Genomic DNA, 57,671 nt, shown 5'->3' with positions numbered 1-57,671 from the left:
CCGATGTTCCAGCTAGGAATATTATAGGATCTTATGCCACTTACGAAAAACAAATTGATGTAGAAGGGATTACTTTGTCTTATACAAAAACGACTTATACCCCTGATGGCACAATTATTCACGTAAAACAAAAATATCCATGAATAATCTAACTAGATACCAATTACTCGATGCTTTGCTAACATTTGATCAGCCTTTATTAGACACTCTTGACTCTCTAAATAGGCTAAGTTGGGACAGTGAAGAAGTCCTAATTAAACTGAAAAAAGAGCATATTCTTCATGTTCTTCAGCGTTATTTACAAGGTCAATTATCTATAACTGATGTAGAAAATTGGGCAAATGCAATTGAAGGACGAGAAGATATTGAATCGGAAGAAAATGCTCAAGGGATTATCGATGAAATTCTATTTGATTTAGCAAATCCTTTATTAAGTCAGCCCCTTTCTCCTGAGTCTGCTCAAGATTATTTAACTCAATTAAATAGTCATATCTATGTTTAAAAGATAAATTTATAATAATTGCAAAATAATAAAGTTATGATGGTTGACACAGATAATTCTACTTGGTGTTTTGATATTGTCTCTGACAAACATTACTTAATATCTCAAAGGGTTAGAACATCTCAATTCAGGTTATAGTGCTGTTTCTATCAACACAATCTATCGAAGAGCAATGAATGGCAAAACAATTGTAGAAAGTATAGACGAGGAATGATTTTTTGAGAGATTAACTCAGATTTTCATCCCCTAGACGAAGCAACGGGAAACACTTGAGCCGACTGAGAAGCGATCGCAAGTTGAACCTTTGTACCAATGGGTAACTGAGTTTGTAAAGTGGTTCGTGCATGAATTTGACTACCGGAGGGGGTTCGTAAACAGTAGCGGTATTCTCTCCCTAAAAATTGGCGATCGCAAATCACCACCTTAGCTGTGTCATCCGGTTCTAACTTAATATCCTCTTGTCTCACCATTAAGTCTCCTTCGGGGACAGTTTCGGGAGGGGAAGGGAGTTCCCATTGTCCAATTTCTGTGGTCCAGAGTTTCCCTTGTCGCTTAGCAGGGATAAAATTAGCCTGGGTGACAAATTCAGCCACAAAACGAGACGCAGGACGAGTATAAATGGCTTCAGGGGTTCCCAACTGTTCAACTTTTCCACAAGACATGACCCCAATTTTATCGCAAATGGCTAAGGCTTCTTCTTGGTCGTGGGTAACAAAAATAGCGGTTATCCCTGTGGCTTTGAGAATATGACGGATTTCATGGCGGAGTCTAATACGAACCTGTACATCAAGGTTACTGAGGGGTTCATCGAGTAAAATTAAGGCGGGTTGAGGGGCTAAGGCTCTCGCTAAGGCTACCCGTTGTTGTTGTCCCCCTGAGAGTTGATGAGGATAGCGTTTTTCTAAGCCTTCTAGTCCCACTAGAGTTAATACTTCGCCAATACGGTGTTTTATCTCTTTTTTGCTTAATCGTTTCTTATTTAAGCCAAAAGCGATATTATCAGCAATGTTTAAATGGGGAAACAAAGCATAATCTTGAAAGACCATCCCCGTATTGCGTTGTTCAGGGGGAAGTAACTGAGAAGCACTAGCAATGACATTGCCTCCGAGTTCTATGGTTCCCTGTGATGGTTGCTCAAACCCTGCAATCATGCGTAATAAGGTTGTTTTACCACAACCAGACGGTCCCAATAACCCTAAAATATCTCCTTGGGTTAATTGAAAGCTAACTTCATCGACAGCCCGAAGTTGATGATTAGCAAATTGTTTAACAAGTTGATTAACCTGGAGAATGATAGAGTTTTCCATAGCAAGAAGAAAGTGAACAATAAATTAGGACGAATTAAACTAAAAATAAGTGATTTCATTCATTAAAAGCAATTGTTGCCAGATTGAGGTAACAATTACTTTTGTGTTTAAGCTATGCTTAAGCTATCTTTTGTGAAAGGCTCAATTAGCATTAATTTTCAATAAGTACCTTTCCTTTTATATACCATTTTTCCGATTTTTCAAATAGGAAAGATTTGCAAGAATTATCAATGTTATCTAGATCACACTCTCATTATAACCCTAATCCTCAAAACCCTAGTTTTGATACTGTTTTAGTGCCTCAAGGCATGGAATATAAGACAGTTTTCCAAGGAATGGGCAAAAATAAATCGAAATTTAAAATTATCCCTATTCCTGTGGGAATTCAGCCCTTGACTAATTTCCTAGAACAATGGCAACAAACTCCAGACTTTCTTAATAAAGTACATCAAGGATTGATCTTGATGGGGTTAGGGGGAAGCTTGTCTAAAAATTATTCTGTGGGAGATGTGATTTTGTACAAAAAGTGTGCTTTAATAGATGATAGTCAGGAAAATAAGGGGCAATATGACCAATTTTTGACTGACAAGCTATTTCAGAAGTTAGGAAATAGCACATTTATTGGGAAAGGAATAACAAGTGATCGCGTTATTTGTTCTGCTCAAGAAAAAATTTTATTAGGGAAAAAATATCAAGCTGATGTAGTCGATATGGAAGGCTATGCACTTTTGAATTGGAGTCAAAAATTAGGCATTTCTGTGGCTATGATTCGGGTAATTAGTGATAATTGTCAGCAAGATTTACCGAACTTGACGAAAGCTTTTAGAGAAGATGGAACCTTGCAGCCTTTAATTTTAGCCCGTCAAATGCTCAAAAATCCGTCAAATTCAATACATTTAATTAGAAGTTCTTTAAAAAGTCTCCAAGTATTAAAGGAAGTTGCCAACAAGATTAGTCAATATGAATAGCCAATTTGCCTCTGATTATTATAAAGTTATTCTTTTAAGTTTGACAACTACTTATCATTGGTTAATGACCTATTGGGAAAATAAGCAACAACTTCCTCCAGGAAAGTTGATTGATTTAGGAGGTTATCAGGTTCATTGCTATGTTAAGGGAGTGGGTAGTCATACAGTAGTTATTGATCACAGTTTAGGGGGAATAGAAGGCTATTTTTTAATCAATGAAATTGCAAAAATTACTCAAGTTTTTATCTATGATAGGCCAGGTTATGGGTGGAGTGATTCTAGTCCGAAAAAACGCTGTAGTCAAGAAATTGTTAGAGAACTAGATCAACTGTTAGAAAAAGCAAAAATTTCACCGCCGTATATTTTAGTAGGTGATTCTTTTGGTAGCTATAATGTTAGGCTATACGCTCATTATTTTCCTGAGAAAGTTTCGAGTATTATTTTAACAGATGGACTTCACGAAAAAGGGATGTTAAATTTACCTTTATCTGTTAAATTATTAAAATTATTTTTCCTTTCAGGTTTTTTAATGTCAATTTTGGGAGCAATATTAGGGTTAATTAGAATTCTAGGAAACTTAGGAATATTTGAATTAATCAAACCTCAATTAAGAAAGTTTAGTATTGAGAGTCGTAGGATGGTTAAACGTTCTTTTTATCGTCCTCAACATTGGGTAACAATGGCTAGAGAAATTTGGAATTTAGAAACCAGCGCAACTCAAGTGCAAAAAGCAAACAACTTGGGAGATATTCCCCTAATTAGTATTAAATCGAAAACATTTTTTGAGCCTTCACTTTTTAGTTTTTTATTACCTATAAAAAATACTAATCATGTTAGAGAGATTATCCATGAAGAGTTATTCAAGCTTTCCTCAAATTCTAGACAAATTTTAGCTGATAATAGTAGTCATTTTGTTTGGATAGATCAACCCGAAATTATTGTTAATGTTATTCGTGAATTAGTTAATTAGCTATTCTGTTCTCTATCTAAACTAACTAATTTTAAACAAGGTAGAAGATGTAATATAAGTCTCTCACTAGCAGCGATCGCTACTAGCAATAGATAGGAAAAACACTTATTTTTCAATGTGTTTCTTAAGAGTAAATCATAGGATAAGCAGACACCGTGATTTGTTGCAGATTTCTTATTTGAACACCCGATGTTGCAACGATGGCATTTGCTGACGTACCTGTTTAATGCGGTGGGGGTTAATTTCTGCTAAGGCCATGCCGGGTTGTTGTCCTGCGTCTTCTAAAATGATACCCCAAGGGTCGATAATGACCGCGTGACCGTGGGTAAACCGTCTGGCATAGTGGTTGCCTGTTTGTGCCGGTGCTATGATATAACAAGTATTTTCGATGGCTCTAGCTTGTAAGAGGACTTGCCAGTGATCTTTGCCGGTAAAAGCAGTAAAAGCAGCAGGGATAAAGAGAACATCCACCCCTTGATAGGATAAATGACGATATAACTCAGGAAAGCGAACATCATAACAAATCGAGAGTCCTAAGTTTCCTAAGTTTGGAGAGGCATAGATATCAGGTAATTGAGTTCCTGGCATCACCGTACTTGATTCTTGATAGGTGTTACCATCAGGAAGATCAACATCGAATAAGTGGACTTTTTGATAGCGATAGAGTTCTTTTCCAGTAGGATCAACTAAAAGAGCGGTATTATAAGCTTTACTAGGATCACCTTCGACGGGAACAGGAAACCCTCCGCCTAAAATAGTCACTTGAAAGCGCTGAGCCATGGTTTTGAGAAATTTCTGAGCTTTTTGAGAAATTTCTTCAGCTTTGTGTAATTTATCTTCTTCTTTACCTAAAAAAGCAAAGTTTTCTGGTAAACTAATTAATTCAGCCCCACGACGGACAGCAAGTTCAATGAGTTCTTCGGCCTCTACTAGATTTTTGTCTAGATCGGGCTTGCTTGTCATCTGAATGGCAGCAGCGAGATACGGTTTCATCAGTTCTTTTCAGTTAGAATCCTATTATGATTATAAGCTGAAATGGCAACAAAATACCGCTCATGAATTCGTTAATAAATAGAGAACTTTCTCAACCAACCTAAATAATTATTAATTAATTTACGTCATATTGGCGGGATTAACAATCGTTTTAAACTCCTCTGCACTGAGAAAGCCTAACGCGATACAAGCTGCTTCTAAGGTGGTGTTTTCTTCATAAGCTTTTTTAGCAACTTTAGCTGCTTTATCATAGCCGATATGGGGGTTTAAAGCAGTGACCAACATCAACGAGTTGTTTAAATAATGTTCAATTTGTTCTTGATTAATTTTTAAATCAACTACTAAATGATCAGTAAAAGATGAACAAGCATCAGCTAATAATCTAATGGAATTTAACAAATTAAAAATTAATAAGGGTTTAAAAACATTTAACTCAAAATTTCCCTGACTACCCGCTATACTAATAGCCGTATCGTAACCCATTACTTGCACACAAACCATAGTCATTGCTTCGCACTGAGTAGGATTAACTTTTCCTGGCATAATGGATGATCCTGGCTCATTTGCTGGTAAAATCAGTTCTCCAATTCCGCAACGAGGTCCCGATCCTAACCACCTAATATCATTAGCTATTTTCATCAATGAACCGGCCAATGTTTTCAGGGTTCCACTACACATTACAATGGCATCATGGGCAGCTAGTGCAGCGAATTTGTTAGGGGCAGAAATGAAAGGTAAATCTGTTATTTGAGCAATTTCTTGGGCTACTTTTTCGGCAAATTTTGGATGGGTATTTAGTCCAGTTCCTACAGCAGTTCCACCGATGGCTAATTCATATAAGTCGGGTAAACTTAATTGTATTCTTTCTATGTTTTTATCGAGTTGGGAAATATATCCAGAAAATTCTTGTTCTAAGGTTAAAGGAACTGCATCCATTAAATGGGTGCGACCAATTTTAACGATGTTTTGAAATTCTTGAGTTTTTGTCTCTAAACTATTCCGTAATTTAGTAACCATCGGTAATAATTTATGATGTATTTCTTCTACTGCAGCAATGTGCATGGCCGTGGGAAAAGTATCATTAGAAGACTGAGACATATTAACATGGTCATTAGGATGAATAGGATGTTTACTGCCTAATATTCCCCCGACTAATTCGATAGAACGATTAGCAATAACTTCGTTAGCATTCATATTAGTTTGGGTACCGCTTCCGGTTTGCCAAATTTTTAAAGGAAAATGTTGATCCAGTTTTCCTAATATAACTTCATCGGCTGATTGTATAATTAATTCTGCTTTTTCTGGTTTTAATTTTCCTAAATCTTTATTAACAATAGCAGTGGCTTTTTTAAGAATACCGATCGCCCGAATCATTTCCCTTGGCATTATATCATTACCAATAGCAAAATAATGAAGGGATCTTTGAGTTTGTGCGCCCCAGTAAGCATCTGATGACACCTCAATTTTTCCCATACTATCTTGTTCAATTCTCATTATTTTCTCCTTATTTACTATCAATTGACTTTATTTTGTATCATTGATTTTTGACTAATTGAATTATACTTTCTCTTGAATTTAGAGAATAATTTTTTCATGGTTTCAGGGTCAATAAATAAAATATAAGAAATTAACATTACCATACTAAATTGTAAGACAAATTCATTCATAACAATGGCAATAGAAACATGAAATAAAAGCATAATACTTAATATCCAGTATTTAGTCTGTTTAAACCAAACTAAAATAGGAAATAAAAACTCAAGCATTAATGAACTATAAGTTGTAATAAGACTCAAGAAATAATTATGAAATAATTCAACATCAGTAAAGCGAAACCAAGCATCATACAGAGAAATATAATACATAATACTCCCCTCTCGCCAAGCAATATCACTATACAGTTTATCTATCGCAGAAAAAGGATAAATGAAAGCAATAGAAAATTGTAAAAGTCTTAAACTCCAGACAGATTGTTTGGGAGGAATATAACGAAGAGTATTACGATGTTTACTGAGTAACTTGGATCGAAAAATATTATCAACAGATAAACTATTTCCTAAAGGAGCAAAACAACTATAAAATAGCAGCATTTGAATCACAACATCTTTACCATCAATAATGGCAGAATTACGATTGCATATTGAAAACCAAATAATATATAAAAGAATTGTAGCAATACGGGTTCCTAAACCAAGAATAAAACAGAAATTTACCACTAAACCCAGCCCATAAACTATCCAAACAAATTGGGTTTTATTAGATAAAGCGAAAATAGATTTAAAAGAAGCTAAAAACCAACCGCCTCTAGCATTGATAAACCGATCTAAAGAGATAATTCCATTGACCCCATAATACTCATTCCAGTGAAAATAACTGAGTAATAAAATATTGAGAATAACTAAACCAAAAACAATCCGAAATACCCCTAAACTTAAGGTTGATTCTTTAGCAAACCAAAAATCATATATTTTTTTAATTACTTTTTTTATTAATTCTGGCATTGATACTCTCCTAATTTTCCTAAATCACTAAATTCTTCAGTTAAGTATTGCTCTCTAATTGCTGCTTGTTGAGGAGGTAAAATTTGTCTCCAAAATAAATCATAACGAATGGCTTGAATAGGATTAGTTTCATTTTGAAACATTCGACATAAATAATCGCTATAGTGATAACGAGCATCGGGATAAATAAACAAATTGTGATGTAGTTTTCCTTCTCGAAAATCAATAAACTGTTTTTCAAAAAATTCTTTTTCTTGTTCAGCAAAAATAGGCAATGTTTGTGCCTTTCCACTTTCATGAATTGCCACAATTTCTAGTCGCCAGCTAAAACGATCTACCACAGAAAACATTCGCCACTGATCACTCATTCGAGTTAACGCAGTAAGCCGTCCAAATAGATTGGGAAAAATAGGACTCTTTAGAGGTGTATTATGGACAAAATGAGAACCAAGAGAACTAAAAATGAAGATGACTATACCACACTTTTTAAGATAATTAACAGATTTATTGGCAGCTAATTCAGATATCATTTTTCTCTTTTTTATCCCTTAGTTATTGAGCATAAGAAACACAATATCTAAATTCTATTAATTCTCATTGTCGAACTAAGAAGATTATAGATTTTCTTAACTTATTTGAAATTTTTTATCAAAAAAGTAAACCCGCCGTAGCGGGTCACATTTGTTAATAATTAAAATTGGTAATTATTCTGTGGGACTCACTTTATCAATAACTTCGGTGGTGCCATCAGCTTTAACCGTCCAAACATCGTAACTACCCACAACATCCCCATTTTCATCAATATCGACGTTACCACTAGCTCCTTGATAGTTAATATCTTCCCCATCACGAACTAAAGCGATCGCTTCACAAGGATCACTGACTTCTGTGCCTGGAGCGTTGGCGATTTCTCTAATCTTACTTTGAATCCCTTCTCCAGTGTTAGCTTTTGCTGCTTCGGCTGCCAACATTAATAACACCGTTGCGTCCCAACTATGGGGAACAAAGGCCGTTACATCCTTCCCTGTTTTCTCATTCCATTTGGTGGTAAAAGCATCTAACGCTTGACCATCAGCTCCTGGAACCGTTCCTAAAGCCCCTTCTAAAATATACTGATCGTCGGCAGTTTTGCCCACCTGTTCCACAAAATCTTCAGAATAAACCCCATCAGTTAATAAAACGGTAACACCGTCGCTTAGCCCTTGTTTATAGGCTGCTTGTAATAAAATACTACCCGTTTCTGCATAAAGCACTGCGGCCACTGCGTCGGGGTTATTAGCAAACGCTGCTGCTGCTTCACTATCGAGGGTTGCTGCTTTGGGATCGTAACGCACCGGTTGTTCTTTATTGGCCAGTTTACCCCCTGACTTTTCAAATGCGCCCACAAACTGCTGTTCAAACCCCACCCCATAGTCATTATTAATAACCACAGTCGACACATTTTCAAAGCCTTGTTTTTCGGCTAAAGCTGCTAACGCTTGTGCCTGATAGGTATCAGGAGGGGCTGTTCTCGCCCAATAACCATTAAATTCACCATTTTTCGCCTGATCTGTAAACACAGGACTGGTACTGCCTGGAGAAATTAACATTACTTTGTTTTGCGCTGCGATACCCACAGCAGCCCCAGAAACACTACTGGCAAACGCCCCTACCACGCCAGCAACCCGATCAACTTCTGCCAGTTTGGTCATAGCTGCACCACCGGCAGTGGGGTCTGTTTGACTATCTTCTGTGACTAAAGTGACGGGTTGACCATTAACGCCACCACAAGCATTAATCTCATCAATGGCTAATTTAACCGCTTCTGGCATATTTGCCCCAATGGACGATAAGTCCCCTGTGACCGGTAATAATGCCCCTAATTTTAAGCTATCTCCGTCGGCTGAGGGGGCATCAGGACTGGGGGCGGTTCCCGTGTCAGTAGGGGTTTGGTTATTGCACCCTACTAACAAACTACTACTAAAGGCAATGGCTAAACCCCAAGCTATAGGAGACTTTAGGCGATATTTTGTTAACAATGAATTCATTATTGACTCACTCCTCAAGGCAATGGATCATCTTAATTTGACCTTAATTTTAGCGGAATGTTGCCACTGGTGGGAGTTAGGAGTCAGAAGTCACGAGAAAGAACAATTAATCTTCATGTGCTACTCCCCAACGATAACAACACAGAGATTCTTGATTTATCTTAATTTTCTCTAAGTAAAATGGCGACGAAAACGAGGATCTAAATGATGCTTTTTTTGTTGATTACAAGTGTGACATAAGGTTTGTAAGTTACTCATATCATTACTACCTCCTTTCGCTAAAGGAATAATATGATCGATGTTTAATGTGGTTTCTTGTTGTTTTTTACCACAACTTCGACATTGATAGTTATCTCTGTTAAAAACATAATCTCTAACGGATTTGGGAATCGGTATTCTAGGGGTTTTCTTCATCATTTTTTTAGATGATATGAAAGTTTCCTACAGTTTATAACACTGCGTAAAACAATCATTATCCGTAAGTTAACTTAAACATAAGTAAAATAGCTATCAGAAAGGTCAAGATTAGTTGAACCACCTTGAAATTGAACAATTGCGATTAACTCTGAGGGGAGTCCATTACTAATACCATCATCGTAAAAAATTGCTGTCCCCTGTACACCAGAAAGCGGTGAACTTCCCAGACGATAATGTGGCTGAGAACCAATTTCAAACTCTGGTAATTTAGTAAGTTGAATGATATCTTCTGTTTTATCAAAGTCTCTAATTAGAGCATAATCATGAATACCAGTGCTATAAATATTATCATCATCATAAAATAATTTATTGGTCTTTCCTAGTACAAATACATCAGGTTCATTCCCAAAAGAACCATTGGGATTATCCCCTTGAAGAATGTCTATTTCGTATTTTCCTGGGTCACTAGCATTCCAATCAACCCCGATTAACGTATCCCAACCATCATTCCCAATTAAAGTATCATTGCCAGTTCCCCCATAAAGGGTATCTCCTCTTACACCACCGTCTAAATAATCGTTACCATCATCTCCATAGAGTTTATCTTTTCCCTGTTCCCCAAATAGAAAATCATTCCCTCTACCACCACGCAGAACATCATCAGAGTCCCACCCTGGAATTAGTTCATCATTATCATCTAGTCGTTCAACCCTTTCTGGGGTGTCTCCAACGTCAAAATAATCAAAATAAAAGGGACTCGAACCGTCATCCCCATAGAGAAAGTCGTCACCGTCATGACCGACTAAAAAATCCTCGCCATTACCACCAAATAGATGATCTTGACCGTTTCCTTCTCCGCCATACAACCAATCGTCTCCTTCTCCTCCATCCAGAATATCGCTATCTTCTCCCCCGTCTAAATAGTCTCCATCTCCTTCTCCCAGTAAGCTATCTTCCCCTTGCCCACCATATAGTCCATCTTTTCCCCTATTGCCATAAACAAGGTCATTACCCCCTTGTGCAAAGATATCATCGTCACCAATGGTGGCTCGAAATACATCATTACCGTTGCCTAAATACCTAACGATACCTCTCATAAACACTACCTCAACAATTCTGTATCAGTATAATATATCGAGTTAGTAGGATGGACAATGCCCACTTTACTCATAAACAGGATAGTTAAAGGTTAATTCATCGACTGGCGAATATCGTCACAAAGCTAGAAATTGACTAGGTGTAACAATTTAAAGTATCTCGAAAAGCAGATAACTCTAATAAGTCTTTATCTCCTGTCACGATATGGGTAGCATTTCCCGAAATAGCTAAATCCAAAAATTTATTATCTTTCGGATCTCGACAAATGTTAACTCTCTCAGTAATATTAACAATTTCTGCTTTTTTGCTTAAATTAGATATAAAATTAACTCGTTTTTCTAAAGATAAATATTTATCAAACTTTTTACGAATTAAGGTTTGAACTATTTCTTGAAGCGTATCATCAGAAATTAAAATTGTTTCTTTAGCTGTTACTCTATCAAAAACTTGTTGAGGAGTCGACGCAAAGAATAATAATCCACTAATTAGAATATTGGTATCTAAAACGACTCGCAATTTACTCATCTTTTAATAAGTCTTCTAAAATTTCAGATGTGAGTCCTTTTTCTTTTGCTTCTTGGCGAATTTCTTGGACAATTCCTTCAAAGTTGTCATCTTCTATCATTTCATCAATAATAAGGTTCCAAATATGAACCATCGTTTGCTGTTTGTTTACATCAGCTTCTCGATAAGCTTTGGCAATTTTAGGGTCAACTTGAATAGTAATATTTTCCATGATTTGTATATTTCGCTTTTATCTTTTATCTTTTATGCAACTCTAAACTATTATAATTATAGTTGAGATGGTGGGTTAAGCAAGTATTTAATGAACAGAATAATCTATAAATTTATTGCTTACTTAACCCACCCTACGAAGATTTATGGTTAATTCATAGACTGGCGAATATCATCTAAAGGTGATTCTATTTTTTTGATTTCTGGTTCATCGGGAATAAATTCTAAACTAACTTTAAGTCTGATTTTTCCTTTTTTCCAGCCATTAGAACCTATTTGTAGAATTTCACAGTTTTGTCCGTATTTAAAAATATCAAAGCTGTTAATAAATTCTCCTCTTATTCCTACATGATGAAAATGATCGGTTAAGACTTTCAATAACCGACTCTTAATAAACGAATTGATCACATCTTTAACTTTAGACACTTTCACCAAAGAATCACCAGAAAAAGCAATTACATCCTCATCATGATCCAAATAATGATTATGTTTCAGTAATTCATTTTTACTCATAATATACCTCTCTAAAAATCATTGAAAATTAACACAAAAAAGTAAGGTGAGTAACACCCACCCTACAATTTTTTAAATCACATCCACCAACTCAACATCAATATCTGAATTGTGACCATTAGTAACAGGAACATTAATCACTTCAAAATCAGACTTAATTACTTCACGTTGCAAATTTTCTTCACTAATCAAAGGTAGTTGATGTTCATAAACTTGCATACGTTGGAGACAATTATTAATTCCAGAAATTGCTGTATTATAAGTAGCAATTTTCTCTTTGATTTCCCCTTGTAAGCGCATATTACGAGCAATTTTTTCTTGTGCTTCTTGTTCTAAAGTTTGCCCTAAATAGTTTCTTGCTTGATCATATTGTTGAAGAATATTATCTGCTTGTTGATCCGCCATTGGTAATAATTGGCTTTTGAGGGTTTGATTAATGGTTTGGCGGAAATATTTACGGATAGTTGCTGATACTTTTGGTTCAAAATCTAGCTTTAACAATTGACGAATTGCTGGTTCTGCTTCCACCATGCTACTACAGTCATAACCTTGAGAAGTTTGTTGTAGAGTTTGACGAAATTGATAGATAGAAAAAGTACCTTCATCATAAAATCTGGGACTTTCTCGAACATAGCGATCGCATTCTACCTTAGACTCACTAACCAAAGCAGCAATTAAAGTTTTTTCAACTTCTTTTAACTGAGTTTCTACTCCTCCATCATTTCCTAGTAAACGGTATAACTTACGGTAGTATTCTGTTTGTTTAACACGGTGTAATAGTCGTTGAGAAAATTCGGAAACTAGGGTCTTAACTTCCTCCACTAAAACATCCTCTAACTCGTTAGCAAGATAATATAAAGCCTCAACTAAAATAGCAAGTAAGGGAACTGTAGAATTACGAGGATGACTTATTGCTGCTCGACGGTGAGCATTTTCGACTGAAAAAGTTTGTAATAATTCATCCAACCGAGTCACCATCCTAGCTTTTAATTTTTGGAAGTCTTCTTCAAAGGAATGATCCCCGTTGACAACAATTTCATTAACTTCATAAGCAATATGATCTCGGAACTGTATTCCCACTTCTTGTAACTCATGGTTAAGCCGATTTAATTCTTGTGCTTTCATGGCATCAATTTCACGGGGTTGACTCTCTAAATCTCGGTATTGATCGAGATAATATTGCCGTAAAACAATACATAAGGGTTGTAAATCATCGGCTAAAGTAGAAAATAATTGAGGTCGTTTTTCTTCTGTTAAATAATGAGTAATAGAGTCTCGAAAATCCTCAATTCCACTATCAGTAATTAACTGATTAATCAAGGGGACTCCCCACTCGCTAAGAATGCGAACATAATTTTCATTTGGTGTCTCATAGCCGTTCACCGATACTTTGAAATCAGTACGGGTTAACTTACCTGAATTTGCACAATAATTGTTAAATTCACTAACAAACTGGGGTGTTTCTTCTTCTCCTCCCATGCTTTTAACACTCTCAGAAAAGAGGGTATCGAGTCCAAAACGATCGCTACTATTGGTGTGTTTTATTTGACTACCATAAAAGCCTAATAGTCCACTGGTTTTATGTATTCTAGACGGATCTTTAAACTCAGTTTGAATTAAACTATCGAGACGTTGACGGAGTTGGCCATTGTACCAAGTTTCATCAATGCGATTAAATACATAAAAAACGCGATCACGGATGCCCAAATTGTCTCGCATTTTTTCTAAAAGTTCTGTTTCTTCTGTCGTCATATCCCCCGCAGAAGCTGGTTTTAAGACACAAACAACTGCTGAAGTATCGGAATGTTCAATCTTGTTATAAGTTGCTTCAGCGTCTTTTTTGACTGGTGCATCAATACCTGGCATATCAACTAAAACGTTACCATCTTTTAATAAGGGATGATGACAATAATAATCTAATCGTTTTAACACAGAACTATTACTGCCTCGCCGTGCATAACTTGCTGCTTCTGTCAAGTTAGAAAAGTTAAATTGTTCCATAGAATAAGTAGCAGCATTAATGGTATGAATGCGATCTCGATTATTCGTAAATCCCTCTAATAAAAGGATTAATGCTTTTGCTTGTTTAGCTTTTTCTGACTTACTTTCTCCCCCTTCTTGTTCGATGATTTTTTGCCCCATTTCAGTTAAAATATTTTTAACTTCGGGGTTATTAATATTCGCAGCTTGTTCAATATTTAATTTTTGACAGATGACGTTAACTTGTTCTCTGATATCGGCTTCACTCAAGAAAGTTAAAACAACTTTTTCTTGTTTCGGTTCGGCATAATAAATATGACATTCTGTCCCGGTTGCATGGCCTTCGGCACTATATAATAATTCCCGTTCCAAAAGAGCATTAATTAGCATAAATTTTCCGGCACTAAATGCTCCAGCAAAAACAATTTCAAACTGAGGAGAAACTGCCTTGCTTAAGGATGCTTCAATAGCACTAATATCTTGTTGCGAACGTAATGTTGGTTCTTGACGCAACAGTTCGAGTAAACTATTTACATGGGTAGGTAAATGTTCACATTGGGGAATCATTTGACTCATAAGAAATGTCCAAACGGTAGTTTATTTTAGTCTTCCCCGTATCTTCGGTAAGTTCTCTATTATTTAATTTTTTAAGTCAACAAAAAAGCTGATTCTAAACAGTTCTCAACTATATCACTGATAACTGACAGAAACGGAGAGGGAGGGATTCGAACCCTCGATGGGCGTTAACCCATAACTCCTTAGCAGGGAGCCGCTTTCAACCACTCAGCCACCTCTCCAAGGCACAGTATATTATCATAGCACAACAATAAAGTTTAGAGCAAAATTTCTTTTTTCGTTAAGTATTGCAACGTGAGCATTGACAGAAGGTGCTTAATTCTTAACATTAAAGACTGATAGATACATTATTTCTAGGAGAACTCACTGTTATGTACTCTACCTTGCTATTAGCTGCTTCTACGGTTGCCAACACCGTTCAATGGAGTCCCAAAGTGGCTATGATTATGATCGTCTGCAATATCTTTGCGATCGCTGTTGGAAAATTTACTATTGCTAAACCTAGCGAAGGGCCTGGTTTACCCTCTCCTCAAATGTTTGGGGGTATGAGTTTAGGTGCATTACTAGGAACCACTAGCTTTGGTCATATTTTAGGGGCTGGTGTTATCTTAGGGTTAGCCAATACCGGTGCATTGTAAGCCTAAATTTTTGTCTTAAAAGGGTATGGAGAGGGTATAAAAAGCATTCAGACTCTGTATGGTTACTCCCTCTCCTGTTATCAAGTCAGTAAAATTAACAAGATTAGAGTTTGCTTTATCTGCCTATTACCATGTTAACTCTGACTTAACATTAAAAATTGTTGTCTTTTATTGAGACTGTATCTTCTATAACGGATAATGAAAAGTGGGTCATTATTTATTTTGTGTCTACCAAACTCCGCAGAGGAAGTTCGTTATGCCTAAAGTCATTCAGTCTCCTACTAAATACACCATTGATGTTATCACAGAGGAGGCCGCTCGGTTAGTTCGTGAAAGAAGACTTCATCGACGACAACCTATTTATACCCTTTGCAAGTATATTCCAGCCCGTGAATGGCCTAATGTAGAATGTGAACTAGAAAGACATGATTTTCTGCTAAGAGATTCGATTATTGATTTATTAAGTAAAGAAGAATGGCGCGATTAAGCCATATATTGCAGTCCAATTAATTCATGATTGGACTGTCCAGACACCCCATTATCAGCCCGATTTTCTTCATGCTTAATTTTAGTTAATTGCTCGAAAAATGGGGGATTGTTGTCTAAGAACTTTAACACCGAAATTTGATCAATAGGCAAATAAATAAAGAAGTCATACAACTGTTCCGGTGAAAGGAGAACTAGCGATCGCATAATCTTTAACTGGGATACGTCCACTTAAATAAGCCAATCTTCCGGCAACGGTAGCCATTCCCATCGCTTTGGCCATCAAAACAGGATTGTTAGCTAAGGCGATCGCACTATTAATTAATACTGCATCTGCCCCCATTTCCATTGCTTGGGAGGCTTCGCTAGGGGTTCCGATCCCTGCATCGACAACTACAGGAATATTCGCTTCTTCTATAATAATCTCAATATTCGCTTGAGTGCGAATGCCTTGACCAGAACCAATGGGCGATCCTAAAGGCATCACCGTGGCGCATCCTACTGCTTCTAACCGTTTGGCTAATATGGGATCAGCATTAATATAAGGTAATACTGCAAATCCTTCTTTAACTAATATTTCGGCTGCTTCTAGAGTTCCAATGGGATCGGGTAATAAGTATTTTGTATCGGGAATGACTTCTAATTTGACAAAGTTATTATCTTCTTGTCCGAGTAATTTGGCCATTTCTCGGCCTAACCTCGCCACTCTAACTGCTTCTTCTGCCGTCTTACACCCTGCCGTATTGGGTAACATCCAAACTTTACCCCAGTCTAAGGCTTCGGCTAACCCTTCATGACCAGGTGCGTTGGTTTGTACCCGTCTTACTGCTACCGTAACAATCTGACACTCGCTGGCAGCCACACTTTCCTGCATAATGGGGATACTAGGATATTTCCCTGTCCCTGTCATTAAGCGAGAGTGAAATTTGCGGCCAGCAATGATTAATTCATCTTCAGAAAATAAACTAGAGGTTCCGTTGTAGCCGTTGATAGCTTTGGGAACAGGATAATGATTAAATGGGGTCATAGGAGCAGGAGCAGGAGAGGGTTGAGTATGGAAGCGATCGCCTTTAAAGGGTTCTAATAGAGGATCACTGTTTTGATTAATTACTAAGTCTGCAATGAGAGAAGCGGTAACCGGTGCGAGTAAAATGCCGTTACGATAATGACCAGTGGCTAAAATCAAATTATTGCAACCATAGTGACCCAATATCGGTAATTCATCAGGAGTTCCTGGACGATACCCCCACCAAAATTCTTCTATTTCCCAGTTAGCGACATCGGGATACAATCTTGTCGCTCGTTTAATTAACCTTTCTATACCTTGGGGGGTATTATTGGGAGTCCAACCCACATCCTCGGAGGTCGCACCAATTATTAAACGTCCATTTTGACGGGGGACTAAGTAGGTTTGTAGTCCGTATAAAACCCGTTGTAAGGCGTAGGGTTCATTAGGTATCTCAGGCATCTTCACTGCTAACATTTGCCCTTTTACAGGGCGTACAGGCAGGGGTAAAATTTGACTAGCCCAAGACCCACTGGCAATAATGTAGGTGTTGCCTTCTAATTCTCCTTGATTGGTTAAAATACTGGTAACTTTACCCTGTTTTTGTTGTAAGGTTTGAACGGTTACGCCATTTCTAACGTTAACCCCTAATTGTTGGGCTGCTTTGTCTAATGCTTGCATCACCTGACGGTTGTCCACTTGTCCATCTTCGGGATACCACCATCCTCCGACCACATCATCGCCTAACCCTGTTTGGTAGAGACGAATAGCGGTTTTATCTAACCATTGACCTTGATTATTGTTGCGAACATCAGTAGAAGGGAGATTATAGACTGGCGCAAGAATACCACAAGGATTATAACCAAGATCCAAGCCAGTGAGGTCTTGTAATTTTCGTATCCATTCAGGGTATAACCAGCGAGATTTTAAACATAAATCCAGTAACGGGCCAGGGGGTAATTCTTCGGCGTGGGGGGCTAACATTCCGGCTGCAGCCATTGAGGCTGTTTGAGGAAAGTTTCGATTACAAACAGTCACCGACGCGCCTCGCAGTTTTAAATCCACTGCGATCGCCATTCCAATGATACCACCGCCAATAATAACAATATCGTTTGTTGCGTTCATAATTACTTATAAATATTATTACCCCACTCTTTTTACCTTACCTTGTTTGGGCAGCATTTTAAGAGCAATCGCTGGTTTGAATTTGGAAATTTTGTTTAAGATCGTCTGGGTTTTAGGATGAAGTTTGTTGAATGCTGGCCTTTTATTATTTCTTTTAAAAAGAGTGTCTTAGAATTGAGAACAGAGAGATTACAATGGATATTGGGGCTAAAATTTCAGTATGGAAAACCTTTTAGTCTTATTTTAATCTTTTCTTTCCTCTGCTAAGTCTCCCCATTATTTAAAGAAGTTACACCCTAAGACTCGGAAATTTATGATAGCGACACCAACCAAAACGCCTCACACGGGACGAGATTACTTACCAACAAACAAGCGATCGCCTAATCAGTCTTTATTACCCCTAACCGCTAATATCAACGATCAAGACCATCTAGAAATCGGCGGTTGTGATCTTCAGACCCTAGTTGAACAGTTTGGTTCCCCCCTGTACGTTCTTGATGAAACAACCCTGAGAACCGCTTGTAGTCAATATCGAGACTACTTTAAAACTTACTACCAGGGAGAGTCCCAAGTTATTTACGCCTCAAAAGCTTGGAGTTGTTTAGCGGTGGTGGGAGTGATCGCGACAGAAAATTTAGGCTTTGATGTGGTGTCTGGGGGAGAACTCTACACTACAAAAAAATCATTAACACGATTAGGCTATTCTAGTCAAGAAATTGCCGAAAAAATATACTTTCATGGGAACAATAAATCCGAAGCGGAACTGAAAGAGGCGATAGAAGTCGGATGTACCATCATCGTTGATAATTGGTTAGAACTCGAAACCCTAGTACAACTGGGTCAATCGGTTCCAATCTTGATCAGAATCACGCCAGGGATTGAATGTCATACCCACGAATACATTCGCACCGGTCATTTAGACAGTAAATTTGGCTTTGATCCCAATCAACTAGAAGCCGTTTTTACCTATATTAAAAAACACAAAATCTTTGATTGTCGGGGGTTACACGCCCATATAGGGTCCCAAATTTTCGAGAGACAGCCCCACCAAGACCTAGCAGGGGTTTTAGTAGAATGGCTAAAAATAGGGAAAGAATATGGACTGAACCTATCACAACTAAACATCGGTGGAGGACTGGGAATTTGCTACACAGAACAAGACGATCCCCCCAGTATTGAAGAATGGGTCAAAGCAGTTAGTGAAGCAGTGATGAAAGCTTGTAAACGCTGTGAAATCGACCTACCCCAATTGATCGCAGAACCAGGGCGATCGCTCATTGGTTCTGCTTGTGTTACAGCCTATACCGTGGGAAGTCGCAAGGAAATTCCTGAACTGCGAACCTATATCGCCGTTGACGGAGGAATGTCCGATAATCCCCGTCCCATTACCTACCAATCCTTATATCGGGTTGCCTTAGGAAACCGAATGTCCGCCGAAATCAACGAAACCGTCACCATTGCTGGAAAACACTGCGAATCTGGCGACATTGTTATTAAAGATGCTCAGTTGCCTCAAACTCATCCAGGGGATATTCTAGTAATCATGGGGACCGGAGCCTATAACTATAGTATGGCTTCAAACTATAATCGTCTGCCCCGGCCAGCAGCCATTATTGTCAATCAAGGAGAAGCCAACTTGATTGTCAAACGGGAAACTTACGACGATCTGATTCAACAAGATTGTTTACCCGAAAGGCTTCTTCGTTAAATCCCCTTATTCTCATTCCTTTTTGTTCTCATTGAGCATTTATCTTGTCATCCAACTTCCTGTCAAGTCAGCCTCCTGAGCAACAATGGCTAGGTCCGGACCTCATCCCAGAGCCACTTTATAAAAGCGTTGATATTGGTTTAGTTCTGTTATTAACCTACTTAATGCTTTTGGCCATTGGTGAGCGTCGTACCCTGTATATGGTTCGGGGGCTAATAATTCTAATGTTAGCAGCAGTGATCAGTGAAAAGTTTCAATTGACACTGCTAAGTTTTGTCATAGAAAAATTAGTCCTAGGGGCTGCCGTAGCCATGGCGGTAATTTTCCAAGGGGAATTTCGACGCTTTTTAGAATTATTGGGACAAGGTAAAGTTCTACAATTTTTCCAACGCAAACCCAGTGCATCCAAACCCAATAACGTAGTCGATGAACTGGTAGAAGCTGTCAGAGAACTGTCCCAAAACCGCACAGGAGCATTGATTGTTGTTGAAACCACTGGCTCAATTGATATGAGGGTCTTTGTTGATCAAGGCGTTCCCATTGATGGAGAAATTTCTAAAGCCCTCTTACAAACTATTTTTCAGCCAAAGACCTTACTTCATGATGGAGCCGTCTTTATTCGAGGTTCTCGCATTATCTCCGCCGGCGTTATTTTACCCCTCTCCGATAAAACCTTCTCCCGTCAATTAGGAACCCGACATCGGGCTGCTATGGGCATTACCGAAATCGTCGATCAATGCCTATGTATTATTGTATCCGAAGAAACTGGCTCCATTTCCCTCGCTGAAAAAGGAGTTTTGGATCGTCCCCTAACTAGCAGTAAACTAAAAGAGCTACTCGACAAAAAATTTGCCTTACTCGTTAAGGGAGAGTCCGTAGCACCTGGATGGGGTCTTCTCAGTCGTCTCATCGGCCCAAAGGGAAGACGCTTCTTACAAACAACCTTTCGTACTTTGTCATCGAACTCATCAGAAGAGAAGAAATGACCGTTAAGCAGCCTATTGTGTTAAAGGACTTACCAATCGATCTCGACAAAACTCGTCTTCCCCAACATATCGCCGTCATTATGGACGGCAATGGCCGTTGGGCTAAACGTCGTGGACTACCCCGCATTATGGGACATCAACGGGGGGTGGATACCCTCAAAGATTTACTCCGTTGTTGTCGAGATTGGGGAATTCCTGCCTTGACGGCCTACGCTTTTTCGACAGAAAACTGGGGGCGACCCCTCGAAGAAGTAGAATTTTTGATGACCCTGTTTGAACGGGTCTTGCGTCGCGAACTTCAAGAAATGATGGCAGAAAATGTGAGAATTCGTTTCGTTGGAGCTTTAGATGTCTTGCCACCTTCCCTACAATTAGAAATCTCTCGCTCCATGGAAGATACGGAAAATAATACAGGGGTTCAATTTACTGTGGCGACTAATTATGGTGGTCGTCAAGAAATTGTCCAAAGTTGTCGGGCGATCGCTCAACAAGTTAAACAGGGATTGCTTAATTTAGATGATATTAACGAAAATTTATTTGAAAATTTCTTATATACCAAGGGTATCCCAGATCCTGATTTATTGATTCGTACCAGTGGAGAAATGCGACTTAGTAATTTCTTGTTGTGGCAACTTGCTTATGCAGAAATCTATGTTACCCAAACCCTTTGGCCTGATTTTGATCGTCATATTCTCCACGACGCTTTGTTAAGTTATCAACAGCGAGAAAGACGGTTTGGAAAAGTGGGGAAGACTTAATTTGATCTCAGATCACTTAGCGGTGCGACAGCACTCACGCAGCGAGACCGCAGATATTTATAATATTAACAGTAACCATAGATCATTATAAGGTGAGCAATGCCCACCTTACCATTAAAAGTTTACTCCCAAATCTGACAACTTAAATCCCCTGCTTTTTGCGAGAAACGGATATTTTCTTGATAGTCAACAGGACAATCAATAACAGCAGGAACCCCTTGTTCTAAGGCGGTTTTCAGCGTCGGAACTAAATCATCAGCCGACTCTACCCGATACCCTTTTAAGCCCATACTTTCAGCAAATTTAACAAAATCTGGATTGGTAAATTTAATAAAAGAAGACTTACCAAATTGATTAATTTGCTTCCATTCAATTAAACCATAACCATTGTCATTGAAAATCAGGGTAACAAAAGGGGTTCCGGCACGCAAAGCTGTTTCTAACTCTTGACAGTTCATCATAAAACCGCCGTCTCCAGTCACTGCAACCACCTTCTTATTCGGAGCCACTAACTTAGCTGCGATCGCCCCAGGAATAGCGATCCCCATCGCAGCAAACCCGTTAGAAATTAAACAAGTATTAGGGGTATCGCAATGATAATGACGTGCCATCCACATTTTATGGGCCCCAACATCGGAGATAACAATATCCTCTGGCCCCATTACCTGACGAAGATCATAGATAATTTTTTGAGGTTTAACGGGAAACCCTTCGTCGTGGGCATATTTTTCGTATTCCCTAACGAGATCGCTACGTAAACCAGCGGCCACAGAGGTAGATTTTCCTTGGCGATCGGCCCGTTTTAAAATATCCATCAGGGAGTCAGAAATATCTCCCACCACTTCAACCAAAGGAATATAACTGCTATCAATTTCCGCCGGAGTCATGCCAATATGGATGATGGGGGTTGTCCCTTCAGGATTCCATTTTTTCGGGGAATATTCGATTAAATCATACCCCACTGCAATCACCAGATCGCTTTGTTCAAAGGCGCAGGTAATTAAATCCCGTTGTTGCAGTCCCACCGTCCACAAAGACAGAGGATGGGTAAATGGTACGGCCCCTTTGCCCATAAAGGTATTAGCCACTGGAATATTTAGGGTGGTGGCGAACTCTGTTAACGCCTCACTAGCATGGGCTCGAATGGTGCCATTTCCTACTAAAATCAAAGGATTTTTGGCCTTAGAAATAGCCATGGCCGCTGCGTTCAAACTTCGATAAGAAGCATAGGTTTTTTCCTGGGAGTCTCTAGTGAGAGGCCAACCCTCAACTGGTAAAGCTGCAATATTTTCAGGTAAATCGATATGAACTGCCCCCGGTTTTTCGCTTTGTGCCAATTTAAAGGCTTTACGGGTGACTTCTGGGGTAATGCTAGGTCGGACGATTTGTTTGTTCCATTTGGTCACGGGGGCAAACATAGCCACTAAATCTAAGTATTGATGGGACTCAATGTGCATTCTGTCGGTTCCCACCTGTCCCGTAATCGCCACTAAAGGCGCACCATCTAGGTTAGCATCCGCTACCCCTGTCATCAAATTGGTTGCCCCTGGTCCGAGGGTGGATAGACAGACCCCTGCTTTACCTGTAAGTCGCCCATAAACGTCGGCCATAAAAGCAGCCCCTTGTTCATGACGAGTGGTGATAAATTGAATAGAAGAGTCTTTGAGTGCTTCAAGGATATGTAAGTTTTCTTCCCCTGGCAAGCCAAAAATGTACTCTACCCCTTCATTTTCGAGGCATTTCACCAATAATTCCGCTGTGTTCATTTCCCCCATCTTGTTTGTTCCCTTAATACTGATTAGTCAATAGTGACTCCCGAAATCCTCTTATCCAGATTATTTCGGGAGTTTAGGATGGATTATCAAATTTCCCTTAGTCTAATTTAACGAAAGATCCTTGACAAAAACCACTGTTTATGGTCGATTCCTCACTTAATCCACACGGTTTTTATATTAAGAAATTCCTGCATTCCTTCGATGCTTAATTCCCGTCCGTAGCCCGATCGCTTAATACCCCCAAAAGGTAGGCGAGGGTCGGATTTAACCATACCATTAATAAAGACACAGCCGGCTTCAATATCCTCAATTAAGCGATCTTGTTCTGCCGGCTCATTTGTCCAAGCACTAGCCCCTAATCCAAAGATAGTATCGTTAGCTAGTTCAATGGCTTGGTCAATATCCTTAACCCGAAAGAGTAAAGCCACTGGACCAAAGAATTCGTCGTAATAACCAGGAGAATCTGCAGGAATATCGGTTAAAATAGTCGGCAGATAAAAGTAACCAGGGCGATCGCTGATCACTTGACCCCCTAATAATATTGTCCCTCCTTTTGTCACGGTTTCTTGAACTTGTTGATTGAGTTCGAGTAACATCGAGGCGTTAGCCAAGGGACCGATGTCGGTGTCTTCGTTCATGGGATCACCCACTTTCAGGGCTTTAAATTTTTCGACAAGTAAAGATTGAAATTGATCGGCGATGGACTCGGCTAAAATAAAGCGTTTTGCAGCAATACAAGACTGACCATTGTTTAACATCCTAGCGGTAACGGCGGTTGTTGCTGCTGCTTCAATATCGGCACTTTCTAAAACAATAAAGGGATCACTGCCCCCTAATTCTAAAACGGTTTTCTTAATCTGTTTGCCGGCTGCTGAGGCTAAACTAGCCCCTGCCGATTCACTTCCGGTTAATGTCGCTGCTTTTACCCTAGGATCATTAATAATCGATTCTACTTGCGAAGCCCCAATCAAAAGAGTTTGGAAGCAACCGGCTGGAAACCCTGCTTCTGCGAGGATAGCTTCAACCGCTAAGGCGCATTGAGGGACGTTAGAGGCGTGTTTAAGAATACCCACATTACCTGCCATCAATGCGGGGGCTGCAAAGCGAAACACTTGCCACAGAGGAAAATTCCAGGGCATTACTGCTAAAATGACCCCTAAAGGTTGATAACGGACAAAACTACGACTGGCATCCGTTTGGGCTTCAACATCTTTAAGAAACTCAGCAGCATTGTCTGCATAATAGCGACAAACCAAAGCACATTTTTTCGCTTCTGCGATCGCACTTTTGATGGGTTTACCCATTTCTAGGGTCATGGTTTCCCCTAGTTTCCGTTGATCTCTTTCTAAAATATCAGCGGCCGCTTTTAACCATTGACTTCTTTGTTCGAGGGAGATTTTGCGATACTGTCTAAAGGTCGTCTCTGCTAAAGCGAGTTTTACCTCAATCTCGTCTGCCGTTGTGGGTTCAAAAATTTTTACTGTTTCTCCCGTTGCTGGGTTAACTGTAGCGATACCCATTGTTCCTCCTATATTCCCTCTAAGTGTATACAATCGTTGTTATCCGTTCTTTAGTGTGCTATTGCAACACTAAAGTTAAGGGATTTTTTTGGGAATTTTTAACATCTATTTCTACATTGACTCTTTATGAAGAGAATAAGGAATTTTTTTTACATTTGTATACATAATTATAGCCTTAATTTTTGAGGACGTTATTTCCTTCATTCTCAATTTTATGTTCGCGCAAAAGAAGGGCATTGTGTAGACAATACAGAAAACGCAGCTATAAGCATTTCTCGTATTTCATCAGTTGTATTTGATTCTTTTTTTTGTCTGGTAAATTATTGAATTAAATAAAAAGAAATCCAATTAAATCTAATTGCGATATAGTAGTAGGCAATTTTTTTATGTAATTCTACAGTTTTAGACCGAGATTCACTTTCTGAAACTAATTTTAGTAGAATTTGATTCTATTTACTGAATACTTTTGAATTTTATCATAAGTATTTGTGCTTAATTTATTTTGTTATCTAAATTAAATAGAAAACGAATCACTAAACACTGAGTCTTAATTATGGTGACTTTGAATTCACCCTAATGGGTGATTCGGTTGGGGGAAGATTTTAAAGACGAATTATCCTTCAATAGTGAGATACGTTGCTAGAACTAAAAAGGGTAAAACTTGAAGAGTCCAACAGCAATTAGGCGATCGCCAGAAAATCAGATTAAACCTGTTTGTCTTTATGCTAAACAATGTCCCTCATTAAAAGCTATGAGAGACTCACGGGAAATGCACAAACTACTTGAGGAGAAACCTCACGAAGAAACTACATTTGTGCGTGACTTTTTGAGTTATCTTAGTTTGTCTGCACTTTGTATTATTTTGGGCCTTTTTATTGGGGTTTTAGGGTATCATTGGACAGCAGAACTAAGTTGGCTTGATGCGACGGTAGAAGCATCTATGATCCTCAGTGGAATGGGTCCAGTTAATCCTTTGTTAACCAATGGGGCTAAATTATTTGCGTCTCTTTATGCTTTATTTAGTGGTCTAGTCTTCGTGTTAGCGATGGGAGTCGTTTTGTCTCCTCTGATTTATAGTTTAATGAAACAATTACGCCTCAATAAATGTCAGAAAGATTAGATTTTCAGTAATCCCTCATATCTAGTTTCTACTTGAGAAATTAATTCCCTTAAACTGGGATCATTTTCTAATATTTCCCATACTTGGAAAATATAATCATCAGAGACTTCTTCTAATGTACAGTTTCGTTGCGGTAGTAAAGATAGATATTTTTCTAATAAAATAGTCGTTCCTAATAACCATTGGTCTTTTTCATCGTCTTCTATTGTTTCATACAATTTTTTCCCATTATTTAAAGCAGTTTCAATACGGGTTAATTTTGTTTTTTCTTGTTGAATCATCCATTGCTGCATATCTTCAGGATATTCTTTAAATCTTTTTCTAATATTCATACCCCAATTATTTTTTGATGAAATTTAGCTTAATTTTAGTTATGTTTCTACTATTGTGCTTTTATTGATTAATAATATTTATCGTAGTAGTATTAAACTATTATTTATTCTCATCAATAAAGCCTCTCAATACAAATTTACTAAAAATGATTTGTAACGGATTTCCCAAAAATTTGCCTAACAATAAACTATTAAAGTAAACGGTACGAAGATTACTTAGTTAAAATTTCCTAAAAAACTTATCCTCATCCAAAATATACCGATTCAATAAAAGCAGATTTAATTAATTTGCTGTATGCACGAACTTGGTATTACTCAAAATATTGTGGCTATTGTCTCAGAACAAGCTAGAGGCGCACCTGTCAAGCGTGTTACCTTAGAAATAGGCAAGCTATCAGCGATTATGCCAGAGGCAATTCGTTTTTGTTTTGATATTTGTTGTCAGGATACAATTCTAGAAGGGTCAACCTTAGAAATTATTGAGACAGAAGGAAAAGGAAAATGTCGCCATTGTGGTCAAGAAATTAACTTATCTCAACCCTTTGGTCAATGCGATCGCTGCGATAGTTTTGAATTAGATATTATTCAAGGACAAGAATTACAAATTAAAGAAATGGAGGTAGAAGAATTATGTGTGTAACCTGCGGTTGTTCTGATGGCAATGATGTCACTTTAACCAACGTTGCAACAGGAAAACTTGACGAAATCAATGGTCATCATACCCATACGTTAGAAGATGGAACAGTAATAACTCATTCCCATGAGCATAACCATAAACATGATCATCCTCGTAATCATACCTCAGAAATCCATGCAAAAATGCACGGAACGACTATTAGTTTAGAAGAAAAGATTTTACAAAAAAATGACTTAATGGCTGCTCAAAATCGTGGCTATTTTAAAGGTCGTAATATCTTAGCCTTAAATTTAGTGAGTTCTCCAGGTTCAGGTAAAACAACTTTATTAACACGGACAATTAACGATTTAAAAAATAAAATTAAAATTAATGTGATAGAAGGAGATCAAGAAACAGTTAATGATGCCGAAAGAATCAGGAAAACTGGTTGCAAAGTTGTGCAAATCAACACAGGAACTGGATGCCATTTAGAAGCATCAATGGTCGAAAAAGGCTATACAGAATTAAACCCAGAACCCAATTCAATTTTGATGATTGAAAATGTGGGTAATTTAGTGTGTCCTGCTTTATTTGACCTTGGAGAAGCAGCAAAAGTTGCTATTCTGTCTGTTACCGAAGGAGAAGATAAACCTATCAAATACCCTCATATGTTTCGAGAAAGTAAGGTAATGATTTTAACTAAAATTGATTTACTTCCTTATGTACAATTTGATGTCAAAAAATGTATTGAATATGCCCAACAAGTTAACCCATCTCTAGTTATCTTTCAAGTTTCATCTGTGACAGGAGAAGGCTTATCTTCCTGGTATGATTGGCTAGAAAATCAATAAGCAATGCTTGCTGCACAATTTTTTAAGTTTGTGATAAGGTAGAGAAGAAAGACTGCCGTATTGGTGACTGCCAATAAAGTTTTTTGATCTATGCTTTGAGTTTAAGGGCGTTAATCAGCTATCGTGGCAGTAAACCGAGCTTGTACTCGGAAACAGAAGCGATGAGCGATCGACACCCACCTGGTTTTTCCAGGTCATAAACTGAGGTAAAACGGTACGGCGGTCTTTCAGAATTTTTTTATAATGTCAAGATTTCTAGATATTATCAAGTATCAGCAAGACAAAATCTTGAATTTAACCTAAAATTAAAGAAACCCTAACTATTTTAGGCATTGAGACAACAGACAAATCGTTGCAGAACTTTGGGTTTTCCTGTGAGTGTAACTAAACTCGACCAGGGAATAACGGTTGTCCATCAAAATCTGGCTGTTACTCCTGTGACAGTAGTGGATGTATGGGTCAAAGCGGGGGCAAGAGTAGAACCCCATCACTGGAAAGGAACTGCCCATTTCTTAGAACACATGATCTTCAAGGGAAGTGAAGACATTCTGCCAGGGGATTTCGATCAGATAATCGAGCATAATGGGGGCATAACTAACGCCTTTACCAGTTACGACTATGCTCATTTTTTCTTAACCGTGGCAGGCGATCGCTTAACCCAGACATTACCCTATCTAGGGGAAATTTTACTACAAGCAGGCATTCCCGACGAAGAATTTATCAGAGAAAGGGATGTTATTTTAGAAGAAATTCGCTCATCCTCTGATGATCCTGATTGGATATGCTTTCAAAGCCTTTGTGAGACATTATATCAACATCATCCCTATGGTCATTCAATTCTTGGTCACGAAACTCAATTAAAAGACTATTCAGCCCATCAGTTAAGATGTTTTCATCGGACTCATTATCAACCCCATAACATGACAGTGGTGGTGGTAGGGAATATTGAAAAAAAGGCCGCCATATCCTTGATAGAAAAGACATTTTCTAACTTTCGTATTCCGTCAGAATGTCCCCCCCACGAAATTAAACCCGAACCCCCTCTAACAGAAATTAGACGCAATCATATCTATTTTCCAAGATTAGCCCAAGGACGCTTACTAATGGGATGGATAGGGCCAGGAATTGATGAATTAGAAAAAGGGTTAGGACTAGATTTATTATCGGTTATTTTAGGCGGATCAAGAACCTCCCGTCTCGTTCAAGAATTACGGGAAGACAAACAACGAGTGATGGATATAGAAAGTTCTTTTTCCTTGCAACAAGATTCTAGTTTGTTTACTATTACTGCATGGTTAGATCCCCAAGATTTAGAAGAAGTTGAAGCAATTATCTGCGATCGCTTAAAACAATTACAACAAGAACCCATAACAGAAGTAGAATTAAACAAAGCTAAAAGATTACTATGTCATGATTATATTTTTTCTACGGAAACCCCTAGTCAATTAGCAGGATTATATGGTTATTATCAAACCTTAGCCCATGCGGAACTCGCTTTAAGGTATCCTATCTTGATTCAACAATATACGGCGGAGAAACTACAAGAACTTGCTTGTCAATATTTGTCCCCCGAACAATATGCCATAACCCTTATGAAACCTTGCTAATTCGTCAAGAATTATTGTATTAATAATGAAATCATCTTCTTCCGTTTCTTCACCCAAATTTATCCATCGTTTGCAATTAGAGAATGGAATCACTTTAATTGTCCGAGAAAATCCAACAGCCGACTTAATTTCTGGGCGATTTTTCTGGAAACAAGCAGGAACTTTATGGGAAAAACCAGAGAAAGCAGGGATTTTTCATTTATTAGCTAGTGTTATTACAAAAGGAACCCAAACCATGTCCTCTCTCGATATTGCAGAGGCCATTGAATCAATGGGGGCTAGCTTAGGAGGAAATACTGCATCGGATTACTTTATGATGAGTATTAAAACGGTTTCAGCAGATTTTGAAGCTATTTTAAACTTATTAGGAGAAATTCTGCGATCGCCTACTTTTCCTGAAGAACAAATTACCTTAGAAAAACAGTTAATTTGTCAAAGTATTCGTTCTCAACAAGAACAACCGTTTAATGTTGCTTTCAATCAATTACGGACAGAAATATATGGGGAACATCCTTATGGGCACTCGATTTTAGGCACAGAAGAAACCGTTTGTCAAGTTAGTCGAGCAGATTTACAACAGTGTCATTACGAACATTTTCGTCCCGATAATTTAATTATTAGTTTATCGGGAAATATTGGCTTAGATAAAGCAGTTCAGTTAATTGAGAAAACTTTTGGAACTTGGAAAAATACTTCCCATTCGTTAACCCTTTCCTCCTTTCCTCCCTTAACGGTTGCTCCTACTGAAATGATCACCCATCAATCGAGTCAGCAAGCGATTATTATGTTAGGGTATTTAGCGGTTGGGGTTGATCATGTTGATTATCCCATTTTAAAACTATTAAGTACCTATTTAGGAAATGGGTTATCGAGTCGTTTGTTTGTAGAATTAAGGGAAAAACAAGGACTTGCTTATGATGTTTCTGCCTTTTTTCCCACTCGTTTACAACCCTCTAACTTTGTAACTTATATTGGTACAGCCCCCCAAAATACTAACGTTGCCATTGAAGGATTAAAAAAAGAAACAGAGAGACTGTGCGAGATAGAATTAACGTCAGAAGAACTACAAACTGCTAAAAATAAGTTATTAGGACAATACGCATTAGGAAAACAAACCAATGCAGAAGTTGCCCATTTATACGGATGGTATGAAACCCTAGGATTAGGAATTGAATTTGATCAAAAATTTCCCGATCTTATTAATAACATTACTTCTGAAATGGTACAGAAAGTAGCAAAAGATTATTTATTATCTCCTTACCTTTCTATTATTAGTCCAGAGACGACTATTAACTAAGAATAGTTTTATCAATTAATCATAATTAACTCTCAAATTTTTCATAAGCTTCGACAATTTTTTGTACCAAAGGATGACGAACCACATCCGCTTGAGAAAAATGACAAAAAGCAATACCTTCGACTGATTTTAAAATGTTAGTTGCCACCACTAAACCTGACGCTTGATGTCTAGGTAAGTCGGTTTGGGTAATGTCCCCTGTTACCACCATTTTTGAGCCAAATCCTAACCGTGTCAACACCATTTTTAATTGTGCCGGTGTTGTATTTTGTGCCTCATCAACAATAACAAAGGCATTAGTTAAAGTTCGTCCTCGCATATAAGCTAAAGGAGCAACCTCTATCTGTCCTCTTTCCATTAAATCAGGAATTCTTTGGGGATCAATAAACTCATATAAAGCATCATACAAAGGTCTTAGAAAAGGGTTAACTTTTTGTTGTAAATCTCCAGGTAAAAAACCTAATTTTTCCCCTGCTTCTACGGCCGGACGGGTTAAAATTAAGCGTTCACATTCATCATTTAATAAAGCTCTCACTGCTAAAACCGCAGCTAAAAATGTTTTCCCTGTTCCTGCTGGACCAATACAAAAAGTTACATCGTGTTTTTGTATGGCTTTAATATATTGCTTTTGTCGAAAGGTTTTTGCCCGAACCACCTCACCTCGGCGAGTTCGTGCTAAAACAGATTTTTGTAAGTCTTGATATTCGTCCATGCGTCCCGTATCCAACGCTTGAAACGCCGTCATTAAATCGGGACGAGAAATGGTTTTAGCTTCTTGCCAATAGGGTTGTAGCGATCGCAAAACTTTAACCACTCGTTCGACAGGTTTTTCTGGTCCATAAATACTTAATTCTTGGCCTCGCAAGACTAAGTTTGCCCCTGTGTGACGGGAGAGGAATTTTAGGTTTTCTTCAGCGACTCCGGCTAAAGCGATCGCACTTTCATGACTGGGTAATTGAAGGGTTTGAGAAGTTTCGGTCATTTATTATGGTGAATATAATCCTTTTTGAGATAATTGGCTTATCTAAACGACAATTATTATCAATGGTAGTGAATAATTTAACTTTTTGCCTAGTTTGTTAATCAATCAATATTTCAATAACTTAACACACCCCTGCTCAATTTTCTACTGATTGACCTTACATTGCACAAAATAATAACTGAAAACTATTGATGATCACTCATTCAAATAAAACCAACAAAAATTAATAATTAATAAAGAATTAGACAAAAAACAAAAAAAAAGTTAATTTTGAAGGAATAATCAAACCCGACAATTATCATCAAACTAAATATAAAAGCCTTCAACCAAAGAACATAGTTTATCGTCTATTATCATTTTTAAATAGAGACTCATGAAATTTGTTGATGAATATCGTAGTGCAGATTTAGCACAAAAATATGTAGAAGAAATCAAAAAAAGTGTTACTCAACCTTGGACAATTATGGAGATTTGTGGAGGACAAACTCATTCAATTGTTAAATATGGAATTGATAGTTTATTACCTCCTGAAATAACCCTAATTCATGGACCTGGTTGTCCAGTTTGTGTTACCCCTATTGAGTTAATTGATAGTGCTTTAAAACTTGCTAGTCTTCCTAATATTATTTTCTGCTCGTTTGGGGATATGTTACGAGTTCCTGGCAGCAAAAAAGATTTATTAACCATTAAAGCATCTGGGGGAGATGTTCGTATTGTTTACTCACCTCTAGATAGCTTAAAAATTGCCCAGGACAATCCTGATAAAGAGGTGATTTTTTTCGCCGTTGGTTTTGAAACTACCACGCCAGCAACCGCTATGGCAGTGTATCAGGCAAAACAACAAGGGATCAAGAATTTTTCTGTGTTAGTTTCTCATGTCTTGGTTCCTCCTGCTATGGAAGCTCTGTTATCATCTCCTAATTGTGTCGTTCAAGGATTTTTAGCAGCGGGTCATGTCTGTACAGTAATGGGTTATGAAGCTTATGAACCCATTGCAAAAAAATATAAAGTGCCTATTGTTGTAACTGGGTTTGAACCTATCGATGTCTTGCAAGGAATTTACCATTGTATTCAACAGTTAGAAACAGAAAAATTTGACTGTGAAAATCAATATATTCGTTCCGTCAAAATCCAAGGTAATTCTCTAGCCCAACAAGTGATCCAAGAAGTCTTTGAAGTGGTTCCCCGTCGTTGGCGAGGCATTGGAGAGATCCCAGAAAGTGGGCTAGGATTACGATCAGAATACGCTATATACGATGCCTTAAAACGTTTTGAAGCGGACTTATCATCCTTGACCCCATCAACCACCCCAGAGGTTTGTATTAGTGGTCAAATCATGCAAGGTTACAAAAAGCCGAACGACTGTCCTGTATTTGGAACTCAATGTACTCCAGAAAATCCCCTAGGCGCACCGATGGTATCCTCAGAAGGGGCTTGTGCTGCCTATTACCGCTATCGACACCACCAGCAAACAAGCCCTTGTTGACCCCTAATTTCTGAACAAAATATTACAAAATATTAAGAAACAATAGTGAATGTCAACACAATGCCAGAAAATAAGTGGGTCAGGTTGCTTAAGAACGAATCAAGTTGACCGATTCAATCGCAACCCGATTTCGTATAAGATGTCAGCTTAAGAGCATCTAATTCAATTTATTGGGAGGAATCCATCAATGAGTATTGTCACGAAATCCATCGTGAATGCTGATGCAGAAGCCCGCTACCTCAGCCCTGGCGAACTCGATAGAATCAAAGCCTTTGTTACTGGTGGTGCTGCTCGTTTACGTATTGCAGAAACCTTAACCGGTTCACGGGAACAAATCGTTAAACAAGCCGGCGATCGCTTATTCCAAAAGCGTCCTGATGTTGTTTCTCCTGGTGGAAACGCTTATGGTGAAGAAATGACCGCTACCTGTCTTCGTGACATGGACTACTATCTCCGTCTCATCACCTATGGAATCGTTTCTGGCGACGTTACCCCCATCGAAGAAATCGGTTTAGTAGGGGTACGGGAAATGTACAAATCTTTGGGAACTCCCATTGAAGCAGTAGCCCAAAGTGTGCGAGAAATGAAAGAAGTAGCAACCGGAATGATGTCTGCTGATGATTCAGCAGAAGCTGGTTCTTACTTTGATTATGTGATCGGTGCGATGAGCTAAAACGAGTTAAAATAACTCGAATTATCCAAGCCGTCCCCAATAATTGTAAGACTGTTGAAGACTAGGCAAGATTAAGGAAGCAAAACTATGCAAGACGCAATTACCTCCGTCATTAATTCCGCCGACGTACAAGGAAAGTACCTCGATGGCTCTGCTATGGACAAACTGAAAGGCTACTTCGCTACCGGAGAACTCCGTGTACGCGCTGCTAGTGTTATCAGTGCTAACGCTGCTGCTATTGTTAAAGAAGCAGTTGCTAAGTCCTTACTGTACTCCGATGTTACCCGTCCTGGTGGTAATATGTACACCACTCGTCGTTACGCTGCTTGTATTCGTGACCTCGACTACTATTTACGCTATTCCACCTACGCTATGTTAGCGGGCGATCCTTCTATCTTAGATGAGCGTGTTCTCAACGGATTAAAGGAAACTTACAACTCTTTAGGAGTTCCCGTTGGTAGCACCGTTCAAGCGATTCAAGCGATGAAAGAAGTTACTGCTGGTCTCGTTGGTGCAGACGCAGGAAAAGAAATGGGTGTTTATTTTGACTACATTTGCTCTGGCTTAAGCTAGAATCTCTAATGGTAACAACCGACTAAGGGTTACCGAGAGGAGGTTCGGGAAGTCTAGAGTGAGTGCTAGCTGGTTAAAGGCTTAATCTTTGCTGCAAAAGATGGGTTTTGACGAACTAGTATTGACTCTTGACTCCCGAACTTTGTTATATGAGGATTTTTGAGAAAATTTAGGAGAACTCGACCCATGCGAATGTTTAAAGTCACCGCTTGTGTTCCCAGTCAAACAAGAATTCGGACTCAGCGGGAATTACAAAATACCTTTTTCACAAAATTAGTTCCCTATGATAATTGGTTTCGGGAACAACAACGCATCATGAAAATGGGCGGTAAAATCGTCAAAGTAGAATTAGCCACAGGTAAACCTGGAACTAATACTGGATTACTGTAGATACAAAGAAGTTATCTTAAAAATTGTCGGTAGAAAAAGAAAATTATTAGTTTCTACTGAGACAAAAAGAGGTCTATATAGACCTCTTTTTGTTTTCCCTTGGAAAATTTTTTGCTGAGATGGTAAACGAAGAGATAAATTTGGGAACTCTGAGAAAGAATAGGAACACAAGAGTAAAAATCATTTTTCGGTTCTAAAAACCAACGAGTCCAGAGAATAAAAGAACTGTTATAGAACTTAATCACCATTATCCAACAAACTCAAATTACACTCTATCGTTAACCACCCATGTCTAATCACTCTCAAGAATCTTTAAATTGTGAAGCCACTTTGATTGGTCAAAAATTCCCTGATTGCGAGGCTACGATAGTTGGGGATGAATCGTCTTCTCAACAACTAAGCGCATCAACAAACCTTAATCCGAACGAAACACAACCTCAGACTGTAGTTACCCTTGTTAATAAATTTCTGGCCAAAGCAGTGGAAAAACAAGCCACTCACCTAGAAATTGAACCAGAAGCCAATTTTTTAAGCATTCGCTATCGCCACAAAAATATCCTCAAACCGCTGATTGATCCCTTACCTAATAAATTAACCTCAGCTATCTTATCTCGCTTAAAACAGATGGCTGAGTTAGATATAAACTCATCTCAAACCCCACAAAAAGGTCGTATTCGTAAACGGGGAGGAGGACGCACCATTCATTTTTTTGTGCAGACTAAACCCAGTTTTTATGGCGAAAAAATGACGATTCGGGTGGTTGATAGTGCCGTTAAACCCCCCACTTTAGAGAACCTGATTCCTGATGTACTGATCAGAGAATCTCTCGAAGAAATACTCAAGTATTCTTCAGGGTTACTATTAGTCACCAGTACCGAAAAACAAGTCCCTACATCCTTGCTTTACAGTTTGTTCTCTACAAACATATCTAACCCTACGGAGATGGCTAGCGTCGAACAATCCATTAGTTATCTTCTGTCTGGGATGAGTCAAATTGAAATTGATGTCGACAGAGAAAAGGATTATCCAGAGGTATTACAATCCCTCCTAGAACAAGAGAAATCACGTATTATGGTTGATCGTCTCTCTAATCCCTCGGTGGCTCGTATGGCAGCAGAGATGGCGAATAATAACCGTTTTGTTTTAACCAGTCTCAGCGCTGAAGATGGAATCAGTGCCATCACCTTATTACGGGAAATGGTTACACCTGGTTTGTTAGCAGATAACTTAATTGGAGTTGTTCATCAATATAGTCTTCCTCGTTTATGTCCTGCTTGTCGTACCGTCCATGAAGTCAGTACAGGAGAATTAGCTCAATGGGGAATTTCTCAGGAAAACAAGGGTGAAAATCTCTTTTATCAAGCCCGTTCCCTGAACGAAATAGAAATCGACCAGATGAGGGAAAAAGGACGATTGTGTCGACAATGTAATGGGGAAGGATACGACGGGCAAGTTCATCTCTACGAATTCCATCCCATTACCCCAGATTTAAAAACGGCGATCGCTGAAGGGGCTAATTTAGATCAATTAAAACAAGTTAGTTTACAGAGTCAACAGTCTTCTTTAATTGCTACAGGATTAGAATTAGTAAAAGAGGGAAAAATCAGTTTAACCGACTTACAGCGATTGTCTCCTGACTCCTCGAACCTCTCCACTCCATCAGAAACTATTACCCCATTACCAACAGAAGTCACTCAGCGTGTTGAAAAAATGGAAACATTGCTAATGACTTTGACCGAAGAATTGTATCAACTTAAACAGTCTTTAAAACCAGAAGTCTCTTCGACAAAACCAATTAAAACAGCTTCTTCTTTAGAACCCTCCCTGCATATTTCATCGCTTGATGAAGTTTCACAAGCTACTCAAATTAATGAACAGATAAACTCACATATTGATCTTTCTAAAGAAACCATTACTGCTGATTCTAATTTATACGAAGAATTACAAGATCCTGGGGATTGGGAAGCTTTAAAACAAGAATTAGATCCCAGTAAAGAAACGATGGTAACAACAGATTTACCATATAATGAAGAAACGACAGGTAATCCTTTTAAGTCAATTCCTGATCCCTGGTCTTAACTAATTAAAAGACTCTTCCTGAAAAAATGGAAGAGTCTTACTGATCATTATCGATTATTCTGTTGTTTCTACCTCCATTTCTTCTTCTGATTCAGACTCAGTTTTAGTTTCTGCTTCTAAAGTTCCTTTAGGAACTAATTCAACTGTAGCTTTTTCTTGTAACCAATTAAGAGTTTTCTCAGTAACAAGTTGTTCTTCTACAACTTCTCGTAACTTATCAGGATCAACTTCTTGTCCTTGCAATTGTTCTTTAATTTCATTGCTTCTTTCTTCAATTTCTGATGCTTCTAGGGTGATAGATTCAACTTTAGCAATTTCTTGTAAAATCAGGGTTTGTTTGAGTCTTTCGAGAGCTTCAGGTCGAGCATTTTCTCGTAACTTGGGTAAGTTTTCTTGAGTAAAAAGTTGCCCTAAATCAATTCCCATTTGTTCCATTTGCATAGCAGTTTGAGTCAGCACTCTAGTCACTTCATCTTGAACTAAAGTATCAGGAAGATCGACTGTACAAACGTTCGTCAATTCTGAAGTAATGGCAGTATGAATACTTTGCTTTGTTTCATTTTCTGCTGACTCTTTAAATTCTTTTTCTAAGGACTCTCTTAATTCTGCGATAGTCTCATACTCACTGACTTCATCAGCAAAGTCGTCGTCTAATTCGGGTAATTCTTTGGCTTTGAGTTCTTTAAGAGTAATGGTAAACGTAACAGGTTTTCCGGCTAAATCTTCTCTAGGATAATCATCAGGAAAGGTTAGGGGTAATTCTTTGGTTTCTTCGGGCTTCATTCCAACAATACCCTCTACCATACCCTCAATAAATCTTCCAGGTTCGAGATCAACACGGAAGTCAGTTCCTTCTACTCCCTCGATAGGTTCTCCTTCTCCTTCACCTTCAGGAGTAGAAACCCCTTTATAATCAACAATAGCAACGTCTCCCATTTCAGCCCCACGGTCTTCAACAGGAACTAAAGTGGCTAATTTTTCTTGTCGTTCTTTGAACCAGTCTTCTAATTGTTGGGGATCATAAACTGTTTCTTCGGCTTTGATAGAAAGGGCTTGATAATCTCCTAATTCTACCGTCGGAGGTACATCAACGGCCGCTAAAAATGTAAATGCTTCCCCTGGCTTAAATTTTTCAATGAGTTCGTCTAAACTGGAGCGTAAGGTGTAGTTACCAATGGATTCAATAGATTCTTGTTCTAGAGCTTTTTCTAGAGTTTTCTGAACTAATTCTTCTAAAGTAACAGCTTTAATATAACGAGTTCCTAAGCGTTGCAACAGAATAGGACGGGGAACTTTACCTTTACGAAACCCAGGAATATTGGCAGTACGGGCCAAGGTATTGACCTTAGTTTCATAGGCTTTTTTGCCAGTTTCGGCGGGAATTTCAATTTCTAAGCCAATTTGACTATCGGGGAGTTTTTCCTGGGTTACTTTCATAGAGATTACAATTTCGGACAATTTATCATTATGCCATTGTTGGCCAACTAGAAACAAGCTCAAGACCAGTTTGTCAAGATTGTTTTTTGTTTTGAGTCAAATCAGTTCTAGTTAAGCACAAGGTAAATAGCTTTATTATTCTAACCTGACTATCTCTAAATCAATCAGATTTTGTCTAAGTATTAGGGAAATTTTAAGATTTATCCTATATCCTCGTGACTTTCAATAAATCATTATCTAAAAATATACTGTTAGTACAGTAAATTAAATATAAAAAATATTCGATATCATCTCGTTTTGTTTTTGTAGCAGTTTTATTAACTTAGAACGCAGGAATTTTAAAACATCTCTCTTACTTATCATCAAAAATGCACAGTTATAATGCTGAGATATTCTCACCCCTGTACATGATTTAGCCTAAATTTTGATATACTCTGTCATAAGCACTATCAGATGGTTGAGGCGTTATGATCATGAAACTATTACAGGATAAAAACCATGAAAAAGTTTATAGTTATTTAATGATCTCATTGATAAAAATATGTTATCTTCCATAGGAAGGTTTTGATGAAAGTTACAAAATGCTTGTAGAAAGATTAGAGTTTATCAAAATCTATCAATTTTGAGGAGGTCACAACGGATACTAAAGATAACTCGTAGGATATCATCTTGAGGTTAGTTAGCTTCTATTTTTCCTGTTAAAAAACTACAATTAACAAAAATTGTAGCTTATATCTTATTAATCATCATATCACTGCTGCAATTCTCATCCTAAAGATAGAAAATTCAAAATGTTACTAATAATACGTAATTATTTGAATAATTCAGATATACTAGGAAAAATCATTTTAACAAACCATCTTAAATCTGTTGGCTTACTACCGAACTATAGTTTTAGGCATTATCAATTGTATCCCTAAAATAGACCAATTAATTAGTAAGTCTAATCAAAATTATAAATAGTTCTTATACATCTCTCTATGACAACAGAACCAATGAGTAGTATTCCTAGATTTGATTGGTCTGCTAACCAAAATCTTCAATCAGAAGTTGTTGTTAAAACGATTAACGCAGTTGAAGAAACCCGTGAAGCTTTACAGCTTTTGCAGGCTCGTAAAGTCGTTATTTTAGTTTTGGATCAATTAAGCACCGACAAGGCACAACGGGTAGTAGATTGGATGGCAGGAGGTACTTGCGCTATTGACGGACAGACGTTTTGGATTAGTGAAAAAACGTTTATTTTTGTTCCTAATCAAGTTGAGATAAAATCTCAGCGCCCTGCTCCTAGTTCTGCTTCTCCTTGTTTAAAAAACTCATCTAGAGACTTCTCTAATCAAGCTTAGCACCTAGGAATTAATTCACCTAAATTAGCCATACTACGATTGTACAATAAAGATGAATCCTTAGATAACAAACTTATTGTTAACTATTCTTTAATATCGCTAACCTTTACAGCATTAGTTCCAGTATTACTTAAGGTTTGTAATTGCTCAATCAAACCTTGCTTTTGAGGATTACTTTGATTTAAAAGAGTATTGGCCTGATTGAAGCCTGGATTCATAATTTCATAAAGGTCTGGAGCAATCCTTTTAATGGTACCACCAAAAGTAAACCATGTTTTTCTGGCAGTAGAAAAGGAAATTTTTGCCTGCTGATAATTACCAGATTTTACCAAAGATAGAGTTTGATCGATCTGTTCTTTCATTTTTCTAATGGCTTGTCTGCGAAAAGCAATTTTTTCAGCGCGAGTGGGAGAGGATGAAATTTAACTAATCAGGGTTACAGAAAATAGTTTAGATATACCCATCGTTTCCACTGTCAAAGGTTGTGACAAAGCTAAAGCGTCCGCAGACATTACTTGAAACTGTAAACTAGCCATAAAAGTCACAATAGCTAACAAGATAATTTTTAGCTGAAACATAAGATTTTTTTAAGGATCACAAATTGCCTATAATTGTATCAATTGTGTGATTCGTTGAGCTAGAAAGTTTGTACAAAATACAAGCGTGTAGCTCGTTCAGAACCTATAAATCTGAATAACTGTTGGTTTGTTGGCTAAAGGAGCCACATTCGGAGTCAAAGGAGTAAAATCCTGAGAATGACGACATAACCCTCCGTTTTGGACTTAGTAAAACCCAGGATGGAAGCAGGGTTAAAAGGAGAACCCGTCATGAATCAGTATGATAAGACGTTTTTCGAGTCAATTGGTCATGGTTAAACATCACGCTGAATCATCGCCTTGAACCCTCATTACGTTTAAGTAGCTTAACTGATTGACAAGCTGCGTTCAAAAAAAGAACAAGGTGAAAAGTGGAAGTTTTATTGACCTATCCACACAGACTTCTAAAAGTAACCTGGGGGAGAGATGGGGTTGATAGTAATTGATACCCTTAAAAGACCTAAAACCAATAAAACCCAAACCTACGGAACGAATTAACCCCGTGATTGCTCTTACCACTGGTCGAGTAGGTAAGTAGTGACAAACTTAAGCGCATGGGTCACGGGGGTGAGAAGCAATAAGAAGCCAAAGCCCATCTGTAATGGATGTGGATATGCCGACGTATTGCTGGTTTATTAGTACGAAATAGCATCCAGTAGAGGTAAAGATGTCAAAAGCGAGGATAACCAAGCCTACGCAAGAATGGAATACTATCAATTGGGCAAAAGTCCAAAGAAAAGTATTTAAGCTTCAAAAGAAGATATTTCAAGCTGTTAGGTCAGGAAATAAAGTCAAAGCCAAAAAGCTTCAAAAACTCCTGTTAAAATCACACTACGCAAAGCTCTTAGCCGTCCGCAAAGTAACTCAAGACAACCAAGGACGGAAGACAGCAGGCATCGATGGGATAAAGGCACTTCGCCCCAACCAAAGAATAAATCTTGCCTACGAACTTAATGTTAAAGGGTACAGAGCAAAGGCACTGAGACGGATATGGATACCAAAACCAGGACGTGATGAAAAACGACCTCTAGGAATCCCAACCATCAAAGATAGAGCAATGCAAGCCTTGGTTAAATCAGCCTTAGAACCATACTGGGAAGCCCAATTTGAAGGCACATCATACGGTTTTCGTCCAGGCAGAAGCACTCATGATGCCATAGGCAGAATATACATATCAATTAACCAAAAAATCGGTGGAAAATATGTACTAGATGCCGACATCTCAAAATGCTTCGACAAGATTAACCATGATTACCTACTGTCCAAAATAGATTGTCCTTCCTGCATGAAACAACTAATTAAAAAATGGTTAAAATGCGGTGTGATAGACAACGGCGTATTTGAGGAAACCGATTCAGGAACACCTCAAGGTGGTACGATAAGCCCGTTACTGGCCAACATCGCACTACACGGGATGATCAACGAGGTCGAGAGAAAATTTCCCGAAACAATCTATAAAAATGGGAAACAAATATTTAACTACCGACCAAAAATCATCCGATACGCCGATGATTTCGTAGTTTTACACAATGAACTCGAAATCATACGACAATGTAAGTCCTTAATATCCAAATGGTTAACACAAGCTGGACTGGAATTAAAACCAGAAAAGACCTCTATAAGACATACCCTTAAAAGTATAGAAAAAGACGGAAAAACCATTGGAACTGGGTTGAATTTCCTTGGATTTCAAATTCGTTCATACCCCGTAGGTAAACATCACTCAGGAAAAAACGGAAATAAAGAAATACTAGGATCTAAAACTTTAATAAAACCCAGCAATGAGGCAATAAAAGCTCATCATGAGAAAATAAAAAAGGTCATAAAAAACCATAAAAAGACTTCTCAAGAAGCATTAATTCTCAGATTAAGCCCTGTAATCAAAGAATGGAGTAACTATTACCAAACAGTTGCAAGTAAGGAAACATTCTCATCCGAAGATCACATCTTATGGAATATGCTAAGAGCTTGGGCAATCTCTAGGGTTAAAAAAGGTTCAACCAAGAAAAAACTCCGTAAATATTTCTCATACGGAAATAACGGGATATGGACATTTCGCACCAAAGAAATGCAACTGTATTATCACTCCGAAACGGAAATAAAGAGACATCAATTGGTTAAAGCTGAAGCGTCACCCTACGACGGAAATTGGACATATTGGAGCAAAAGAAGAGGTAATTACCCCGAAACACCAACAAGAGTGGCAAAACTTTTGAAGAAACAAAAAGGTAAATGTAATTTCTGTGGACAACACTTTACACCTGATGATCTTGTAGACATTGACCACATTATCCCAAAGGCACAAGGCGGAAAGGATACATACAAAAACCTACAAGCTCTACACCGTCACTGTCATGAAGTCAAAAGCAGAAATGATAGTACATATCATAGGTCAGATAATGGCTATGAATGGAAAGACGATGTACTAACAGTACCTATGACAAAGGGCTAATTGCCGAGAGCCGTGTGAGGTAAAAGTCTCACGCACGGTTCGGAATGGGAGGAGAGGAAGGTGACTTCCTTTTCGACCCCTAATCTTTAACACCGTTCATTCAAATTTTTGAGTTTTGTTATGAATACTGGGCTACCATCTCAAACCACGGTAAACGATCGCTTTAAGATTTTACGCCAACTCGGTCAAGGAAAGCTAGGCAAAACCTATTTAGCCCAAGATAGTCATCGCTTCAATGACTTGTGTATTCTCCAAGAATTTGCTCCTGATGTTTGCGATACCTCATCCCTGAAAAAAACAGAAGAATTATTTCAACGCAAAGCACAAATCCTCTATACATTAAATCATCCTCAGATTCCTCATTTTCGAGAATTATTTTCTTGTCAACACAGAGACAAAACAACACTTTTTTTAGTACAAGATTATGTAGAAGGATTAACATATCATCAACACTTACAAGAACGGTTAAAAGAAAAAAACCTATTTACAGAAACAGAAATCGAACAATTTTTATTAGAGGTTTTACCTGTTCTGGATTATCTTCATGAAAAAGGTATTATTCACCGAGATATTACCCCTAAGAATATCATTTGTCGTCAAGAAGATAATTTACCAGTTTTAATAGATTTTGGTAGCGTTAAACAGTTATCTAACATAGCTAATACTTATTTTAAACATCCAGAATTATTAACCAGTAAGATGATACAAGTCGGTCAACCTGGATACGCGCCTAAGGAACAGACCGAAAAAGGAATCGTCACTGCCAATAGTGATTTATACGGATTAGCAGCTACAGCTTGTGTGTTATTGACAGGACAAGAACCCTTAAAATTACAAGACAGACAGAGTTTAAACTGGATTTTTCCCCCAGACATAGCGATCAGTCCTCGTTTAAGCCAAGTTTTACTAAAAATGTTAGCTAACAATCCAAGCGATCGCTATACTTCAGCTACAGAAGTTATTCAAGTCCTTACCCACTCTTCTCCTCAGCCGATTACTCCTCCCACCCTTATGGTAAAGTCTGCTATAATGCCTCAGACTTCCTCGCCAAACGTGACCGTTTCCCCTAAGCAAAAAATAGAACAGAATATGACAGTAACTAACAGCAAAAATAGTCCAATTACTGGCTGTTTAGGTAAGTTATTTTTACTTTTGATGCTAATCTTAAGCTCAGGAACTATGGGATGGTGGGCAGGAAAATTGTGGATTTCTCAAATCCTCAACGCTCAAGAAAACAGTCAACCCAAACCAGTTTTTTCTGAGGAAGCATCAGTCCCTGAAATTAGTGATCAAGAGTTACAGCGTAAAACGGAAATACGAACCCGTCGTCGTCAATTGGAATTAGATCATAGTTGGTTTGTAGCGGTAGTTGATGAATTGTTCTGGGAAAAATATCCGAGTCAGAGGAATAAAATTTTAAGTAATCAAAAAGATGATGCTTCTTGGCGAAATAGATGGGATGAAACCGCTAATCAAGTATTAGCTACCCTAGAATCTTTAAGTTCAGAATCATTAAAAGGAATTGGTAATTATACCCAAAGTCAACGAACAATTTGGAAACAACAAGCCAATGGTTTATATTTAAGCAGTCGTGCTTTATATGATTTAGTTGATGCTCGTTTTTTTGCTGCTTTTCCTGACCAAGAAAATAAAGAATTTATCGATAAGCCTATTGGTCAAATCTGGAATGCTATAATTGCAGATATCATCGCAAAATTACAAGCAGGCAATAATTATGAAAGAATAGGTATTGAATTACAGCAAGATAGAACTATTCAACGGCGCAAAAAACTAGAACCTGGTCAAGGAAATGCTTATGTTGCTAACTTAAATGCCTACCAAAGAATTGAGGTTAACCTAGAAGGTGATCGCGATTTACTGTTATCTATTTATTCTCCTACAGGTAACAATAATATACTAGAAGATTCTTCAACTCATCAATGGTCAGGAGAACTTATTGAAGGTGGTTATTATGAGATTACTGTTGTCTCGAAAAATAAAAAATCTATCGACTATGAACTTAGTATTACCATCATAGATTAAGAGATTTATTTTATGGATAATGATAGAGCATTACAAGAATTTCAAACAGCAATTGATCGAAATGAAAATGAAAATTCTGATTTAATCAAATTAGGATTATACTTGTTAGAATCAGGAGATTTTGAGCAAAGATGGCAAGTAACAAAACTATTTCCAAAATTGGGAGAGAAGATTATTGATCCTTTATTAGTGATTTTAGAAAATGAAAGTATAGAAGTTGAATGTCGTTGGTTTATTGCTCGTATTTTATCAGAGTTTAATGATATAAAAATAATTATTTCTTTTACTCGATTGTTACAAACAATTGAAGAAGAAGAACTTTTAAATATACTAACAGAAGGATTAGGGAAAATAGGAATTTATGCTATAAATAGTTTAGAAATATTATTACAAAAAGATGAATCTTCGAGATTATTAGCTGTTAAAGCATTAGCACAAATTCGTCATTCAGATACTATCAAAGCTTTGCTAAAAGTTATTGATGATCCTAGTCCAGAAATTCGAGCGATCGCCTTAGAATGTTTAGGAAGTTTTCACCAAAAAAAACTTATTCCTATCTTCATTAAAGCGTTAACTGATCCTGTTTCTACTGTTCGTAAAGAAGCTGTTATTGCTTTGGGAATGCAATCAGAACTAATAAAAAAATCCAATATTATTCAACATCTAAAGCCTTTACTTTATGACATAAATATAGATATTTGTCAACAAACTTCTCTAAGTTTAGGGCGCATTAAAAGCGATGAAGCGATAGAAGAATTAGGGATTCTTCTTAACAAAGAAAAAACTCCTATAAAACTAAAAAAAACAGTTATTCAAGCATTAATTTGGACAGAATCCCCTAAAGCATTAACTTATTTAAAACAAGCCTTATTTACTGAAAATCTAGAAGTTTGCCAAATTATCATTAATTTATTAGGAACCCAAAAAAGTGAACCCATTAGACACCAAGTTAGTCAAATTTTAGTCAATTTTTTATCATCTAATTGCCTTGTTAGTCAAGAGCTAAAAATTAAACAAGCGGTAGCCGTTTCTTTAGGAGAATTAGGGGGTGAAACAGCCATAACTTGCCTTCAAAAACTAGCAAATGACCCTAATAAATCTGTGAAATTACACGCGATCGCAGGATTTAAAAAAGCAGTGAACAATATTAGCTATTAATGACTTTCTTTAACCTGACATCTTGCACCAGAACAAATAAAGTTAATAATGATCAGAAAGTAATCAATTATGATGAATAAGTTAGCGTTAAAAGAAAATAATATTGCCTCCCTAAACTAGCTCACGTAATCGAAGGTGCAAGGTATGAGTAACCTGATGAATAGCAGACAGTAGTGGACTGTTTCAGCTAATTTAGTGTATTATACCAAATCCGCTTATTTTAGTAGAGTAACGTTTTTTCTCCCTGCTCCCTACTCCCTGCTCCCTGCTCCGAAAGTTAATACTATACTATCTAAAGCGGATCTAGTATTAGATCCCGAATCGTCATACTCCTCAAAAACGTGATAGAGATTCTTTAGCTTGACTCTGGCAGACTCGGACAAGGTAAAATAACAAAGAATTAGTAAATTTAGGAGTCTAGGAAAGTTATGTCAGGAGTTGCTATTGCTGCGTTTGCTGGATATATTGTTATCTTTACAGCGATCGCCCTTGGATTATATTTCGGTCTTCGTACCGCCAAAATTATTTAATCTAGATAGGGGTTAAGGTACAATTCTCCTTAACCCCTTTGGTTATAGCTATTACACAGTTGGTTGAACTTCTAATGATTGATTCGTTTTCACAGTTTCTACATCATCTACCCAGTAAACACAAATAGCAGCTAAGAGAATAGAAACGCCTCCTAAAACCACTACTAATAAGCGATTATTATCCAGAAAGTAATCCATAATTGATCCTAAACCCAAAGCTGCAATAATTTGGGGGATGACAATAAAGGCATTAAACAATCCCATATATAACCCCATATTTTTATTAGGAATGACATGGGATAACATTGAGTAAGGAATAGCTAAGGTACTTGACCAGGCAATACCAAACCCAACCATAGAAAATAAAGCGTAAATTGGTCGATCAACCCATAATAAACTGATTAATCCCAAGCCACCACAGATTAAACACAGAGAATGGGTCATTTTTCTTCCGAGTCTGGCTGTTAGATTGGGCAATATCCAAGAAAATAGAAAACAGACTCCATTATAAACAGCGATACAAATACCAGCCCATTCGATGCCTTCGGTGTACAGAGTTGAATTTTCTTCTACAGCACCAAAAATATTATGAGCTACCGCCGGGGGAAAGTAGAGAAACATACAAAAGATGCCTAGCCAGGTGAAAAACTGCACTAGGGCTAATTGTTTCATGGTTTTGGGAGTAGCTTTGATTAAATCGACAATTTCCCCTAATTTGTCCCCTGCATCTTTACTTTCATTAGCCTGTCGCATGGCTTTTAAATTTTGAGGAGGTTTCTCTTCTGTAGTAAACACCGTCCACAACACAGTAAATAAAAAGACAGCAGCCCCGATATAAAATGACACCTTAACTGTTAAAGGAACACCCTCCGCTTCACTGGTGCTATTACTGAACCCAAAAACATGGGTTAATATCCAAGGGGAAACCGAAGCAACCACAGCCCCAAAGCCAATAAAGAAGGTTTGCATCGAAAACCCTTGCGTGTGCTGTCTTTCAGGTAATAAATCAGCAATAAAAGCCCGAAACGGTTCCATACTAATGTTAACGGAAGTGTCTAAAATCCACAGTAACCCTGCGGCCATCCATAATGTGGATGAGTTGGGCATTAATACTAAAGCAATGGAACTTAAGATAGCACCGACGAGGAAATAAGGTCGTCTTCTTCCTAATGGTCCCCAAGTGCGATCGCTCATATAACCGATAATCGGTTGAGCAATTAAACCACTCACAGGGGCAGCTAACCATAATAAGGGAATTTGTTCGGGACTAGCTCCTAAATATTCATAGATAGCACTGGTATTGGCCATTTGTAAAGCCCAACCATATTGAATACCAAAAAAGCCAAAACTCATATTCCATAATTCAAAAAAGTTTCGGGTTCTATTGGGTTTTTTTTCTGTAGTCATTGCATTTTTTAAACTAACAACAAGCTGGCTATTAGTGTGTTTAATAGCTCTGTATAATTGCGAGAGTAAATTAACCAAAAAATCTAATTTTATTTATGTTGTAATTATTTTCTTTAAAGTATTAGTCCAAGGCTTAAAAATTTTGGTTTTTTTTACTCTCAACAAAACCTAAATACGCCAATTAAGCAAAGTCTAAATCATCAAATTCGGCTTTTAAATCTCTTGCCATCAACTCTTTAACTGCTTCTTGAGGGGTTGTTTTTCCATTAAGAAGGCGATAGACTTGGCGAGAGATTGGAATTGCTATTCTATATTTTCTTGCTAACTCTACTAGCACATTAGCGGTGTTAACCCCTTCTGCGGTACTCTTTAATTCTTCTAAAACTTGCTCTAAAGTTTTCCCTTCTGATAAACCATAACCCACTCGATAATTACGGGACAAAGGACTATCACAAGTCGCGATTAAATCACCTAAACCTGATAGTCCAAAAAAAGTTTCTGGAGAGGCTCCCATTTCATTGCCAATACGAATCATTTCAGGTAAAGCACGGGTTAGTAGAGCCGATTTTGCATTAGTTCCTAACTGTAACCCATCGCAAACTCCAGAGGCAATGGCCATAACATTTTTCAGGGTTCCTCCTAATTCTGTGCCGATGGGATCGTTATTAAAATAAACTCGAAAAATATCAGAAGAGAAGATTTCTTGCGCTTGACCAGCAGCTACTGTATCATCACTGGCAACTACAGTTGCAGCCGGCAATCCTTTGTCGATTTCTTTTGATAAATTGGGACCAGATAAGACGACAACGGGATGATTAGGAAAACTTTTTTGCCAGATTTGTGAAGCAGTAAGGATACTTTTTGTTTCTAATCCTTTGGTAGCACTAATAAAGATAGTTTTTTCAGGAATGTTTAAAGCTAGCAATTTTTCGACGGTTGGTCGAACTCCTTTCATCGAAACAGCCGAAAGAATTACGTCTGCTTCTTTAATAACCGAAGCTAAAGATTCACTGCTACTTCTTGACCAAATTCGGACGTTATTTTGCTCGTTATATTCTGCTAATTTGGCTAATGCTTTTCCCCATAATCCTGCTCCAATAATGGTTAAGTTTGTGGTTTGATTGCTCATTCTTTTATCTTTATGGATATGTTGTTGACTAATAAACTATTTTGACTTTGCTTTAAGGCTCTTTTTTAAAGTCTTTTTAACTCTTGATGTTAATTTACATCTAATATTACGTTTATCATTATAGACAATGTTAAATTTTTTGTAAATTAATCTTTATTACTTGACAATTTCTCTAAATGTCATCCACATAGTATAATCTTCTATGTATGAGGGTCAAACTTCGGTAATTTTAACTTTTAAACCATCACGAGGACGGGGACTAGGAATGGTGATCATTTCTAAATCTTGGTCGGGTAAAAGTTGCCAATGACAGTTATGGACTAAAACACTGGCAAAGATTTTCATTTCTAATCTAGCAAATTCTTTCCCTAAGCATTCTCGTAATCCCCCACCAAAAGGAATATAACCAAAATTTTTCTGTTTATCTGCCATATTTTCAGGAGAAAATCGTTCAGGGTCAAAAGTTTGATAATCAGGAAAAATATCGCTTTCTTTATGGGTTTGAGCAATTTGATATTGCACTGTCCAATCTTTAGGAATGCGATATCCTTGAAATTCAAATTCTTCAATCACTTTTCTAAATCCGCCACCTACTGGTGGAATGAATCTTAAAACTTCTTTTAAAACCTCTTCTAAGTAGGTCATCTCTTTTAATTTTTCAGAGGTTATGTCTTCAGTAATGTTGAGGTTTTCTTGTTCTGTTCTTACCTTTTCCAAAATATTAGGATGTTGCGCCATTAATAAAACAAAAGAAGAAAGTGACGAAGTCAATGTTTCGTGACCAGCAAATAAAAGTAACAGAATTTGGTCTTTTAATTCTTCTATTGTCAGACTATTTCCTTCTTCATCTTTTGCCTCTAATAAAATACCAAGGGCATCATTTTGATGTTTGGGTTGTTGTTGTCTATTAATAATAATTGTTTCGATTTCTTGTAATAGTTTTGCCCGACATTTTAACGCTTTACCAAAGTTTGTCCAAGGTAAATTAATGGGTAACGTAAATAATCCTTGACACCAGGTTTCAAAATCACTTGCTAACTTGGTCTGAGAAGCATTATCAATGCTAATTAAGAGGCTACAAGCAACATCAAAGGTATATTTTCTTAATTCAGGATACCAGGTTAGCTCTTTTGTTTGTAACCATTTTTCTACATATTGTTGCGTTATTTCAGTCATTTTCGGAATATAACTATTCAAAGCTCTCGGTTGAAATGCTTGGGCTAATAATTTCCGTCTAGAGGTGTGAAAATTACCATCTTTAACAGCTAAAGATAATTTTCCTAAAAGAACTCTGGTACTTTTTGGCCAAGTTGAAACAACATATTTATTTTCATTACGGAATAAAAATTGATTCGCTTCAGCCCCAATCATGGTAACAGTATCATTGCCAAAGATATTGGTTTTATAAATTTGACCATATTTACTTTTTTTCTTCTTGGCAAAGTCAGGATCAAATAAAAAGCTAAGGGTTTCGCCAATAAAAGGTAATCCTGTTTCTCCAGGGGGCAAGGATACAGATTTTTGACTTTCTATATTTGTCATTTTTTGATCAAAATTATAAATTAATTTACTTTTATTATAAAAGAAAAAAATGAGCATTTTAAGTTATCTTAATTAGAAAGAAATAAATAAAAGTATTTATTTAAAATCATTGTTTTTAACTCTTCCTAGTGTAAATTTCCCAGAAAACTCAAATCCATCATTTCTAACCATTTCTCTAACCTTATTTTTGCGAGATTCTCCGAGGGTTTGCCTATTATTTTCACAGTGTGCTTTTTCTACTTGTAGTAAAAATTCGATATTATCAGTTGCTTGTTGTAATTTTTCTTGTAATTTTTTCCTATTAGCAATTATTTTACTCAACCTACACTTTAAACTAATAGACTCTTTTGATTTTGCTTTTAAGACTTTTTTAATGTTTTTTTTACTCTTGATGTTAATTTACATTTAATATCATTTTTATCATTATAGACAATGTTAAGTTATCTGTAAATTAATCTGTATTCTTTGACAGTTTATCTAAATGTTTTCTACATAGCCTAGCCTTATATTTAGTTAGGTTGAGAATTTTCGATATTTTTTATATCTTCCAGTATGACTTGATATTCTTCCTCGCTCATGGGCAGATCATTGTGAAGACTATCAATAAATCGTTTTAGTGCTTTAACCAATAGTGTCTCAATTTTTGATGTGTACATTCTATCTTCAATTAATTGTGGACCGTATAGAGATTGTAGTTGTTTATATTCAGACTTATAATATTGGAAAACGTTCAAATCAAATGATGACGCTGTTCCTTTTGCCACTCGGTTTTTGTTCAATAATTTTGATATCTCTAGCTATAGTCCAAATCCCTGCAGCGCATAATGCACCTATAACAAAGGGAGCTAATACACCTGTCAAAGCTGTTCCAAGGCTTATGGAAGAAACGATGGCTAAAGTGCCTAAACCAACTGTCAATGTAGCGGCAACGGCGATTGCAGATGAATATATGGATTCACCCCTCAATAAGAGTGCACTTGACGCACTAATAGCTGTAATCGCTGAAGCTGACCAGTGTTTCCCTCTGTTAAATTGTTCTAGTATAGTCTTTGTTTGATTTAGAACCTCAAGGCAAAAAAACTGGTACTTAATGTAAACTTGTTTATCGTATAATCGTTTGTGATGAGTTAGGCACATTTGTGTTCAGATTGATTCTTACATTATTTAAGAAATATAACTTGCAGTATAAAACAAAAAGGGGCAATTTTGCCCCTTAAAATTAACTAAGAAAAAGGTCTTTAAACGACACTAAAGACAACGACAAATCCTAATACAGCCCCAAAAATAATCAAGGCATAGAATTGGGCACGACCATTTTCTAGGTACTTTAAACCTTCTCCACTAACTAAAGTAGCTAAACCAGTCAAATTAACCGCGCCATCAATGACACGGTAATCCACTTCCATAATTTGACGGGCTAAACGACGACATCCCATCACAAAGACATTGTAATAAAAATCATCGAAATACCACTTATTGAGGGAGAATTTATACAACGCTGGAAACTTATCTGCGATCGCTTTAGGATCAATTTTGTGCTGTAAATACATCAAGGATGCAATAGTAATCCCAATCAAAGCAATACCCACAGAATTCCCGGCCATAATACCAAACTCGGTCCAGTCAAAGTGAGAAACCTCTTCTATCATCTCACCAGGGGCGTGTATAAAGCCCTCAAAGGTATTATCCCAGGGTTTACCCAATAACCCGATGACCGTTGAAGGAATGGCTAAAATCAGCAAGGGTAGGGTCATGGTTAAAGGAGACTCATGGGGAGAGTCACTATGGCCATGTTCGTCGTGACCGTGATCTTCGCTATCATGGTCTAATTCTTTCACATCCATCGCCCCAGGCCCAAATACAGGGGCTGCGGCCATCGATAACTCAGTCCGGATGTCCATATCATTACCTCTAAACTCTCCTTCAAAGGTCATAAAATACATACGGAACATATAAAAAGCGGTTAAACCGGCAGTAAACCAGCCCACAAACCATAATAGAGGGTTTGCTTCAAAGGCCAGACCTAAAATTTCGTCTTTTGACCAGAAACCAGCAAAGGGAGGAATCCCACAAATAGCTAAAGTCCCTACTAAAAACGCTAAAGAGGTGAGGGGCATATATTTCCGTAATCCCCCCATTAAACGCATATCCTGTGCCAATACGGGGTCATGACCGACAACCCCTTCCATTCCGTGAATCACAGACCCAGAACAGAGGAATAACATGGCTTTAAAGTACGCATGGGTCATTAGGTGAAATAGTCCGGCGGTATAAGCACCGATACCCATAGCCATTACCATATAACCCAGTTGGGAAATGGTTGAGTAAGCTAAACCCTTTTTTATGTCGTTTTGGGTTAAGGCGATAGTTGCCCCTAAAAAGGAGGTAACGGCCCCAGTCCAAGCGATGATAGTCATGGCTGTAGGGATATGTTCAAACACAGGATACATCCGCGCCACCAAGAAGACACCGGCTGCTACCATTGTTGCAGCATGAATCAAAGCAGAAATGGGGGTAGGGCCTTCCATCGCGTCTGGTAGCCACACATGGAGGGGAAATTGTGCGGATTTAGCAACGGGTCCGAGGAACACTAAGACAGCGAATAAGCCGGCTAACGCAGGGGCTATCATTCCTGAAGAAACTAAGTTTTCTAAACGTTCCCCCATGAGATCAAATTCAAAGGTTCCGGTAGCCCAGTAAATGCCTAACATTCCCAGGAGTAGGCCAAAGTCACCCACACGGTTGGTTACAAAGGCTTTTTGGCAAGCATCGGCGGCCGCTTTGCGATCAAACCAAAAACCGATGAGGAGGTAAGAACACATCCCCACCAGTTCCCAGAAGATATAGACTTGCACTAGGTTGGGACTAATCACTAATCCCAACATGGAGGCACTAAAGATACTTAAATAGGCATAAAAGCGCACATAACCTGGATCATGAGCCATGTAGCCGTCAGTGTACACCATCACTAAAAAGGCCACGGTGGTGACAATAACACACATTAAGGCACTAAGATGATCCAAGGTATAACCCATTTGTAGATGGAAAGTGCCGGCTGCAGCCCATTCAATCATACGGGTATAGTCTTCATGACCCTGAATTTGACTCCACAACAGGGCAAAGGATAACACCATCGACGCACCTAGCAAGGAGATAATAAACACTGCATTGGCTTGTCTAAGGCGGTTTGTCGCTTGATTAAAGGAAATTAAACCTAAGCCCACCACCATTGCCCCCAACAGGGGCAACACGGGGATAAGCCAGGCATATTGATAAAGGGGTTCCATAGGGTAATGCCTAAGTGATTTGTTCTCTACTTAGTTGATAACGCTAACTTTATAGTTATAGACTTTTTTTAAGGAATTTTTCAATTCTAGTTATTTCAGACATTGTACGGAGTTTAGTCTAATAGAAACAGTTTTTTTTTACATTGATAAAAATTCAATTCTGGGTATTAAGGGATCTTTGACTAAACCAATCCCTTGAAAATCCCATCGTTGTAAAATGGCTTTTAATTGGTTTCCTGAAGTGGATTCTACAATAAAGCGATCGCTTACATCTGAACTATGAGTATTGAGATAACTCAGAGCTTCAAAATTTTCTGGGAATACCAATAAATAGCTAACCGGTCTTTCATCTTCCCCTTTATTAATTCGAGCAACTAAATATTTTCCATCTACTTTTGAACGAACAATATAATAAATTTGTGAGAGCATTTTTATTTTATTTTAGATTTTCTAATTTAATGCGAGGATCAACGGCTTTTAATAATAAATCCGCTAATAAATTACCCACGATTAACATAGTAGCACCCATCGTTAAACTTCCCATCACTAAGTATAAATCCTGTGCTGTTACAGCTTGTAAAACCAGTCTTCCTAAGCCTGGCCAATTAAAGAAAAATTCAGCAATAAAAGCACCTCCTAATAAACTAGCAAATTCAAATCCTAATAGGGTAATTAAAGGGTTAACTGCATTGCGTAAAGCATGGACATAAATCACTTTATCTTCTGGCAGTCCTTTTGCCCTAGCGGTTTGGATATAATCTTGTCTCATTACGTCTAACATTTGCCCTCGCATTAAGCGCATTAATCCAGCGAAACTGGTAACACTTAAGGCAATAGTGGGTAAGATCATATGCCAGCCAATATCTAATATTTTACCAATGGGAGATAATTCTGCATAGTTTAAACTGGTCATATTTCCTACAGGTAATAAGGGGGATAAATATTGCGCTAAAATCAATAAAACTAAGGCAGTAATAAAACTAGGAAATCCTTGTCCTAAATAACTAATTACCCTTAATATTTTATCTGTCCAACTACTTTGTTTAACTGCACTTAAAATGCCTAACGGGATGGCGATCAACCAAGTTAGAATAATAGAAGAAACAGCTAATAACAAGGTGGCGGGTATTCTTTCAGCCAGTAAAGAGGCAACGGAACGATTATAAACAAAGCTAGTGCCAAAATCTAATTCAGTCACCACTTGTACCAACCATCGCCAATACTGAATATACCAAGGTTGATCTAAGCCAAATTGCTGTGTTAACTGGTTTATGGTTTCTTCTGCAATTTTAGGGTTTTGTTTTAAGGTATCTAAGTAACTTCCTGGAGCTATTTGAATAATAACAAAACTAAGAATTGATGCTAATAATATAGTTAATAATCCTTGTAAAACTCGTTTGATAATATATAGAATTGTTTCAGCATCAAAAAAGTTTGCTAATTTATTTAGAGGTTTATTTTTTTTAGGAGATACAGTTTGAGTCATGATAATTATCAAAGATACTTCTATTTGTTATTTCAACAAGAGTGATTAGGATTAGTAATAATTATTTTGACGATAATAATTTCCTAGTGCTAATTGAACAATTCCAAAACTGAAAAATAAAGATAGGAAAATAGTTCCTAGAGAATGGAAAATTTTAATTAAACAGTTGGTAAAATATTCGTTATTAAGCAAGTGATTCATTTTTAGTATTCAACTAAAGTAATAATAGGAAGATTAGGCAACTTTTTACGACCTTGTAATCCTTTTAATTCAATAATAAAAGCAAATCCTAATACATTACAACCAATTTTTTCTAATAAATCTGCTGTTGCTTTAGCGGTTCCTCCTGTTGCCATTAAATCATCTACAATTAAAACACTGTGGTGATTTTCTAGGGCATCTTGATGGATTTCTAAACTATCTGTACCATATTCTAATTCATATTCTACCTGATGGACAGCAGCCGGCAATTTACCCGGTTTTCTCACAGGTATAAACCCTGCATTTAATTGATAAGCTAAAGGAACCCCAAACAAAAATCCACGGGACTCCATTCCTACAATATAATCAGGGGATAAATTAGCTGCTTGACATTTTTCCATTAAGGTATCGATGGTGTAGCGTAACCCATCAGCATTGCTGAGTAAGGTGGTAATATCTCGAAAGACAATACCCGGTTTAGGAAAGTCAGGAATATCACGAATTAACCCTTTAAGATCCATTTATTCTCCTTCATAAGATGTCTCTATCGATTATATATTAGTTTCTCCTATCGTGTCGTTGATTATGTTTAATGAGGTTTAATTAATTTTATGCGTCTAATGATTCAACCGTTTACTGTTCATAAACGTTTTCCTTTAACTATTAGTCGGGGTACAACTGCCAGCAATACTAATTTATGGGTAAAAATAGAGTCAGAAGGAATAGAAGGATGGGGAGAAGCTTCTCCTTTTTCTATTGTTAAAGGAAATAAATTAAATAGTGAACAATTACAACAGGAGTTAACAAAAATTATTCCTATTTTAGAAAAATTCAATCCCTTACAAAGACAAGAAATAGAAACGGTTTTATTAGAAAATAATCTTAACTCTTCTCTTCGAGCAGCTATTGATACTGCTTTATATGATTGGTTAGGAAAAAAGGTCAATTTACCTCTATGGAAACTGTGGGGATTAAAAGGCGATCGCTTGTTTCCTATTTCTGTTACTATTGGAATTAGTTCCCCAGAAAAAGCAGTTGAAAGAGTAAGAAATTGGCTTAATTTTATGGAAGTAAACCTATTAAAAATTAAGTTAGGGTCTCCAGAGGGAATAGAAGCCGATAAAGCCATGATTTTAGCTATTCGTAAAGAAACACCTTATATTCCTTTAACGGTAGATGCTAATGGAGGATGGACATTAAAAGAGGCGATTAATATGAGTGATTGGTTAGAAAAACAAAATGTTAAATATATAGAACAACCTTTAAATGTAGGAGATGAAGGGAATTTAACAGTATTATATGAGCGATCGCCTTTACCTATTTTTGTCGACGAAAGTTGTTTTAATAGTCAGGATATCATCAAATTTTCTCCTTATATTCATGGTATTAATATTAAACTGATGAAAGCAGGTGGATTAAGTGAAGTTATGCGAATGATTTCTATCGCCAAAGCCTGTAAGTTACAAGTAATGTATGGTTGTTATTCTGATAGTAGTTTAGCAAATACTGCCATGACTCATCTTGCTACTTATGCTGATTATTTAGACTTAGATAGTCACTTAAACCTGATTGATGATCCTTTTCAAGGAGTAACCTTAAAAGAAGGAAAATTAATGCTTAATCATTTACCAGGATTAGGGGTAAAATAGAATTAGTAGTCAAAATTTAAAGATGAATTAATTGAGTTGACTAACCTCTTTGATCTGTAAGTCATCTACAAAAAAAGTATTGATTATAACGATTTAGCAAAAAGTGAAAATGATTGAATTATACCCTGTGAATTTTCGATTTTATGGTTCTTTGAATGACTTTTTACCCTCTCAACAAAAACAACAAACTTTGACTCATTGGGTAAAAGGAAATCCCTCAATTAAAGATACAATTGAAGCGGTTGGCATTCCTCATCCTGAAGTTGAGCTAATATTAAATAATGGTAATAGTGTAGGTTTTTCTTATGGGGTAGAAGAAGAGGATTATTTTAGTGTATATCCTCATTTTTTTTCGTTACCTATCAACCCAGAAACATTACGAAAAACTTTAGATAAAAAACGATTTGTTTTAGATGTTCATTTAGGAAAACTAGCTAAGCAGATGAGATTATTAGGTTTTGATGTGCTTTATGAAAATAATTATTCTGATGAAAGCTTAGCAGACATTTCTCATCAACAAAACCGTTATTTGTTGACTCGTGATATTGCTTTACTGAAACGTTCCAAAGTAATATATGGTTATTGGGTTCGGGGTAAAAACACTGAATCACAATTAATTGAAGTTTTAAATCGATTTCAATTATTCTCAGAAATTATTCCTTTTAAACGTTGTATGAGATGTAATGGTTTAATTACTCCAGTACATAAAGAGGAAATAAAAGAACAGTTAGAACCCTTGACAAAAGAACATTATGATGAATTCTATCAATGCACTAAATGTGAGCAAATTTATTGGAGAGGTTCCCATTATCCTAA

57 protein-coding genes, 1 tRNA gene and 1 other RNA gene (1 of these 59 running past the window's edge) are annotated in these 57,671 nt (G+C 37.4%); 28 read left to right on the top strand and 31 right to left on the bottom strand.

Annotation, left to right across the window (positions count from 1 at the left end; translation table 11 throughout):
- Together CY0110_RS17030 and CY0110_RS17025 are read left to right on the top strand one after the other, a co-directional pair.
- Positions 1-143, top strand: partial view of a hypothetical protein gene (locus tag CY0110_RS17030; protein ID WP_008276742.1) — the 3' portion only. 121 nt of this gene lie to the left of the window's left edge; 143 of the gene's 264 nt are visible here — the last part of the coding sequence; the start codon falls outside the window, past its left edge; the stop codon is at positions 141-143.
- Positions 140-502 (top strand): hypothetical protein, encoded by a 363-nt coding sequence (locus tag CY0110_RS17025; RefSeq protein WP_008276741.1) that lies wholly within the window; start codon positions 140-142, stop codon positions 500-502. Before CY0110_RS17030 ends, CY0110_RS17025 begins: the two co-directional genes overlap by 4 nt.
- 239 nt (positions 503-741) lie before the next feature.
- On the opposite strand, the gene CY0110_RS17020 is transcribed toward CY0110_RS17025, so the two are convergent.
- Positions 742-1,809 (bottom strand): ABC transporter ATP-binding protein, encoded by a 1,068-nt coding sequence (locus CY0110_RS17020; RefSeq protein WP_008276740.1) that lies wholly within the window; start codon positions 1,807-1,809, stop codon positions 742-744.
- Between the two features lie 230 nt (positions 1,810-2,039).
- On the opposite strand from CY0110_RS17020, the gene CY0110_RS17015 reads away from it, so the two are divergent.
- Together CY0110_RS17015 and CY0110_RS17010 are read left to right on the top strand one after the other, a co-directional pair.
- Complete coding sequence (locus CY0110_RS17015) at positions 2,040-2,777, top strand: 5'-methylthioadenosine/S-adenosylhomocysteine nucleosidase family protein (RefSeq protein ID WP_008276739.1); 738 nt, start codon at positions 2,040-2,042, stop codon at positions 2,775-2,777.
- On the top strand, positions 2,770-3,747 hold the full coding sequence (locus tag CY0110_RS17010) for an alpha/beta fold hydrolase (protein WP_008276738.1): 978 nt from the start codon (positions 2,770-2,772) through the stop codon (positions 3,745-3,747). Before CY0110_RS17015 ends, CY0110_RS17010 begins: the two co-directional genes overlap by 8 nt.
- Before the next feature lie 174 nt (positions 3,748-3,921).
- On the opposite strand, the gene CY0110_RS17005 is transcribed toward CY0110_RS17010, so the two are convergent.
- The 12 genes from CY0110_RS17005 to CY0110_RS16950 form a co-directional block, all read right to left on the bottom strand.
- A complete protein-coding gene (locus CY0110_RS17005) occupies positions 3,922-4,740 on the bottom strand; it encodes a carbon-nitrogen hydrolase family protein (protein ID WP_008276737.1) in 819 nt (272 codons plus the stop codon).
- 120 nt (positions 4,741-4,860) lie between these two features.
- Positions 4,861-6,234 carry a class II fumarate hydratase gene (fumC, locus tag CY0110_RS17000; RefSeq protein ID WP_008276736.1) on the bottom strand — a complete coding sequence of 458 codons (1,374 nt, stop codon included), beginning with the start codon at positions 6,232-6,234 and terminating at the stop codon, positions 4,861-4,863.
- Between the two features lie 20 nt (positions 6,235-6,254).
- On the bottom strand, positions 6,255-7,241 hold the full coding sequence (locus CY0110_RS16995; protein WP_008276735.1) for an HTTM domain-containing protein: 987 nt from the start codon (positions 7,239-7,241) through the stop codon (positions 6,255-6,257).
- On the bottom strand, positions 7,229-7,771 hold the full coding sequence (locus CY0110_RS16990; RefSeq protein WP_008276734.1) for a hypothetical protein: 543 nt from the start codon (positions 7,769-7,771) through the stop codon (positions 7,229-7,231). Before CY0110_RS16990 ends, CY0110_RS16995 begins: the two co-directional genes overlap by 13 nt.
- Before the next feature lie 174 nt (positions 7,772-7,945).
- On the bottom strand, positions 7,946-9,268 hold the full coding sequence (locus CY0110_RS16985) for an ABC transporter substrate-binding protein (RefSeq protein ID WP_008276733.1): 1,323 nt from the start codon (positions 9,266-9,268) through the stop codon (positions 7,946-7,948).
- Positions 9,269-9,439: 171 nt separating this feature from the next.
- Positions 9,440-9,682 (bottom strand): HNH endonuclease, encoded by a 243-nt coding sequence (locus CY0110_RS16980; protein WP_008276732.1) that lies wholly within the window; start codon positions 9,680-9,682, stop codon positions 9,440-9,442.
- Between the two features lie 74 nt (positions 9,683-9,756).
- Positions 9,757-10,782, bottom strand: a complete 1,026-nt coding sequence (locus CY0110_RS16975) for a calcium-binding protein (protein WP_008276731.1) — start codon at positions 10,780-10,782, stop codon at positions 9,757-9,759.
- A 136-nt stretch (positions 10,783-10,918) separates the two neighbouring features.
- Entirely contained in the window at positions 10,919-11,308 is a 390-nt protein-coding gene (locus CY0110_RS16970) for a putative toxin-antitoxin system toxin component, PIN family (protein ID WP_008276730.1), read from the bottom strand.
- The gene (locus CY0110_RS16965) at positions 11,301-11,519 is read right to left on the bottom strand and encodes a hypothetical protein (RefSeq protein WP_008276729.1); all 219 of its coding nucleotides are present in this window, start codon (positions 11,517-11,519) and stop codon (positions 11,301-11,303) included. The genes CY0110_RS16970 and CY0110_RS16965 overlap by 8 nt, the downstream gene beginning before the upstream one ends.
- A gap of 149 nt (positions 11,520-11,668) precedes the next feature.
- Positions 11,669-12,031, bottom strand: coding sequence for a KGK domain-containing protein (locus CY0110_RS16960; protein WP_008276728.1), 363 nt, complete (start codon positions 12,029-12,031; stop codon positions 11,669-11,671).
- A 72-nt stretch (positions 12,032-12,103) separates the two neighbouring features.
- Positions 12,104-14,587 (bottom strand): dynamin-like GTPase family protein, encoded by a 2,484-nt coding sequence (locus CY0110_RS16955; protein ID WP_008276727.1) that lies wholly within the window; start codon positions 14,585-14,587, stop codon positions 12,104-12,106.
- Between the two features lie 134 nt (positions 14,588-14,721).
- Positions 14,722-14,808: transfer RNA gene (locus CY0110_RS16950), tRNA-Ser, on the bottom strand.
- A gap of 150 nt (positions 14,809-14,958) precedes the next feature.
- Between CY0110_RS16950 and psaK the strand changes: the two genes are divergently transcribed.
- The gene (gene psaK, locus CY0110_RS16945; RefSeq protein WP_008276726.1) at positions 14,959-15,225 is read left to right on the top strand and encodes a photosystem I reaction center subunit PsaK; all 267 of its coding nucleotides are present in this window, start codon (positions 14,959-14,961) and stop codon (positions 15,223-15,225) included.
- 256 nt (positions 15,226-15,481) lie between these two features.
- Positions 15,482-15,712, top strand: a complete 231-nt coding sequence (locus CY0110_RS16940; protein WP_008276725.1) for a DUF4327 family protein — start codon at positions 15,482-15,484, stop codon at positions 15,710-15,712.
- Here the strand turns inward: CY0110_RS16940 and CY0110_RS31425 are convergent.
- Both CY0110_RS31425 and thiO read right to left on the bottom strand, forming a co-directional pair.
- Positions 15,709-15,843: a hypothetical protein gene (locus CY0110_RS31425; RefSeq protein WP_269719995.1), complete on the bottom strand. Its 135-nt coding sequence runs from the start codon at positions 15,841-15,843 to the stop codon at positions 15,709-15,711. The two genes, CY0110_RS16940 and CY0110_RS31425, sit on opposite strands and share 4 nt — an antisense overlap.
- A gap of 34 nt (positions 15,844-15,877) precedes the next feature.
- Positions 15,878-17,842: a glycine oxidase ThiO gene (thiO, locus tag CY0110_RS31420; RefSeq protein WP_008276723.1), complete on the bottom strand. Its 1,965-nt coding sequence runs from the start codon at positions 17,840-17,842 to the stop codon at positions 15,878-15,880.
- 313 nt (positions 17,843-18,155) lie between these two features.
- Between thiO and lysA the strand changes: the two genes are divergently transcribed.
- The 3 genes from lysA (at position 18,156) to CY0110_RS16920 (ending at position 21,294) form a co-directional block, all read left to right on the top strand.
- On the top strand, positions 18,156-19,550 hold the full coding sequence (lysA, locus tag CY0110_RS16930) for a diaminopimelate decarboxylase (RefSeq protein WP_008276722.1): 1,395 nt from the start codon (positions 18,156-18,158) through the stop codon (positions 19,548-19,550).
- Positions 19,551-19,654: 104 nt separating this feature from the next.
- On the top strand, positions 19,655-20,536 hold the full coding sequence (gene cdaA, locus CY0110_RS16925) for a diadenylate cyclase CdaA (protein WP_050780012.1): 882 nt from the start codon (positions 19,655-19,657) through the stop codon (positions 20,534-20,536).
- On the top strand, positions 20,533-21,294 hold the full coding sequence (locus CY0110_RS16920; RefSeq protein ID WP_008276720.1) for an isoprenyl transferase: 762 nt from the start codon (positions 20,533-20,535) through the stop codon (positions 21,292-21,294). The genes cdaA and CY0110_RS16920 overlap by 4 nt, the downstream gene beginning before the upstream one ends.
- A gap of 122 nt (positions 21,295-21,416) precedes the next feature.
- Here the strand turns inward: CY0110_RS16920 and CY0110_RS16915 are convergent, their stop codons facing one another.
- A complete protein-coding gene (locus CY0110_RS16915) occupies positions 21,417-23,069 on the bottom strand; it encodes an acetolactate synthase large subunit (RefSeq protein WP_035799756.1) in 1,653 nt (550 codons plus the stop codon).
- A 152-nt stretch (positions 23,070-23,221) separates the two neighbouring features.
- Entirely contained in the window at positions 23,222-24,589 is a 1,368-nt protein-coding gene (locus tag CY0110_RS16910) for an NAD-dependent succinate-semialdehyde dehydrogenase (RefSeq protein WP_008276718.1), read from the bottom strand.
- A gap of 661 nt (positions 24,590-25,250) precedes the next feature.
- On the opposite strand from CY0110_RS16910, the gene CY0110_RS16905 reads away from it, so the two are divergent.
- Positions 25,251-25,709, top strand: a complete 459-nt coding sequence (locus tag CY0110_RS16905; protein ID WP_050780010.1) for a two pore domain potassium channel family protein — start codon at positions 25,251-25,253, stop codon at positions 25,707-25,709.
- Here CY0110_RS16905 and CY0110_RS16900 read toward each other — a convergent pair.
- Complete coding sequence (locus CY0110_RS16900; protein ID WP_008276716.1) at positions 25,706-26,041, bottom strand: hypothetical protein; 336 nt, start codon at positions 26,039-26,041, stop codon at positions 25,706-25,708. The genes CY0110_RS16905 and CY0110_RS16900 overlap by 4 nt on opposite strands.
- A gap of 295 nt (positions 26,042-26,336) precedes the next feature.
- Here CY0110_RS16900 and hypA point away from each other — a divergent pair, with 295 nt between their 5' ends.
- The 5 genes from hypA (at position 26,337) to CY0110_RS16880 (ending at position 30,412) form a co-directional block, all read left to right on the top strand.
- Entirely contained in the window at positions 26,337-26,681 is a 345-nt protein-coding gene (hypA, locus tag CY0110_RS16895; RefSeq protein ID WP_008276715.1) for a hydrogenase maturation nickel metallochaperone HypA, read from the top strand.
- Complete coding sequence (hypB, locus tag CY0110_RS16890; protein WP_008276714.1) at positions 26,672-27,508, top strand: hydrogenase nickel incorporation protein HypB; 837 nt, start codon at positions 26,672-26,674, stop codon at positions 27,506-27,508. Before hypA ends, hypB begins: the two co-directional genes overlap by 10 nt.
- A 46-nt stretch (positions 27,509-27,554) precedes the next feature.
- Positions 27,555-27,738: non-coding RNA, 6S RNA (gene ssrS, locus CY0110_RS28690), on the top strand.
- A gap of 102 nt (positions 27,739-27,840) precedes the next feature.
- Entirely contained in the window at positions 27,841-29,115 is a 1,275-nt protein-coding gene (locus CY0110_RS16885; RefSeq protein ID WP_035799755.1) for a M16 family metallopeptidase, read from the top strand.
- 25 nt (positions 29,116-29,140) lie between these two features.
- A complete protein-coding gene (locus tag CY0110_RS16880) occupies positions 29,141-30,412 on the top strand; it encodes a M16 family metallopeptidase (RefSeq protein ID WP_008276712.1) in 1,272 nt (423 codons plus the stop codon).
- A gap of 25 nt (positions 30,413-30,437) precedes the next feature.
- Here the strand turns inward: CY0110_RS16880 and CY0110_RS16875 are convergent, their stop codons facing one another.
- Positions 30,438-31,394, bottom strand: a complete 957-nt coding sequence (locus tag CY0110_RS16875) for a PhoH family protein (protein ID WP_008276711.1) — start codon at positions 31,392-31,394, stop codon at positions 30,438-30,440.
- A 373-nt stretch (positions 31,395-31,767) separates the two neighbouring features.
- Here CY0110_RS16875 and hypD point away from each other — a divergent pair, with 373 nt between their 5' ends.
- The 5 genes from hypD (at position 31,768) to CY0110_RS16850 (ending at position 36,595) form a co-directional block, all read left to right on the top strand.
- Positions 31,768-32,880, top strand: a complete 1,113-nt coding sequence (gene hypD / locus CY0110_RS16870; protein WP_008276710.1) for a hydrogenase formation protein HypD — start codon at positions 31,768-31,770, stop codon at positions 32,878-32,880.
- 187 nt (positions 32,881-33,067) lie between these two features.
- Positions 33,068-33,553, top strand: a complete 486-nt coding sequence (apcA, locus tag CY0110_RS16865) for an allophycocyanin subunit alpha (RefSeq protein ID WP_008276709.1) — start codon at positions 33,068-33,070, stop codon at positions 33,551-33,553.
- An 87-nt stretch (positions 33,554-33,640) separates the two neighbouring features.
- Complete coding sequence (gene apcB / locus CY0110_RS16860) at positions 33,641-34,126, top strand: allophycocyanin subunit beta (protein ID WP_008276708.1); 486 nt, start codon at positions 33,641-33,643, stop codon at positions 34,124-34,126.
- A gap of 186 nt (positions 34,127-34,312) precedes the next feature.
- The gene (locus CY0110_RS16855) at positions 34,313-34,516 is read left to right on the top strand and encodes a phycobilisome linker polypeptide (RefSeq protein ID WP_007305034.1); all 204 of its coding nucleotides are present in this window, start codon (positions 34,313-34,315) and stop codon (positions 34,514-34,516) included.
- A gap of 288 nt (positions 34,517-34,804) precedes the next feature.
- A complete protein-coding gene (locus tag CY0110_RS16850; protein ID WP_008276707.1) occupies positions 34,805-36,595 on the top strand; it encodes a GspE/PulE family protein in 1,791 nt (596 codons plus the stop codon).
- Positions 36,596-36,649: 54 nt separating this feature from the next.
- Here the strand turns inward: CY0110_RS16850 and tig are convergent, their stop codons facing one another.
- Positions 36,650-38,032, bottom strand: coding sequence for a trigger factor (gene tig, locus CY0110_RS16845; RefSeq protein WP_008276706.1), 1,383 nt, complete (start codon positions 38,030-38,032; stop codon positions 36,650-36,652).
- 980 nt (positions 38,033-39,012) lie between these two features.
- Between tig and CY0110_RS16840 the strand changes: the two genes are divergently transcribed.
- A complete protein-coding gene (locus CY0110_RS16840) occupies positions 39,013-39,375 on the top strand; it encodes a cell division protein SepF (protein WP_008276705.1) in 363 nt (120 codons plus the stop codon).
- 83 nt (positions 39,376-39,458) lie between these two features.
- On the opposite strand, the gene CY0110_RS16835 is transcribed toward CY0110_RS16840, so the two are convergent.
- Both CY0110_RS16835 and CY0110_RS29365 read right to left on the bottom strand, forming a co-directional pair.
- The gene (locus CY0110_RS16835; protein WP_008276704.1) at positions 39,459-39,737 is read right to left on the bottom strand and encodes a hypothetical protein; all 279 of its coding nucleotides are present in this window, start codon (positions 39,735-39,737) and stop codon (positions 39,459-39,461) included.
- 60 nt (positions 39,738-39,797) lie between these two features.
- The gene (locus tag CY0110_RS29365; RefSeq protein WP_008276703.1) at positions 39,798-39,953 is read right to left on the bottom strand and encodes a hypothetical protein; all 156 of its coding nucleotides are present in this window, start codon (positions 39,951-39,953) and stop codon (positions 39,798-39,800) included.
- Between the two features lie 685 nt (positions 39,954-40,638).
- On the opposite strand from CY0110_RS29365, the gene ltrA reads away from it, so the two are divergent.
- The 4 genes from ltrA to petL all read left to right on the top strand — a co-directional run bounded on the left by ltrA (position 40,639) and on the right by petL (position 46,154).
- A complete protein-coding gene (gene ltrA, locus CY0110_RS16830; RefSeq protein ID WP_008276702.1) occupies positions 40,639-42,423 on the top strand; it encodes a group II intron reverse transcriptase/maturase in 1,785 nt (594 codons plus the stop codon).
- 120 nt (positions 42,424-42,543) lie between these two features.
- Positions 42,544-44,466: a serine/threonine-protein kinase gene (locus CY0110_RS16825; protein ID WP_035799752.1), complete on the top strand. Its 1,923-nt coding sequence runs from the start codon at positions 42,544-42,546 to the stop codon at positions 44,464-44,466.
- 12 nt (positions 44,467-44,478) lie between these two features.
- The gene (locus tag CY0110_RS16820; protein WP_008276700.1) at positions 44,479-45,624 is read left to right on the top strand and encodes a HEAT repeat domain-containing protein; all 1,146 of its coding nucleotides are present in this window, start codon (positions 44,479-44,481) and stop codon (positions 45,622-45,624) included.
- Between the two features lie 428 nt (positions 45,625-46,052).
- Positions 46,053-46,154, top strand: coding sequence for a cytochrome b6-f complex subunit PetL (gene petL / locus CY0110_RS16815; RefSeq protein WP_008276699.1), 102 nt, complete (start codon positions 46,053-46,055; stop codon positions 46,152-46,154).
- Between the two features lie 51 nt (positions 46,155-46,205).
- On the opposite strand, the gene CY0110_RS16810 is transcribed toward petL, so the two are convergent.
- The 5 genes from CY0110_RS16810 to CY0110_RS29995 form a co-directional block, all read right to left on the bottom strand.
- Positions 46,206-47,561: an MFS transporter gene (locus tag CY0110_RS16810; protein WP_008276698.1), complete on the bottom strand. Its 1,356-nt coding sequence runs from the start codon at positions 47,559-47,561 to the stop codon at positions 46,206-46,208.
- A 181-nt stretch (positions 47,562-47,742) separates the two neighbouring features.
- Positions 47,743-48,690 (bottom strand): NAD(P)H-dependent glycerol-3-phosphate dehydrogenase, encoded by a 948-nt coding sequence (locus tag CY0110_RS16805; RefSeq protein WP_008276697.1) that lies wholly within the window; start codon positions 48,688-48,690, stop codon positions 47,743-47,745.
- Between the two features lie 213 nt (positions 48,691-48,903).
- Complete coding sequence (locus tag CY0110_RS16800; protein WP_035799761.1) at positions 48,904-50,232, bottom strand: cytochrome P450; 1,329 nt, start codon at positions 50,230-50,232, stop codon at positions 48,904-48,906.
- Between the two features lie 96 nt (positions 50,233-50,328).
- Positions 50,329-50,553 carry a hypothetical protein gene (locus CY0110_RS16795; protein WP_008276695.1) on the bottom strand — a complete coding sequence of 75 codons (225 nt, stop codon included), beginning with the start codon at positions 50,551-50,553 and terminating at the stop codon, positions 50,329-50,331.
- A gap of 188 nt (positions 50,554-50,741) precedes the next feature.
- Positions 50,742-50,888 (bottom strand): hypothetical protein, encoded by a 147-nt coding sequence (locus tag CY0110_RS29995; RefSeq protein ID WP_157464596.1) that lies wholly within the window; start codon positions 50,886-50,888, stop codon positions 50,742-50,744.
- 17 nt (positions 50,889-50,905) lie between these two features.
- On the opposite strand from CY0110_RS29995, the gene CY0110_RS16790 reads away from it, so the two are divergent.
- Positions 50,906-51,289, top strand: a complete 384-nt coding sequence (locus tag CY0110_RS16790; protein ID WP_157464595.1) for a hypothetical protein — start codon at positions 50,906-50,908, stop codon at positions 51,287-51,289.
- Positions 51,290-51,470: 181 nt separating this feature from the next.
- Here CY0110_RS16790 and CY0110_RS16785 read toward each other — a convergent pair whose 3' ends face one another.
- From CY0110_RS16785 to CY0110_RS16770, 4 genes are all read right to left on the bottom strand, one after another.
- Positions 51,471-53,519, bottom strand: coding sequence for an NAD(P)H-quinone oxidoreductase subunit 5 (locus tag CY0110_RS16785; protein ID WP_008276692.1), 2,049 nt, complete (start codon positions 53,517-53,519; stop codon positions 51,471-51,473).
- 138 nt (positions 53,520-53,657) lie between these two features.
- Complete coding sequence (locus tag CY0110_RS16780) at positions 53,658-53,948, bottom strand: hypothetical protein (RefSeq protein WP_008276691.1); 291 nt, start codon at positions 53,946-53,948, stop codon at positions 53,658-53,660.
- 7 nt (positions 53,949-53,955) lie between these two features.
- Positions 53,956-55,005, bottom strand: coding sequence for an ABC transporter permease (locus CY0110_RS16775; protein ID WP_008276690.1), 1,050 nt, complete (start codon positions 55,003-55,005; stop codon positions 53,956-53,958).
- 203 nt (positions 55,006-55,208) lie between these two features.
- Positions 55,209-55,727: an adenine phosphoribosyltransferase gene (locus CY0110_RS16770; RefSeq protein ID WP_008276689.1), complete on the bottom strand. Its 519-nt coding sequence runs from the start codon at positions 55,725-55,727 to the stop codon at positions 55,209-55,211.
- Between the two features lie 90 nt (positions 55,728-55,817).
- Between CY0110_RS16770 and CY0110_RS16765 the strand changes: the two genes are divergently transcribed.
- Both CY0110_RS16765 and CY0110_RS16760 read left to right on the top strand, forming a co-directional pair.
- Positions 55,818-56,855: a dipeptide epimerase gene (locus CY0110_RS16765; protein ID WP_035799748.1), complete on the top strand. Its 1,038-nt coding sequence runs from the start codon at positions 55,818-55,820 to the stop codon at positions 56,853-56,855.
- 109 nt (positions 56,856-56,964) lie between these two features.
- The coding region (locus CY0110_RS16760) for a Mut7-C RNAse domain-containing protein (RefSeq protein WP_008276687.1) at positions 56,965-57,671 on the top strand (707 nt) is incomplete at its 3' end.

This window comes from Crocosphaera chwakensis CCY0110 (assembly GCF_000169335.1).
In the GTDB taxonomy this organism is placed as follows: Bacteria; Cyanobacteriota; Cyanobacteriia; order Cyanobacteriales; family Microcystaceae; genus Crocosphaera; species Crocosphaera chwakensis.
This window is presented reverse-complemented; position numbering and strand designations above follow the sequence as displayed.

Bases quoted from the DNA above. Each gene is read 5' to 3' on its own strand.
- apcB (WP_008276708.1), top strand. From the start codon at position 33,641: ATGCAAGACGCAATTACCTCCGTCATTAATTCCGCCGACGTACAAGGA.
- hypA (WP_008276715.1), top strand. From the start codon at position 26,337: ATGCACGAACTTGGTATTACTCAAAATATTGTGGCTATTGTCTCAGAA.
- fumC (WP_008276736.1), bottom strand. From the start codon at position 6,234: ATGAGAATTGAACAAGATAGTATGGGAAAAATTGAGGTGTCATCAGAT.
- CY0110_RS29995 (WP_157464596.1), bottom strand. From the start codon at position 50,888: ATGTACACATCAAAAATTGAGACACTATTGGTTAAAGCACTAAAACGA.
- CY0110_RS16960 (WP_008276728.1), bottom strand. From the start codon at position 12,031: ATGAGTAAAAATGAATTACTGAAACATAATCATTATTTGGATCATGAT.
- CY0110_RS16900 (WP_008276716.1), bottom strand. From the start codon at position 26,041: ATGAATATTAGAAAAAGATTTAAAGAATATCCTGAAGATATGCAGCAA.
- CY0110_RS16980 (WP_008276732.1), bottom strand. From the start codon at position 9,682: ATGAAGAAAACCCCTAGAATACCGATTCCCAAATCCGTTAGAGATTAT.
- CY0110_RS16825 (WP_035799752.1), top strand. From the start codon at position 42,544: ATGAATACTGGGCTACCATCTCAAACCACGGTAAACGATCGCTTTAAG.
- CY0110_RS16835 (WP_008276704.1), bottom strand. From the start codon at position 39,737: ATGAAAGAACAGATCGATCAAACTCTATCTTTGGTAAAATCTGGTAAT.
- CY0110_RS16805 (WP_008276697.1), bottom strand. From the start codon at position 48,690: ATGAGCAATCAAACCACAAACTTAACCATTATTGGAGCAGGATTATGG.
- CY0110_RS16990 (WP_008276734.1), bottom strand. From the start codon at position 7,771: ATGATATCTGAATTAGCTGCCAATAAATCTGTTAATTATCTTAAAAAG.
- CY0110_RS16955 (WP_008276727.1), bottom strand. From the start codon at position 14,587: ATGAGTCAAATGATTCCCCAATGTGAACATTTACCTACCCATGTAAAT.
- CY0110_RS16875 (WP_008276711.1), bottom strand. From the start codon at position 31,394: ATGACCGAAACTTCTCAAACCCTTCAATTACCCAGTCATGAAAGTGCG.
- CY0110_RS16975 (WP_008276731.1), bottom strand. From the start codon at position 10,782: ATGAGAGGTATCGTTAGGTATTTAGGCAACGGTAATGATGTATTTCGA.
- tig (WP_008276706.1), bottom strand. From the start codon at position 38,032: ATGAAAGTAACCCAGGAAAAACTCCCCGATAGTCAAATTGGCTTAGAA.
- CY0110_RS16855 (WP_007305034.1), top strand. From the start codon at position 34,313: ATGCGAATGTTTAAAGTCACCGCTTGTGTTCCCAGTCAAACAAGAATT.
- CY0110_RS16940 (WP_008276725.1), top strand. From the start codon at position 15,482: ATGCCTAAAGTCATTCAGTCTCCTACTAAATACACCATTGATGTTATC.
- CY0110_RS29365 (WP_008276703.1), bottom strand. From the start codon at position 39,953: ATGTTTCAGCTAAAAATTATCTTGTTAGCTATTGTGACTTTTATGGCT.
- CY0110_RS16970 (WP_008276730.1), bottom strand. From the start codon at position 11,308: ATGAGTAAATTGCGAGTCGTTTTAGATACCAATATTCTAATTAGTGGA.
- CY0110_RS16780 (WP_008276691.1), bottom strand. From the start codon at position 53,948: ATGCTCTCACAAATTTATTATATTGTTCGTTCAAAAGTAGATGGAAAA.
- CY0110_RS16850 (WP_008276707.1), top strand. From the start codon at position 34,805: ATGTCTAATCACTCTCAAGAATCTTTAAATTGTGAAGCCACTTTGATT.
- CY0110_RS16880 (WP_008276712.1), top strand. From the start codon at position 29,141: ATGAAATCATCTTCTTCCGTTTCTTCACCCAAATTTATCCATCGTTTG.
- CY0110_RS16775 (WP_008276690.1), bottom strand. From the start codon at position 55,005: ATGACTCAAACTGTATCTCCTAAAAAAAATAAACCTCTAAATAAATTA.
- CY0110_RS16985 (WP_008276733.1), bottom strand. From the start codon at position 9,268: ATGAATTCATTGTTAACAAAATATCGCCTAAAGTCTCCTATAGCTTGG.
- petL (WP_008276699.1), top strand. From the start codon at position 46,053: ATGTCAGGAGTTGCTATTGCTGCGTTTGCTGGATATATTGTTATCTTT.
- CY0110_RS16770 (WP_008276689.1), bottom strand. From the start codon at position 55,727: ATGGATCTTAAAGGGTTAATTCGTGATATTCCTGACTTTCCTAAACCG.
- thiO (WP_008276723.1), bottom strand. From the start codon at position 17,842: ATGAACGCAACAAACGATATTGTTATTATTGGCGGTGGTATCATTGGA.
- CY0110_RS16820 (WP_008276700.1), top strand. From the start codon at position 44,479: ATGGATAATGATAGAGCATTACAAGAATTTCAAACAGCAATTGATCGA.
- CY0110_RS16810 (WP_008276698.1), bottom strand. From the start codon at position 47,561: ATGACTACAGAAAAAAAACCCAATAGAACCCGAAACTTTTTTGAATTA.
- apcA (WP_008276709.1), top strand. From the start codon at position 33,068: ATGAGTATTGTCACGAAATCCATCGTGAATGCTGATGCAGAAGCCCGC.
- hypD (WP_008276710.1), top strand. From the start codon at position 31,768: ATGAAATTTGTTGATGAATATCGTAGTGCAGATTTAGCACAAAAATAT.
- CY0110_RS16840 (WP_008276705.1), top strand. From the start codon at position 39,013: ATGACAACAGAACCAATGAGTAGTATTCCTAGATTTGATTGGTCTGCT.
- CY0110_RS16995 (WP_008276735.1), bottom strand. From the start codon at position 7,241: ATGCCAGAATTAATAAAAAAAGTAATTAAAAAAATATATGATTTTTGG.
- CY0110_RS16800 (WP_035799761.1), bottom strand. From the start codon at position 50,232: ATGACAAATATAGAAAGTCAAAAATCTGTATCCTTGCCCCCTGGAGAA.
- lysA (WP_008276722.1), top strand. From the start codon at position 18,156: ATGATAGCGACACCAACCAAAACGCCTCACACGGGACGAGATTACTTA.
- hypB (WP_008276714.1), top strand. From the start codon at position 26,672: ATGTGTGTAACCTGCGGTTGTTCTGATGGCAATGATGTCACTTTAACC.
- CY0110_RS16915 (WP_035799756.1), bottom strand. From the start codon at position 23,069: ATGGGGGAAATGAACACAGCGGAATTATTGGTGAAATGCCTCGAAAAT.
- CY0110_RS16910 (WP_008276718.1), bottom strand. From the start codon at position 24,589: ATGGGTATCGCTACAGTTAACCCAGCAACGGGAGAAACAGTAAAAATT.
- CY0110_RS16965 (WP_008276729.1), bottom strand. From the start codon at position 11,519: ATGGAAAATATTACTATTCAAGTTGACCCTAAAATTGCCAAAGCTTAT.
- CY0110_RS17010 (WP_008276738.1), top strand. From the start codon at position 2,770: ATGAATAGCCAATTTGCCTCTGATTATTATAAAGTTATTCTTTTAAGT.
- CY0110_RS17025 (WP_008276741.1), top strand. From the start codon at position 140: ATGAATAATCTAACTAGATACCAATTACTCGATGCTTTGCTAACATTT.
- ltrA (WP_008276702.1), top strand. From the start codon at position 40,639: ATGTCAAAAGCGAGGATAACCAAGCCTACGCAAGAATGGAATACTATC.
- psaK (WP_008276726.1), top strand. From the start codon at position 14,959: ATGTACTCTACCTTGCTATTAGCTGCTTCTACGGTTGCCAACACCGTT.
- CY0110_RS16920 (WP_008276720.1), top strand. From the start codon at position 20,533: ATGACCGTTAAGCAGCCTATTGTGTTAAAGGACTTACCAATCGATCTC.
- CY0110_RS17015 (WP_008276739.1), top strand. From the start codon at position 2,040: ATGTTATCTAGATCACACTCTCATTATAACCCTAATCCTCAAAACCCT.
- CY0110_RS17005 (WP_008276737.1), bottom strand. From the start codon at position 4,740: ATGAAACCGTATCTCGCTGCTGCCATTCAGATGACAAGCAAGCCCGAT.
- CY0110_RS17020 (WP_008276740.1), bottom strand. From the start codon at position 1,809: ATGGAAAACTCTATCATTCTCCAGGTTAATCAACTTGTTAAACAATTT.
- CY0110_RS16765 (WP_035799748.1), top strand. From the start codon at position 55,818: ATGCGTCTAATGATTCAACCGTTTACTGTTCATAAACGTTTTCCTTTA.
- CY0110_RS16785 (WP_008276692.1), bottom strand. From the start codon at position 53,519: ATGGAACCCCTTTATCAATATGCCTGGCTTATCCCCGTGTTGCCCCTG.